At 71.9% G+C, this 55292-nt stretch carries 54 protein-coding genes (2 of these 54 only partly in view); 23 read left to right on the top strand and 31 right to left on the bottom strand.

Translation table 11 applies throughout. The features are described 5' to 3' along the window. Positions 1-105 carry the start of a rhamnogalacturonan lyase gene (locus tag ABD652_RS00490; RefSeq protein ID WP_344717225.1) on the bottom strand. Its footprint begins 2217 nt before the window's first position, so only the first 105 of its 2322 coding nucleotides appear in the window; the start codon lies at positions 103-105; its stop codon lies beyond the left edge, outside the window. Between the two features lie 231 nt (positions 106-336). On the opposite strand from ABD652_RS00490, the gene ABD652_RS00495 reads away from it, so the two are divergent. From ABD652_RS00495 to ABD652_RS00505, 3 genes are all read left to right on the top strand, one after another. Continuing rightward, positions 337-1818 carry an alanine/glycine:cation symporter family protein gene (locus ABD652_RS00495; RefSeq protein WP_344717226.1) on the top strand — a complete coding sequence of 494 codons (1482 nt, stop codon included), beginning with the start codon at positions 337-339 and terminating at the stop codon, positions 1816-1818. A 176-nt stretch (positions 1819-1994) separates the two neighbouring features. Next, positions 1995-3104 (top strand): fatty acid desaturase family protein, encoded by a 1110-nt coding sequence (locus ABD652_RS00500; RefSeq protein ID WP_344717227.1) that lies wholly within the window; start codon positions 1995-1997, stop codon positions 3102-3104. Positions 3105-3266: 162 nt separating this feature from the next. Then, entirely contained in the window at positions 3267-3935 is a 669-nt protein-coding gene (locus tag ABD652_RS00505) for an SAM-dependent methyltransferase (RefSeq protein ID WP_344717228.1), read from the top strand. 156 nt (positions 3936-4091) lie between these two features. On the opposite strand, the gene ABD652_RS00510 is transcribed toward ABD652_RS00505, so the two are convergent. Beyond that, positions 4092-6011, bottom strand: a complete 1920-nt coding sequence (locus tag ABD652_RS00510) for a sensor histidine kinase (protein WP_344717229.1) — start codon at positions 6009-6011, stop codon at positions 4092-4094. Between the two features lie 106 nt (positions 6012-6117). Between ABD652_RS00510 and ABD652_RS00515 the strand changes: the two genes are divergently transcribed. Continuing rightward, a complete protein-coding gene (locus tag ABD652_RS00515) occupies positions 6118-6852 on the top strand; it encodes a response regulator (RefSeq protein WP_344717230.1) in 735 nt (244 codons plus the stop codon). A gap of 173 nt (positions 6853-7025) precedes the next feature. Beyond that, positions 7026-7541, top strand: coding sequence for a DinB family protein (locus ABD652_RS00520; RefSeq protein WP_344717231.1), 516 nt, complete (start codon positions 7026-7028; stop codon positions 7539-7541). Between the two features lie 18 nt (positions 7542-7559). On the opposite strand, the gene ABD652_RS00525 is transcribed toward ABD652_RS00520, so the two are convergent. The 6 genes from ABD652_RS00525 to ABD652_RS00550 all read right to left on the bottom strand — a co-directional run bounded on the left by ABD652_RS00525 (position 7560) and on the right by ABD652_RS00550 (position 13166). After that, positions 7560-8228, bottom strand: coding sequence for a response regulator (locus tag ABD652_RS00525; protein ID WP_344717232.1), 669 nt, complete (start codon positions 8226-8228; stop codon positions 7560-7562). Beyond that, positions 8225-9370, bottom strand: a complete 1146-nt coding sequence (locus ABD652_RS00530) for a sensor histidine kinase (RefSeq protein ID WP_344717234.1) — start codon at positions 9368-9370, stop codon at positions 8225-8227. The genes ABD652_RS00525 and ABD652_RS00530 overlap by 4 nt, the downstream gene beginning before the upstream one ends. A gap of 20 nt (positions 9371-9390) precedes the next feature. Beyond that, positions 9391-10218: an ABC transporter permease gene (locus ABD652_RS00535; protein ID WP_344717235.1), complete on the bottom strand. Its 828-nt coding sequence runs from the start codon at positions 10216-10218 to the stop codon at positions 9391-9393. Then, positions 10205-11149, bottom strand: coding sequence for an ABC transporter ATP-binding protein (locus tag ABD652_RS00540; RefSeq protein ID WP_344717236.1), 945 nt, complete (start codon positions 11147-11149; stop codon positions 10205-10207). Before ABD652_RS00540 ends, ABD652_RS00535 begins: the two co-directional genes overlap by 14 nt. Next, positions 11146-11628: a hypothetical protein gene (locus ABD652_RS00545; RefSeq protein ID WP_344717237.1), complete on the bottom strand. Its 483-nt coding sequence runs from the start codon at positions 11626-11628 to the stop codon at positions 11146-11148. The genes ABD652_RS00540 and ABD652_RS00545 overlap by 4 nt, the downstream gene beginning before the upstream one ends. A gap of 698 nt (positions 11629-12326) precedes the next feature. Then, positions 12327-13166, bottom strand: a complete 840-nt coding sequence (locus ABD652_RS00550) for a DUF4352 domain-containing protein (protein ID WP_344717238.1) — start codon at positions 13164-13166, stop codon at positions 12327-12329. A 184-nt stretch (positions 13167-13350) separates the two neighbouring features. On the opposite strand from ABD652_RS00550, the gene ABD652_RS00555 reads away from it, so the two are divergent. The 4 genes from ABD652_RS00555 to ABD652_RS00570 all read left to right on the top strand — a co-directional run bounded on the left by ABD652_RS00555 (position 13351) and on the right by ABD652_RS00570 (position 18624). Then, positions 13351-14574 (top strand): sensor histidine kinase, encoded by a 1224-nt coding sequence (locus ABD652_RS00555; RefSeq protein WP_344717239.1) that lies wholly within the window; start codon positions 13351-13353, stop codon positions 14572-14574. A 61-nt stretch (positions 14575-14635) separates the two neighbouring features. Then, on the top strand, positions 14636-15307 hold the full coding sequence (locus ABD652_RS00560; protein ID WP_344717240.1) for a response regulator transcription factor: 672 nt from the start codon (positions 14636-14638) through the stop codon (positions 15305-15307). 41 nt (positions 15308-15348) lie between these two features. Beyond that, complete coding sequence (locus ABD652_RS00565) at positions 15349-17568, top strand: S9 family peptidase (protein ID WP_344717241.1); 2220 nt, start codon at positions 15349-15351, stop codon at positions 17566-17568. Positions 17569-17646: 78 nt separating this feature from the next. Beyond that, positions 17647-18624, top strand: coding sequence for a class I SAM-dependent methyltransferase (locus ABD652_RS00570; protein ID WP_344717243.1), 978 nt, complete (start codon positions 17647-17649; stop codon positions 18622-18624). 33 nt (positions 18625-18657) lie between these two features. Here ABD652_RS00570 and ABD652_RS00575 read toward each other — a convergent pair whose 3' ends face one another. Further along, positions 18658-19659 (bottom strand): DUF2332 domain-containing protein, encoded by a 1002-nt coding sequence (locus ABD652_RS00575; RefSeq protein ID WP_344717244.1) that lies wholly within the window; start codon positions 19657-19659, stop codon positions 18658-18660. 71 nt (positions 19660-19730) lie between these two features. Here ABD652_RS00575 and ABD652_RS00580 point away from each other — a divergent pair, with 71 nt between their 5' ends. Then, positions 19731-20726, top strand: coding sequence for a 1,4-dihydroxy-2-naphthoyl-CoA synthase (locus ABD652_RS00580; protein ID WP_344717245.1), 996 nt, complete (start codon positions 19731-19733; stop codon positions 20724-20726). 109 nt (positions 20727-20835) lie between these two features. Here the strand turns inward: ABD652_RS00580 and ABD652_RS00585 are convergent, their stop codons facing one another. Beyond that, on the bottom strand, positions 20836-21204 hold the full coding sequence (locus tag ABD652_RS00585; RefSeq protein ID WP_344717246.1) for a type II toxin-antitoxin system death-on-curing family toxin: 369 nt from the start codon (positions 21202-21204) through the stop codon (positions 20836-20838). Continuing rightward, positions 21204-21410, bottom strand: coding sequence for a hypothetical protein (locus ABD652_RS00590; protein ID WP_344717247.1), 207 nt, complete (start codon positions 21408-21410; stop codon positions 21204-21206). Before ABD652_RS00590 ends, ABD652_RS00585 begins: the two co-directional genes overlap by 1 nt. Positions 21411-21554: 144 nt before the next feature. Here ABD652_RS00590 and ABD652_RS00595 point away from each other — a divergent pair, with 144 nt between their 5' ends. The 4 genes from ABD652_RS00595 to ABD652_RS00610 all read left to right on the top strand — a co-directional run bounded on the left by ABD652_RS00595 (position 21555) and on the right by ABD652_RS00610 (position 25114). Beyond that, entirely contained in the window at positions 21555-22691 is a 1137-nt protein-coding gene (locus ABD652_RS00595; protein ID WP_344717248.1) for an aldo/keto reductase, read from the top strand. Between the two features lie 81 nt (positions 22692-22772). Continuing rightward, positions 22773-22907: a hypothetical protein gene (locus ABD652_RS00600; protein WP_344717249.1), complete on the top strand. Its 135-nt coding sequence runs from the start codon at positions 22773-22775 to the stop codon at positions 22905-22907. Continuing rightward, complete coding sequence (locus ABD652_RS00605; RefSeq protein WP_344717250.1) at positions 22904-24187, top strand: AMP-binding protein; 1284 nt, start codon at positions 22904-22906, stop codon at positions 24185-24187. The genes ABD652_RS00600 and ABD652_RS00605 overlap by 4 nt, the downstream gene beginning before the upstream one ends. 51 nt (positions 24188-24238) lie before the next feature. Then, positions 24239-25114 carry a 1,4-dihydroxy-2-naphthoate polyprenyltransferase gene (locus ABD652_RS00610; RefSeq protein ID WP_344717251.1) on the top strand — a complete coding sequence of 292 codons (876 nt, stop codon included), beginning with the start codon at positions 24239-24241 and terminating at the stop codon, positions 25112-25114. 21 nt (positions 25115-25135) lie between these two features. Here the strand turns inward: ABD652_RS00610 and ABD652_RS00615 are convergent, their stop codons facing one another. Next, positions 25136-25690 carry a PLD nuclease N-terminal domain-containing protein gene (locus ABD652_RS00615; RefSeq protein ID WP_344717252.1) on the bottom strand — a complete coding sequence of 185 codons (555 nt, stop codon included), beginning with the start codon at positions 25688-25690 and terminating at the stop codon, positions 25136-25138. Between the two features lie 104 nt (positions 25691-25794). On the opposite strand from ABD652_RS00615, the gene ABD652_RS00620 reads away from it, so the two are divergent. Beyond that, positions 25795-26196: a DUF4229 domain-containing protein gene (locus ABD652_RS00620; RefSeq protein WP_344717254.1), complete on the top strand. Its 402-nt coding sequence runs from the start codon at positions 25795-25797 to the stop codon at positions 26194-26196. 54 nt (positions 26197-26250) lie between these two features. Here the strand turns inward: ABD652_RS00620 and ABD652_RS00625 are convergent, their stop codons facing one another. The 7 genes from ABD652_RS00625 to ABD652_RS00655 form a co-directional block, all read right to left on the bottom strand. Next, positions 26251-26628 (bottom strand): DUF2267 domain-containing protein, encoded by a 378-nt coding sequence (locus tag ABD652_RS00625; protein ID WP_344717255.1) that lies wholly within the window; start codon positions 26626-26628, stop codon positions 26251-26253. A 38-nt stretch (positions 26629-26666) separates the two neighbouring features. Continuing rightward, positions 26667-26894 (bottom strand): DUF2795 domain-containing protein, encoded by a 228-nt coding sequence (locus ABD652_RS00630; RefSeq protein ID WP_153142746.1) that lies wholly within the window; start codon positions 26892-26894, stop codon positions 26667-26669. Positions 26895-27004: 110 nt separating this feature from the next. Next, positions 27005-28129, bottom strand: coding sequence for a c-type cytochrome biogenesis protein CcsB (gene ccsB / locus ABD652_RS00635; RefSeq protein WP_344717256.1), 1125 nt, complete (start codon positions 28127-28129; stop codon positions 27005-27007). Between the two features lie 11 nt (positions 28130-28140). Further along, positions 28141-29916: a cytochrome c biogenesis protein ResB gene (gene resB, locus ABD652_RS00640; RefSeq protein ID WP_344717257.1), complete on the bottom strand. Its 1776-nt coding sequence runs from the start codon at positions 29914-29916 to the stop codon at positions 28141-28143. Continuing rightward, complete coding sequence (locus tag ABD652_RS00645) at positions 29916-30671, bottom strand: cytochrome c biogenesis CcdA family protein (protein ID WP_344717258.1); 756 nt, start codon at positions 30669-30671, stop codon at positions 29916-29918. The genes resB and ABD652_RS00645 overlap by 1 nt, the downstream gene beginning before the upstream one ends. Beyond that, positions 30668-31330: a TlpA family protein disulfide reductase gene (locus ABD652_RS00650; protein ID WP_425574520.1), complete on the bottom strand. Its 663-nt coding sequence runs from the start codon at positions 31328-31330 to the stop codon at positions 30668-30670. The genes ABD652_RS00645 and ABD652_RS00650 overlap by 4 nt, the downstream gene beginning before the upstream one ends. A 305-nt stretch (positions 31331-31635) precedes the next feature. Next, positions 31636-32340: a histidine phosphatase family protein gene (locus tag ABD652_RS00655; RefSeq protein WP_344717259.1), complete on the bottom strand. Its 705-nt coding sequence runs from the start codon at positions 32338-32340 to the stop codon at positions 31636-31638. 104 nt (positions 32341-32444) lie between these two features. On the opposite strand from ABD652_RS00655, the gene ABD652_RS00660 reads away from it, so the two are divergent. Next, a complete protein-coding gene (locus ABD652_RS00660) occupies positions 32445-33608 on the top strand; it encodes a hypothetical protein (RefSeq protein ID WP_344717260.1) in 1164 nt (387 codons plus the stop codon). A gap of 120 nt (positions 33609-33728) precedes the next feature. On the opposite strand, the gene ABD652_RS00665 is transcribed toward ABD652_RS00660, so the two are convergent. Continuing rightward, positions 33729-34175 carry a hypothetical protein gene (locus ABD652_RS00665; RefSeq protein WP_344717261.1) on the bottom strand — a complete coding sequence of 149 codons (447 nt, stop codon included), beginning with the start codon at positions 34173-34175 and terminating at the stop codon, positions 33729-33731. 103 nt (positions 34176-34278) lie between these two features. On the opposite strand from ABD652_RS00665, the gene purN reads away from it, so the two are divergent. Together purN and ABD652_RS00675 are read left to right on the top strand one after the other, a co-directional pair. Further along, positions 34279-34860 (top strand): phosphoribosylglycinamide formyltransferase, encoded by a 582-nt coding sequence (purN, locus tag ABD652_RS00670; RefSeq protein WP_344717262.1) that lies wholly within the window; start codon positions 34279-34281, stop codon positions 34858-34860. A gap of 74 nt (positions 34861-34934) precedes the next feature. Next, complete coding sequence (locus ABD652_RS00675) at positions 34935-35840, top strand: DUF4031 domain-containing protein (RefSeq protein WP_344717264.1); 906 nt, start codon at positions 34935-34937, stop codon at positions 35838-35840. A gap of 313 nt (positions 35841-36153) precedes the next feature. Here the strand turns inward: ABD652_RS00675 and ABD652_RS00680 are convergent, their stop codons facing one another. Next, on the bottom strand, positions 36154-37677 hold the full coding sequence (locus tag ABD652_RS00680; protein ID WP_344717265.1) for a cell division protein PerM: 1524 nt from the start codon (positions 37675-37677) through the stop codon (positions 36154-36156). A gap of 113 nt (positions 37678-37790) precedes the next feature. Further along, complete coding sequence (locus ABD652_RS00685; protein ID WP_153142736.1) at positions 37791-38549, bottom strand: TSUP family transporter; 759 nt, start codon at positions 38547-38549, stop codon at positions 37791-37793. A gap of 211 nt (positions 38550-38760) precedes the next feature. On the opposite strand from ABD652_RS00685, the gene ABD652_RS00690 reads away from it, so the two are divergent. Then, the gene (locus ABD652_RS00690) at positions 38761-40008 is read left to right on the top strand and encodes a glycosyltransferase family 4 protein (RefSeq protein ID WP_344717266.1); all 1248 of its coding nucleotides are present in this window, start codon (positions 38761-38763) and stop codon (positions 40006-40008) included. A 27-nt stretch (positions 40009-40035) separates the two neighbouring features. Here ABD652_RS00690 and ABD652_RS00695 read toward each other — a convergent pair whose 3' ends face one another. Then, complete coding sequence (locus ABD652_RS00695; protein WP_344717267.1) at positions 40036-41214, bottom strand: App1 family protein phosphatidate phosphatase; 1179 nt, start codon at positions 41212-41214, stop codon at positions 40036-40038. Positions 41215-41288: 74 nt separating this feature from the next. On the opposite strand from ABD652_RS00695, the gene ABD652_RS00700 reads away from it, so the two are divergent. Together ABD652_RS00700 and ABD652_RS00705 are read left to right on the top strand one after the other, a co-directional pair. Further along, complete coding sequence (locus ABD652_RS00700) at positions 41289-42197, top strand: inositol monophosphatase family protein (RefSeq protein WP_344717268.1); 909 nt, start codon at positions 41289-41291, stop codon at positions 42195-42197. Between the two features lie 195 nt (positions 42198-42392). Beyond that, positions 42393-43514 carry a VIT1/CCC1 transporter family protein gene (locus tag ABD652_RS00705; protein ID WP_344717269.1) on the top strand — a complete coding sequence of 374 codons (1122 nt, stop codon included), beginning with the start codon at positions 42393-42395 and terminating at the stop codon, positions 43512-43514. Between the two features lie 100 nt (positions 43515-43614). On the opposite strand, the gene ABD652_RS00710 is transcribed toward ABD652_RS00705, so the two are convergent. The 5 genes from ABD652_RS00710 to ABD652_RS00730 form a co-directional block, all read right to left on the bottom strand. Continuing rightward, the gene (locus tag ABD652_RS00710) at positions 43615-44421 is read right to left on the bottom strand and encodes a FadR/GntR family transcriptional regulator (protein WP_344717270.1); all 807 of its coding nucleotides are present in this window, start codon (positions 44419-44421) and stop codon (positions 43615-43617) included. 119 nt (positions 44422-44540) lie between these two features. Then, on the bottom strand, positions 44541-45227 hold the full coding sequence (locus ABD652_RS00715) for an N-acetylmannosamine-6-phosphate 2-epimerase (protein ID WP_344717271.1): 687 nt from the start codon (positions 45225-45227) through the stop codon (positions 44541-44543). After that, positions 45227-46165, bottom strand: a complete 939-nt coding sequence (locus ABD652_RS00720; protein WP_344717273.1) for an ROK family protein — start codon at positions 46163-46165, stop codon at positions 45227-45229. The genes ABD652_RS00715 and ABD652_RS00720 overlap by 1 nt, the downstream gene beginning before the upstream one ends. Continuing rightward, the gene (locus tag ABD652_RS00725; protein ID WP_344717274.1) at positions 46162-47079 is read right to left on the bottom strand and encodes a dihydrodipicolinate synthase family protein; all 918 of its coding nucleotides are present in this window, start codon (positions 47077-47079) and stop codon (positions 46162-46164) included. Before ABD652_RS00725 ends, ABD652_RS00720 begins: the two co-directional genes overlap by 4 nt. Beyond that, positions 47072-48682, bottom strand: coding sequence for a sodium:solute symporter family protein (locus ABD652_RS00730; RefSeq protein WP_344717275.1), 1611 nt, complete (start codon positions 48680-48682; stop codon positions 47072-47074). The genes ABD652_RS00725 and ABD652_RS00730 overlap by 8 nt, the downstream gene beginning before the upstream one ends. A 289-nt stretch (positions 48683-48971) precedes the next feature. Between ABD652_RS00730 and ABD652_RS00735 the strand changes: the two genes are divergently transcribed. Further along, positions 48972-49640, top strand: coding sequence for a hypothetical protein (locus tag ABD652_RS00735; RefSeq protein WP_344717276.1), 669 nt, complete (start codon positions 48972-48974; stop codon positions 49638-49640). A gap of 105 nt (positions 49641-49745) precedes the next feature. Here ABD652_RS00735 and sucD read toward each other — a convergent pair whose 3' ends face one another. The 3 genes from sucD to ABD652_RS00750 form a co-directional block, all read right to left on the bottom strand. Then, positions 49746-50657: a succinate--CoA ligase subunit alpha gene (gene sucD, locus ABD652_RS00740; protein WP_344717277.1), complete on the bottom strand. Its 912-nt coding sequence runs from the start codon at positions 50655-50657 to the stop codon at positions 49746-49748. Between the two features lie 16 nt (positions 50658-50673). Beyond that, positions 50674-51840 (bottom strand): ADP-forming succinate--CoA ligase subunit beta, encoded by a 1167-nt coding sequence (sucC, locus tag ABD652_RS00745; protein ID WP_344717278.1) that lies wholly within the window; start codon positions 51838-51840, stop codon positions 50674-50676. A 161-nt stretch (positions 51841-52001) separates the two neighbouring features. Beyond that, complete coding sequence (locus tag ABD652_RS00750; protein WP_344717279.1) at positions 52002-54602, bottom strand: UvrD-helicase domain-containing protein; 2601 nt, start codon at positions 54600-54602, stop codon at positions 52002-52004. Positions 54603-54768: 166 nt separating this feature from the next. On the opposite strand from ABD652_RS00750, the gene ABD652_RS00755 reads away from it, so the two are divergent. Continuing rightward, positions 54769-55292, top strand: the 5' portion of a protein-coding gene (locus tag ABD652_RS00755; RefSeq protein ID WP_344717280.1) for a hypothetical protein. Its footprint extends 124 nt past the window's final position; 524 of the gene's 648 nt are visible here — the first part of the coding sequence; it begins with the start codon at positions 54769-54771; its stop codon lies beyond the right edge, outside the window.

Consider the following 55292-nt stretch of genomic DNA (forward strand, 5'->3'; position numbering starts at 1 on the left):
CGGCGGGGCGGCCGCCGCGGCTCCGCCGCCGAGGCCGGCGACGGCCAGCGAGGCCGCGCAGACTCCGGCGAACAGGGTCGTGCGAGCAGGTCGTCGGTGCTGCATGGAGGTCCCCCTCGGGTCTCGATGATCTGCATGATCTGCATCGATTGCTGTGACACCGATCACTGTATGGTGAAACGATTCACGGGGCAACAGGGACGACGACGATCCGCGTCATGGACGCGATCCCGCGGCGCTGCTCGGCGAGCCGATCCCGCGACGAGCGTCCATCGGACGGCCGCGGGACCTCTGGGATCGCGATGACCTCGGGGTATGCTCCCGGGCACTATGACTATGGACTCTCTCCTCTCGACCATCGGAGACATCGAGACCATCGCCTGGGACTGGCTCGGCATCTGGGTCATCATCGGCGTCGGGATCTATCTGACGATCCGGACCCGCGTGGTGCAGCTGCGCCACATCCCCGGCATGTTCCGGTCGATCGTCGAGAAGGCCGAACGCGACGAGTCCGGACGGGCCCGGTCGCTCTCGGCCTTCCAGGCCTTCACGATCACCGCCTCGGCCCGCGTGGGCACCGGCAACATCGCCGGCGTCGCCGGCGCGATCACCCTCGGCGGGCCGGGTGCGGTGTTCTGGATGTGGGTGATGGCGATCTTCAACTCCGCAGCCTCCTTCGTCGAGTCCACCCTCGCCCAGCTCTACAAGCGCAAGCGCTTCGACACGTTCAAGGGCGGCCCGGCCTACTACATCCAGCAGGGGCTGGGCTCGCGCTCCGGAGGCATCGTCTTCGCGGTGATCTTCATCTTCTGCTTCGCACTGTCCTTCACCTCGCTGCAGGCCAACACCATCGTCGACGCCGTCACCGGCGCCGCCGAATCGATGGGCGCGGAGAACACCACCGGCCTCACCTGGGGCCTGGCCATCGTGCTGACCCTGCTGACCGGCGTGATCGTCGTCGCCGGCCTGCGCAGCGTCGCCCGCGTGGCGCAGAACGTGGTCCCGCTGATGGCCATGCTCTACATCCTGCTCGGCCTGGTCGTGGTGATCCTGAACATCGAGGAGCTGCCGCGGGTGCTCGGCCAGATCTTCGGCGATGCCTTCGACTTCCGCTCGGCGGCCGGAGGCGCCTTCGGTGCGGTGATCATGGCCGGCGTGCAGCGCGGCATGTTCTCCAACGAGGCCGGCATGGGCTCGGTGCCCAACGTCGCCGCCACCGCCGACGTCTCCCATCCGGCCAAGCAGGGTCTGGTGCAGACGCTGGGCGTCTACCTGGACACGCTGATCATCTGCTCGGTGACCGCCTTCATCATCCTCTTCACCTATGAGGATCCCGTCGCGGCGGACGCGAACCTCGGAGCCGAACTCACCCAGGGGGCGCTGGAGTCGAACTTCGGCACCTTCGGCGCCGTCGCCCTGGCGGTGATCATCTTCCTGGTGGCCTTCACCTCCGTGCTGGGCAACTATTCCTACGGCGAGGCGAACATCCTGTTCATCTCCTCCGGAGAGGGCGTGCGCAAGAGCTTCGCTCTGGTGCTGACCGCCGTGGTCTTCCTCGGCTCGGTCATCACCGTGGACCTGGCCTGGGCCATCGCCGGAGTGACGATGGTGATCATCGCGATGTGCAACCTGGTCGCCATCACCCTGCTCGGCGGCAAGGCCTGCAAGCTGCTGCGCCACTTCGAGGACCAGAAGAAGCGCGGGCTGGACCCGATCTTCGTCGACGAGGACCTGCCCGAGCTGACGAACCTGGAGTGCTGGAGCCGCGAGGACATGGCCGGCAGCCTGGCCCGACGCGAGACGACGACCTCGCGCTGAGCCGGACTGTGGCGCCCCGGGCCGGGGCTGGGGACGGGGCCGAGCCGGCTCTGATCAGGCTCTGACCCGGGCGGCGTCGTCGGCGGCGCCCGCGATGGCCCCCCTACTGAAGTAGGGGGTCCATCTGGCTCCGGGGCGGGACGCGGCCTCCGGGACCGCGTCTCTACGGTGAGGCCATGACCACGACCAGCACCGTCGACCGCCCGCGGGAGTCGCTCCGCGCCGACCCCGTCGCGAGCATCCCGCGCAATCGGCAGACCAACGACTTCGCCGCCCTCGCCCGCGAGGTGAAGGACGCCGGACTCATGGACCGCCGGGCCGGCAGCTACGTGCTGCGCACGGCGATCCTCGGCGTCGCCCTGGTCGGCGCGCTGGCGGCGATGATCCTCCTCGGCGACAGCATGTGGCAGCTCGGGCTGGCCGCCGTATTCGGCGTGCTGTTCACCCAGCTGGCCTTCCTCTCCCACGACTCGGCCCACCAGCAGGTCTTCGCCAACGGCCGGCGCAACGAGTGGTTCTCCCGCTTCGTGGGCAACCTGGGCGTGGGACTGAGCTACGGCTGGTGGTCGCGCAAGCACGGACGCCACCACTCCAGCCCCAACACCATCGGCCGCGACGGCGACATCGCCACCGGCGCGCTGGTCTTCGTCCCCGGCGAGAACGAGGGACGCACCGGCTTCATGGGCTGGATCACCCGCCGTCAGGGCTGGCTGTTCTTCCCGCTGCTGACCCTCTTCGCCTTCTCGCTGCACTTCCATGCGGTGCACACGATCCTCACGGATCAGCGGGTGAAGCATCGCCGCGCGGAGGGTGCGCTGATCGCGGTGCGGCTGATCGGCTTCCCCGCGCTGGCGATCATGGTGATGGGCCCCGGCCTGGGCATCGCCTTCCTCGCCGTGCAGCTGGTGGTCTTCGGCGTCTACATGGGCGGCAGCTTCGCGCCGAATCACAAGGGCATGCCGCTGATACCGAAGGACTCCAAGGTCGACTTCCTGCGCCGGCAGGTGATGACCTCGCGCAACATCCGCGGCGGACTGCCGATGGAGTGGGCCATGGGCGGGCTCAACTACCAGATCGAGCACCACCTCTTCCCGCGCATGCCCAGCATGAACCTGCGGAAGGTCCGGCCGATCGTGCGCCGCTTCTGCGCCGAGCGCGAGATCCCCTACACCGAGACCGGGCTGTTCGAGTCCTACGGCATCGTGATCCGCTACCTGCACCGCGTGGGGCTGGGCTACTCGGACCCGATGGAGTGCCCGCTGATGGCCCAGTACCGCGCGCGCTGATCCCGCGGCGGCGGGTTCTTGCCGATCCGGCAAATCGTCCTGCCGACGCGGCACGGACCCGGCAGAGTGGAGAAGTCCCGCCCCGAGGAGAGGACGATCCCCATGCACGACACCACGCCGCACGACGCGTCCCAGCACCCGCCCCACCCCCACGATGACTCCGTGGAAAGCGTGGGAAAGAACGACCATTCCCACACGTCCCACGGAGTCATCCCCGAGGGGGAGACCTGGGATGCGATGTACGGCAGTCGCGAGCAGTACTTCAGCGGCCGGGCCAACGACGCGCTGGTCGCCGAGGCCGCCGAGCTGCCGGCCGGCCATGCGCTCGACGTCGGCTGCGGCGAGGGCGGCGACGCGATCTGGCTGGCCGAGCGCGGCTGGCAGGTCACCGGCGTCGACGTCTCCGCCGTGGCACTGGACCGCGCGAGACAGGCCGCCGACGACGCCGGTCTGGCCGGGCAGATCAGTCTCCGGCGGCTCGACCTCACCGTCGAGGCGCCGACGCCGCGCGCCTATGACCTGGTCAGCGTCCACTACGTCCCGCTGCCGATCGACGACGCCGCGGCCGTCCGCGCACTGGCCGACGCCGTCGCCGTCGGCGGCACGCTGCTGTTCGTCACCCATGATCCCGAAGCGATCGCCCGCCGCGTCCGCGAGGGCAGCACCCGGGCGCCCGATCCGCAGGACTTCCACGGCACCGCCTCGGTCGCCGCGCTGCTCGGCGCGGACTGGGCGATCGAGGTCCACGACTCGCGGCCGCGCTCCCGGCCGGAGCACGTCGAGCGCGACCATCCCGACGACGTCGCGCTGCGCGCCCGCCGGCTGCGCTGAGCCCGGCTTCCACGCCTCCACGCCTCCACCCCCGATGACTCCGCGGGACGTGTGGGAAAGTTCCCGCATTCCCACACGTTCCACAGAGTCATCCCGAGGGAGAGAGGGGCGTCCCGGAAGGCGAGGCCGGGCGCGGCCGGCCCCGCTCCGTCCGGGTCACTCCTCGTCCAGCGGCAGGCTCGCGCGCACGGCGAAGCCGCCGACGTCGGTCGGCCCGGCCTCCACTGAGCCGCCGACCGCTCCGACCCGCTCGCGGATGCCGTGCAGTCCCAGCCCCGCCCCCGGCACGGCCGCGGAGTCGCCGGCCGGGGCGGTGTTGACCACGTCGATGCGCAGTCGGCGTCCCGCCGCGCCGTCCTCGACCCCCGCGACGACGTCGACGCGCGCCCCCGGCCCATGGCGCAGCGCATTGCTCAGCGCCTCCTGGACCAGCCGGTAGGCGGCGATGCCCACCGCCGAGGGCACCTCGGGCAGCTCCTCGACGCCGCGCACGGTGATCGTCGCCCCGGAGGCCCGGGTGGACTCCACCAGCTGGCCGATCTCCTCCACACCCGGCGCCGGCCCGGTGGGCGCGTCGTCGTCGCCGCGCAGGATCCCCAGCAGCATGCGCATCTCGGAGAGCGCCCGGCGGCTGGAGCGGGCGATCTCGGCGAACTCCTCGCGGGCCTCCTCCCCGAGCGAAGGATGCCGATACGGGGCCGTGGAGGCCTGGACGCTGACCACTGACATGCTGTGGGCGACGACGTCATGCAGCTCGCGCGCGATGCGGTTGCGCTCCTCCAGCTCACGCCGCCGCCGGGTCTGCTGGGCGCTGGTGCGCTCCGAGACCTCCAGCCGCCCGGCATGGAGGATCCACTGGCGGGTCAGGATGCCCAGCACCACCACCGCCGCGCTGACGGCGACGAAGACGGTGGAAGTCGTCACCGAGCCGGCGGGCAGGTCGGGCGCGGCGGCGAGCAGCGTGCCGACGCTGAGCAGGGCGCCGGCGGCCCATCCGCCGGCGGCGCAGAACCAGCGCCGGGTCAGCGCGGCGACCAGCAGCACGGCGCACTGGGTGATCATCGTGGTCACCGGCCACGGCCAGACGCCGACGCCGGCCGACGCGGTGGCCGACATCGTCGCCGCGGAGGCCAGCAGCCCGACGGCGAGGCCGGCCCAGGCACGCCGCAGGGTCAGCAGCAGCGCCGCGCAGTGGAGCACCACCAGCACCATCGCGAGCGCGACGTCGACGGCGTAGAGCGCGCTGGTCAGCGGCCAGCCGACGGCCAGCAGCACCACGGCGCTGAAACTGGTGCCCATCCAGGACCAGGCCGCTGCGGAGAACGAGGCCTGGGTCTCGGCGGCGGAGGGGTCGGCGGCGGCCTCGGCGTCGCCGTCGCCCCCGGAGCGGGCGTCCGCGCCGGCGTCGGCCCTCTCCGTCCGCCGGCGTCGCTCGGAGCCCAGCAGGCTCGTGGCCAGCGCGGCGTCGAAGGCGGCCAGCCCGTGCAGGACCATCGGCAGCGTCACCAGCAGCACGACGCCGAGCAGGAAGTGCGCCCCGGAGTCGAGGGCGTAGCCGGCGAGTTCGCCGGCGGGCACCAGCTCCGGGCGGACGACGGCGAGCAGCGCGAGCAGTCCGCGCTCGCCGGGGACGAAGAGCGACCAGAAGAAGTAGGTCAGCTCCGCCGGCGCGCCGAGGATCCAGATCAGCGCCACGGTGAAGGTGACCAGCCGGGCGGGCAGGGCGATGACCGTCTCGAAGACCAGGTCCAGCCAGCGGCGCGGATCGCCGAGGAGCCGGACCAGCCCGGCGACGCCGGGGCCGCGCGGGCGATACCGCACCGGGGCCGGAGTCGCGCCCCAGAACCGCAGACGGCGACGGGAGAGCTCGGCGAATCCGGAGGCGACGATCAGCGTCAGCGGCAGCAGCAGGGCGCCGACCCAGAGGACCGAGGTCGCCAGGGAGAGCGCGAAGAGGCTGACCAGCAGGCTGAAGCCGAAGATGGCGACGGGCAGGCCGGGCAGCACATAGGCGGCGTCGCGGATCAGCCGGCGCAGCATGCTCGCCGGACCGTCGGCGGGGCGGAGGGTGACCATGGGGTGGAAGTCTGGGCGGTGGGGTCTGATGCTGTCATCACACCACAGAGCCATCCAGGTCGGATACGCGGGAGGGATCGCGGCTCCGGCGCGGTAGCGTGGGAACATGACGCCTGCCCCGCTGCCGCCGCCCTCCGAGGCGTCCGACGGCGTCTCCCCGACGGACCGCTCCGCCGCCGGCTCGCCGGTGCGGGTGCTGATCGTCGACGACCAGTCGATGATCCGCGCCGGCTTCGCCGCGCTGCTCGACGCCCAGGAGGACCTCGCCGTCGTCGAGACCGCCGAGGACGGCGCCGGGATCGTCGACGTCGTGCGTCGCTGCCGCCCCGACGTCGTGCTCATGGACATCCGCATGCCCGGAGTCAACGGGCTGGAGGCGACGCGGCAGCTGTCCCACATGGCCGGCACGCCGCCGCGGATCGTGATGCTGACCACGTTCGACGCCGACGAGTACGTCGTCGACGCGCTGCGCGCCGGGGCCAGCGGGTTCCTGCTCAAGGACGCCACTCCGGAGGAGCTGATCCATGCCGTCCGCGTGGTGGCCGAGGGCGAGGCGCTGCTCTCGCCGAAGGTCACCCGCACGCTGATCGCCGACTACGTGGGCCGCTCGCCGTCGCCGCAGCGGCTGCACCTGCTGGCCGAGCTGACCGACCGCGAACGCGAGATCATGACCGAAGTCGCTCGCGGGATGGCCAACACCGAGATCGCCGAGGCGCTGCATCTGGCCGAGCAGACGGTGAAGACCCACGTCTCGCGGATCCTGACGAAGCTGGGGCTGCGCGACCGGGCCCAGATCGTGGTGATCGCCTACGAGTCGGGGCTGGTCCGCGCCGGGGAGTGAGCTCAGCTCTTGCCCCGGCCCGACGGACTGTGTCACGTTCCGAACGGAGGCGGTCCCGCCCTCCGTGGGCGCGTCACGTCCTCGCCCGGATGTCACATCCGGGCGAGGACGTGACACCACGGCGAGGGCGTGACACGTCGACGACGCAGCACGACGACGGGAGGAGAGACCGCATGGACTCCGTGGAGATCCTGAAGGACGTCGCGCAGCGGCCGCTGGACGAGGCCGAGTCGCTGCGCAGTGCGCTGACGCCGGAGGTGCTGAACGCCCACCCCGACCATGACAACTCGCCGGCCTGGCTGCTGTGGCACGCCGCCCGCGAGATCGACGAGCAGCTCTCCGCGCTGACCGGCGAGGAGCCGGTCTGGACGCGCAGCGGGTTCGAGTCCCGCTTCAGCCTGGGCCTGGACCGGCATGACATGGGCCTGGGCCACAGCGGCGCGCAGGCCCGGGCGGTGCAGATCGACGACGCCGAGTTGCTGCTCGAGCATCTGCGCGCTGTCGTCGAGGCCCAGCTGGCCTACCTGGACACGCTCACCGAGGCCCGGCTCGGCGAGATCATCGACGACCAGTGGGATCCGCCGGTCGCGCGCGGGACCCGGCTGGTGAGCATCTCGCTGGACGCGCTGGCGCATGTCTCCCAGGCCGCCTATGTGGTGGGGATGGAGCCGGCCGCGCGCGAGGGGTGACGACGGCGCCGACCGACGTCACACCAGCCCCCACTGGTGCGCGAGGACGACGAGCTGGGCCCGGTCCCGCGCCTCGGTCTTCGCGAGGATGCGGCCCACGTGCGTCCGTGCCGTGGCCACGCTGATGGTCAGCGCCTCGGCGATCTCCGTATTGCTCGACCCGCGGCCCACGAGCCCCATCACCTCCGTCTCCCGCGCGGTCAGCTCTGCCGCAGGGCCCTCCGCCGGCATCGCCGGTACCGGCCGCGAGGCGTCGTCCGCGCCCTGGAGAAATCGTCGAACCAGCATCGTCGTCGCCCGCGGAGAGAGCAGCGACTCTCCGGAGGAGACCACCCGGAGCGCGTCCACGAGCCCGGTGGGCGGGGTGTCCTTCAGGAGGAAGCCGCTGGCCCCACCGCGAAGCGCAGACACGACGTAGTCGTCGTTCTCGAACGTCGTCAGCACGATGATCCGCGTGCCGACGAGCGCCGGGTCGGCGGTGATCCGCCGAGTGGCTTCGAGCCCGTCGATGCCGGGCATCCTGATATCCATGAGGACGATGTCGGGACGGACACGTCGCACGACGTCAACGGTCTGCAGACCGTCCGAGGCCTCCCCCGCGCACTCCAGACCGTCCTCGTTCTCGATCAGCGTGCGCAGCCCCATGCGCATCAGTTCCTGGTCGTCGGCGACGACGATGCGGATCATCGCGGCTCCTCCACGGGGATCGTGGCTCGCACCCGGAACTGCCGCGACGCGTGCTCTACGCGCTCCGGGGCCTCCTCCGACTCGGTGACCCCGGCCTGAAACTCCCCGCCCAGGGCACGCACACGGTCCTGCATGCTGCGCAATCCCATCCCCGCCGCGCCGAACGGGTCCTCCGGGGGCCGGTCGCGGCACGGATTCGTCACGGTGATCTCGAGCTGTCCTGCGGTGCGGGTCGATGCCACGTGAGCCGTGCCGTCGGCACCGTGCCGCAGGGCATTCGTGAGCGCCTCTCGGAGCACTCGATGCCCGACGGAACGCACCTCCGGCGGCAGCGGCTCCCGGAGTCCCTGCCCGGTCGCCTCGACCTGCAGCCCGGCCGCGGCCATCCGCTCCACGAGGTCGTCGACGGCGAGCGGCCGCGGGGCCAGTTCCTCGGATCCTTCGTCCTCTCGGACCGACCGCAGCGTGCCGCGCACCTCCTCCAATGCTTCGGCGGCCGTGCCGCTGATCCTGTGCAGGGCCGACTCGGCCTGCTCAGGGCTGCGCGAGAGCACATGGAGGGCGACGTCGGCCTGCATCTTGATCGCGGCCAGTCCATGACCGACGACGTCGTGGACGTCCTGGGCCAGACGCAGGCGCTCTTCGTCAGCATGACGGCGAAGCTCCTGCCGCCGGGCGGCAGCCTGCTGCAGACGGGTCACCCGCACGGCGATTCCGATGCTGCAGGGAACGGCGGCCCAGGCCAGCGCGAAGCCCAGTCCCGGCCAGAGCGAGTCCTCCAGGACAGTGTGCGGGAGCAGGACCGCGGCGGCGAGCGCGGCTGCGATCGTCGCCGTCGTCGTCGGCGACAGCGTCGCCACGGAGTAGACCGCCACCGCCACGGCCAGGAGCACCGGTCCGGGCGGGTGGCCGAGCAGCAGGTGCGTCGAGGTCGTGACCGCGCAGACGGCCAGGACGAGGAACGGGCGACGCCGTCGCAGCACCAGGCTGATCGGTGCGATCAGCACCAGCGCCACGGGGAGCACGTCCGGGCCCGATCCCTCCGCCGTCCGGAGCGTGAAGACCGTTCCGAAGCTGACCACTACGGCCAGGGCGACGGCCAGCGCCACGTCGCCTCGCGAGATCCGCGCGGTCTCCGGCATCCTCGATTCGTCTCCGTCCGTCAGCAGACATCCCTATGGTGGACGAGCCAACCACTGATCAGCGTCGATGTCAGCAGGTAACAGACCAGGACCAGAGCCGCCGGTCCGGCGTCGGCGACGACTTGGACGCCCGGCGCGCTGTTCGCTGCGCCGACGGCGGCGACGACCGATCCGACGGCCGGGCCCGGCAGGAGCCACTGGGCCTCCGCATACCAGGAGAGCAGCGGAGCGGCCAGTACGGAGAGCAGGTTCTGCACTGCCAGGATCCAGACCAGCCCGATCCCGATCGGCAGCGCGACGGACCGGGCCGCCGTCGCCAGCAGCGCGCCGACCGCGCCCCACATCGTCAGTGCCAGCCATCCCGTGCCGTAGGCGCGGACGACGTCGACGATCGGCGGCCAGTCCACCGGCATCCCCTCGATCAGGGCGACGGTCAGGCTCGCCGCGGCTGCGACGCCGAAGAGGAGAACCAGCATCACGGCTGCGAACGCCGTCACGGCGATCAGCTTGCCGCCATGGACGACGAGCCGACGGGGCTGCTGGACGAACACGGTCGTCCAGGTCCCCTCGACGTGCTCGGATCCCGCGATGAGCGCTCCTGCCGTCAGCGCGAGAGCTCCGGCGAAGACCGGCAGCGGGCCCAGCGGTGCGGCGAGGAACTGCTCCGGCAGCATGCTGCTCAGAGCACGATCCTCCCCCGGGCCGCCGTCGGCTCCCACAGCGGGGATGATGTAGGCGAAGGTCAGCATGAGCAGGCACCCCACGCCCAGGATCACCCCGAGCGCCGGACGGCGGCTCTGCACGGTCGCTTCGGCGCGGACCGCCGCGGCCAGGTCACGGATCATCATGGTCCTCCGTCAGTCGCAGGAACATCTGCTCGAGGTCCGGCTCGCACCAACTGAGCTCGGCGACGGCGTGGCCGGACTCGATGAGCAGCTCGTTGAGCTCGGCGGCCCGATACGGACCAGTGGCGATGAGGAGACGCTCGCCGTCCTGGCGCACTGCGGCGCTGCCAACTCGGCCCGCCAGCAGACGACGGGCGGACTCCTGTGGCTCTGCCAGCACGTGCAGGGCGCCGCCGCTGCGCAGCTGTGCCACGGTCGACTCCATGACCATCTCCCCGCGGCGGATGATGCCGACGCGGTCGCAGATCTGTTCGACCTCGCCCATCAGGTGGCTGGAGAGCAGCACCGTGCGACCCTCATCGGCCAGGCGACGCAGCAGCCGCCGCATCTCCACGATGCCGGCGGGATCGAGGCCGTTGGCGGGCTCGTCGAGGATCAGCAGCCGAGGATCCTTCAGCAGTACCGCGGCCAGGCCGAGTCGCTGGGTCATGCCCATCGAGAACGCCGTCACAGGTTCGTCGGCACGATCGGCGAGGCGGACCGCGTCCAGCGCCTTCCCCACCCTCTCGCGGGGCACGCGGGCGTGGTGGGCCAACGCCTGAAGGTTCCGCCGTCCGCTCAGATGCCGGCGAAAGGCCGGTGCCTCGATCAAGGCGCTGACGCGGCTCAGCGACGCGGGCCCGACGGGCCGTCCGAAGAGGCGGATCGACCCGGCGGTCGGCCGCACCAGCCCCATGAGCATGCGCATGGTCGTCGTCTTGCCGGCACCGTTGGGCCCGAGGAAGCCATAGACCTCCCCGCGGACGAGCCTCAGGTCGAGCTGGTCGACGGCGGCTGCGCCCCGGTACCGGCGCGTCAGCCCCATGACCTCCGCCGGAGGCGCCGAATCTCCGGGATCCGCAGACCCGTGTGGCGCGAGGCGGTGGGTGGTCATACCGTCCTCCTTTCGGGCTCCGTCCGGTGGGAGCCGCGGATCCGTCCAGGGCGGCGATACACCGCGAGGACGAAGGCTGTCAGCAGCATCGTCGGAGCGACGAGCGCAGGGCCGAGAAGCTCCGGGGCCAGACCGACGATGGCGTCGCCGGCCGCGACTGCCGGGGCCAGGGCCGCAGCGTCGTCGAGGCCGGGTCGCAGCGCGAGCATGATGAGGAGGCCCATCACGACGGTGATCACCAGTTTGAGCAGCACCCACCAGTACCGGAGCAGTCCGTAGCGGCTGCCGAGTCCGAGTGCCGCCCCCGAGATGAGGGTGACCAGGCTGGCGCCGGCCATGGGCCATACCGCGATGCGACCGGCGACGGTCAGGGCGCCGCTGACCGTGGTGGGATCGTCGCCGAACATCGCGGTGAACAGCAGGATGCTCAACGCGATGTCGACGCCGAACCAGAGCGCGGCGGCGAGGATGTGGGTCAACAGGACAGCTCGGCGGATATCGGGACGGAGTCGGCGGCGTCTCCGAATGCCGACGATCTCAGGGGCAGAACTGCGGATCATGACGACCTCCCGTCACGCGGATGTCCGTGGATGCCGCCAGTCTCGGTCCGGGCGGCGGTGCTGGTCGTCAGCGCGTCGACGTATCTTCTCCTGCGTCACGGCGCGCAGTCGTGCGCCATCTGCTGCTCCGCCCTCCGCAGGAGTCCGGCGACTTCGCAGGATCCCGACGCTGACGCCACAGCTGCTGCGCGACTCTGGACGTGCGGTCGTCGAGTCCCCGCTCGCGTCACTGGACACGCTCACCGAGGCCCGCCTCGGAGAGCTCATCGAGGAGCTGTGGGATCCGCCGGCGACGCGCGGGACCCGGCTGGTGAGCATCTCGTGGGACGCGCTGGCGCTTGTCTCGCAGGCGGCCAATGCGGTGGGGATGGAGCCGTCCGCGCGCGAGCGGTGACGACGGCGCCGGGCTGCGGCGGGGCCGGGGTTGCGCCATGGTCATGAACTTTTCGCCAGGTCACGGCGCTGCATCTCCGTGAGATGGCGAAAGCGCCGTGATGATCGGAACGACGACGGCATGGACGCCGCCGGCGGATGGCCCGGCCGGTTCCCCCGCGGCATCGGACCATCCGTCGGCGTACGCTCCAGGTGCTCGCCTGCGAGCACCTGGACCGGGCGGCTCAGTCCACAGCGACGAACACGTCGTCGGCGAGCATGCCCGGCGAGACCTTCAGCGTCCCGTCCTCGAGGCTGTCGGCGGGAACCTGCAGGGCGATGTTTCCGGTGGTCGAGGCGCCCTCGTACAGCGTGCTCATCGAGTCGAAGCTGTTCGGAGCCATGGCGGACATGTCAGTGCCGTCGAAGGTGTTCCCCTCCGGGGAGACATACGCGACGCTCGTCATCGGCATGCTGCCCTCGGGGTCGTCCCCGGTGTACTGCACGGTGATGTCGACCAGGATGTAGGTGTGTCCCTCCTCCGGAGCCTCGTTGAACTCGTTCTCCGCCAGGACGGCGTCGGTGGCGTCCAGATCCACGCTGTTGACCGTCACCGCCCAGTCGGAGCTGGAGATCTCCGCGCCCGGCGCGTAGGGGTTCGCCCGGGTGCCCTGCTCACCGTCGGCGGCCTCCTCAGATCCGGCGTCCTCGGACCCGGCGTCCTCGGACCCGGCCTCCTCGGCGTCGCTCGCATCCGCCTCAGGATCCGAGACGGTGGTCTCGTCCGAGAAGGCCTCGTCGAAGGAGTCGGCGACCACTGCGAAGAAGACGACGACTCCGATGACGGTGCCCACCACGGACACGACCAGCGCGGCGATCCCGGTGCCGCGTTTCCTGTCCCGCAGGAACAGGGACACCAGCGCCAGGATGAACGCGATCGGCAGCAGCACCCAGCCGAGGATCAGCGCCCCCGGGATGCAGGCGAAGATCGTTCCGAGGATCGCGGTGATCAGGGCGATCAGGCCCAGGACGTTCCGACCGGGTCCGGAGGCGACGGCGGCGGGTTCAGTATGAGTCGTGGTCATCGGGGGTACCTGCTCTCTTCTCTGGAGTTCTGCGAGTGATGCACGTCGATGTGCTCTGACGAGCCTCGCGGACCCCCGCCCCGCCGCGGAACGCCGGATCGGGCCGAGAAGCATGCCCGATCGGGCAGACTTCGCGCCCCGATCCGGTCTCCGACCAGCGGCGGGATCTCATTACACTGGCGGAATGCTCCCGCGAACCTGGCCCCGGACCGTGCGCGCCGTCGTCTCCGGTCTCATCGTGCTCACGATGATCGTCGTCGGCCTGCTGGTCCTGGTGTCGGCGACGATGACGGACCCCGCCCTGGCCGACCCCGCCACCGGGGAGGCCACGGACTTCGGCGTCGTCATGGCGGGGCTGGGCATGCTGGCGCTGCTCACCCTGCCCCTCTACCGCCACGCTCCGCTGGTGCCGATGCTCGCCGGCACCGTCGCCGCGCTGCTGCTGGGCCTGGATCCCTTCGTGCTGGCGGTGGGACTGACGGTATGGATCGTCCGGGCTCGCCGCCGGTGGCACTGGGTCGTCGCGGCGGCCGGGGTCGCCGTGATCCTGATCAGCGCGGGCCTGCACCTGCACGCGCTCTCCGGCTGGCCGGACGAGGAGCACCGACGCACCGGTCAGATCACCGTCGTCGCGCTGACTGTGCTGTGCCTCGGCCTGGTGCTGGGCATCTCGCTGTGGACCCGGCAGCGCCGCTCCGCCGAGGCCGCCGAGGCCCAGGCCCGTGCCGCCGAGCACACCAGCGAACAGCTCTCCGAACAGCTGACCCGCCGGCGAGAGCGCGACGAGCTGGCCCGGGAGGTGCACGACACCCTCGCCTCCGACCTCTCCGGGCTCTCCCTGCACGTGGGCGGGCTGGAGAAGGCCGTCCAGACCACCCAGGACCCCCAGCTCCGCGAAGGGCTGCGCACCACCCGCGACTACGCGGACCAGGCGCTCACCAACCTGCGCGCCCTGCTGACCTCGCTGCGGGAGAGCGGAGCCGACGACGACGCTCCCGCACCCGCACCCCAGGGGATCACCGACCTGCAGGCGCTCTTCGAGGAGGCCTCCGCCCAGGGGGTGCAGGTGCGCCCCTTCGTGCTGGTGGACGGCTACTCGACCGCACCGCAGGCCCTGCAGCACACCGTCCGCCGCATCACCGGGGAGGCGCTGACCAACGTCCTGCGCCACAGCAGCGATCGTGCCGCGGAGGTCAGCATCGCCGGCTCTCCCGGCCGGGGCATCGACCTGCGGGTCAGCAATCGCACCGCGGACTCGGCCCGTTTCACCTCAGGCTCCGGCACCGGGCTGACCGGCATCCGGGAACGGGCCCAGCTGCTGGGCGGCACGGCGGAGGTCCAGCACGCCGACGGCCTGTTCACGCTCACTGTGCACCTGCCGTGGGCGGCGGACGACGCCGACGCCTGAGCCGGACCCGGAACCGTCCTGCTCGCGACGCCGGCCACCGCCGCGTTGGTAGGCTGTCGGGGTGCAGATCTCCGTGGTGGCAGTCGACGACGACCCCCTGGTCCTCGGCTCGCTGCAGAACATCCTGGTGCCGGAAGAGGATGTCAGCGTCCTCGGCACCGCCGGCACCGGGCAGGAGGCCGTGGCGGCGGTCCGGGCCCACCAGCCCGACGTCGTCCTGATGGACCTGCACCTGCGCGGCGCCCTGGACGGAGTCGAGACCACTCGTCGCCTCCGCAGACAGCTGACCCCGCCCGCCGTGCTGGCGGTGACCAGCTTCGACACCGACCGCTACCTGCGCGGGGCCCTCGACGCCGGGGCCACGGGCTTCCTGCTGAAGACCGACGCCCCGGACCTGTTGGCCACGGCGATCCGCATGACCCACGACGGCGACCCGATGATCTCGCCGGCCATGACCTCCCGGCTGATCGCCAGCTATGTCACCCCGACCACCGACCGGGTGTGCCAGGACGCGCGCCACCAGGTCACCGGACTCGCCGACCGCGAGCTCCAGGTGGCCGGCCTCATCGGAGGCGGCAAGACCTATCAGGACATCGCCGAGACGCTGCACCTCTCCCCCAGCACGGTGAAGTCCACCGTCCGCCGCGCGATGGACAAGGTCGGGGCCGACACCGGCGCCCATCTCGCCGTCATCGTCGCCCAGGCCCGGCTGGACGTCGCCGACGGCAGGTGACCGATCGGAGGCGGCGCCGCTCCACCTGATTGAATGGAGCCATGTCTGACGCCCCCACTCCCCCGCAGGCGACGCAGGTCCCCGTCGAGCGCACCCACCACGGCGACACTGTCGTCGATCCGTACGAGTGGCTCCGGGACAAGGAGTCGCAGGAGGTCCTCGACCACCTGCACGCCGAGAACGCCTACACAGAGGTAGTCACCGCCGACCAGCAGTCGCTGCGTGACACGTTCTTCGCCGAGACCAAGCACCGCACTGTCGAGACGGACCTGTCCGTGCCCTCGCGGCAGGGCGACTGGTGGTACTTCACCCGCACTATCGAGGGCGAGCAGCACCCGGTCTTCTGCCGCGTGCCGGCCGCGCCCGACGACGGCGGGCTGGCCGCCTGGACGCCGCCGGAGGTCGAGCCCGGCGTCGCACTGGCCGGCGAGGAGACCTACTTCGACACCAACGCCGAGGCGGCGAAGCACCCCTTCTACCAGCTCGGCGGCATGACCCGTGATCAGGCCGGACACCTGCTGGCCTACAGCGAGGACACCTCCGGCGACGAGCACCACTCGTTGCGCTTCCGCGACCTGAGCTCCGGCGAGACGCTGGACGAGGCGGTGGAGAACGTCCACGGCGGCCCGGTGCTGGACCCGGCCGGCGAGCGCGCCTACTACATGGTCGCCGACGCCGCCTGGCGCCCCCACCAGCTCTGGGTCCACACCGTCGGCACGCCGGCCGCCTCGGACCGGATGCTGCTGCAGATCGACGACGAGCAGCTCTGGACCGGCATCGAGACCTCCGCCGACGAGCGCGAGCTGCTGATCATCTCCGGCAACGCCGAATACGACGAGTCCCGGCTGCTGGACCTCACCGCCCCCGACGCCGAGCCGCAGCTGCTGATCAGCGCCGCCCGCCGGCTGCTGCACACAGTGGAGCCGATCGAGCTCGACGGCGACGGCGTCCTGCTGATCACGCACAACCAGTCCGGCGCGAACAACGCGCTCTCGCTGACCTCGACCGCGGCGCTGCGCGCCCAGAGCGAGGACGAGCCGCTGGATCTGGGCACCACTGTGCTGCCGCATGAGGAGACGGTGAAGCTCGAGGGCGTGGCCGTCACCGCCGCCGAGGTGCTGGTCAGTTCCCGGCGCGACACGATCGAGTCGGTCCAGCGCCTGCCGCTGGCCACGCTGCGGGCCGTCCGCGACGGCGCGACCCCGACGCCGACTTCGCAGCTGGACGGGCTGCGCTTCGACGCGGACCTCTACACCTGCTTCCTCGCCTCCGCCCGCTACGAGGCCCCGCTGTTCCGCGTGGCCTACACCTCCTGGTTCACTCCGCCGCGAATCTACGACATCCCTCACCCGACATCCGGAGAGGGCTCCCCGGAGCCGATCCTGCGCCGCGAGACTCCGGTGCACGACGTCGACCTGGACGCCTACCGCGCCACGCGGATCTGGGCACCCACCGACGACGTCGACGCCTCCGGAGCTCAGGTCCAGATTCCGGTGACGGTCCTGCACCACCGCGACGTGACCCCGGACAGCGGCAACCCGACGCTGATCTATGGCTACGGCTCCTACGAGATCAGCATGGACCCGTCGCTGCAGATCGCCTCGCTGTCGCTGCTGGACCGCGGGATCGTCGTCGCCGTCGCCCATGTCCGCGGCGGCGGCGAACTGGGCCGCGGCTGGTACGAGGACGGCAAGAAGCTGGCCAAGCCCAACACCTTCCGCGACTTCGTCACCGCCACCGACCACCTTGTGACCACCGGCTGGGCCGATCCCGAGCGGATCGCCGCCTGGGGCGGCTCGGCCGGCGGACTGCTGATGGGCGCCGTGGCGAACATGGCTCCGGAGAAGTACGTCGCGATCGTCGCGCAGGTGCCCTTCGTGGACAACCTGACCTCCATCCTGGATCCGGATCTGCCGCTCTCGGCCCTCGAGTGGGAGGAGTGGGGCAACCCGATCACCGACGAGGACGTCTACTGGTGCATGAAGTCCTACTCGCCGTATGAGAACGTCCACGACGCCGCCTACCCGGCGATCGCGGCGGTGACCTCGCTCAACGACACCCGCGTGCTCTACGTGGAGCCGACCAAGTGGGTGCAGCGGCTGCGCGAGCACCAGCAGGGCGAGGCGCCGATCGTGTTCAAGATCGAGATGGACGGCGGCCACGGCGGCGCCTCGGGCCGGTACGAGGCCTGGAAGGACCGCGCCTGGGACTACGCCTTCATCGCCCACCACCTGGGTGTGGCCGCCGATGCCGGACGCTGAGTGGTCACTTCTGACGGTGACGCACGGCGTGTCGACCCCGAGATCCGGTCATTCGTGACCACTCACGGCAGGAGGACGATGGCTGAGGAGATCGCCGACGACGGCACGGCGGCCGACGCGCCCGGCGACGCCGTCCCCGCTCCGCTCCCCGAGCACGCCTGGACCGAGGACCCCGACTATGTCCGGGTCTACGACGTCGAGAACGCCGGCGGCTGGGACCACGACTTCTACGCCGAACTGATCGGCGAGCTGGTCGGAGTCTCGGTCGACGACGGCGCGTGGTCCGGCGGGCCCGCCGAGGCCGTCGCCGCCGGCGGCGGCGGCGAGCACGTCCTCGACCCCGCCCATGCCCCGCACGTCGCCGACATCGGCTGCGGCACCGGCGTGCTGGGTCTGCGGCTGGCCGCCGCGGGGATCCGGGTCACCGGTGTGGACCCGTCCCGGGCGATGATCGACGCCGCCGAGGCGCGCACCGCCGCCTCCGGGCTCGAGGAGCAGGTGACCTGGCACCACGGCTTCGCCGACCGGCTGCCGACGGCGAGCGCCGACGTCGTGCTCATGGAGGGCCACGTCGCCCAGTACTTCCTGGAGCGCTCGGCCTGGGACGAGGTCCTCGCCCACGCGCATCGGGCCCTGGTCCCCGGCGGCGCGCTGACCTTCGAGTCGCGCAATCCCGAGGGTCTGGAGCTCGACGTCTGGGATGAGGAGCACACCCGGGAGACCCAGGAGCACCCCGACGGCGGGACCTTCGACTCGTGGATCGAGCTGGTCAGAGTCGCAGGGGAACAGGATGTCGCCGGAGAGCAGGTCGAGCATCCGGCGGGGCCCGAGGACGGGCAGGACGACGGCCCGCTGGTCACCCATCGCGGCCACATGGTCCTGCCCGACGGCCGGCACGTCACCACCGAGGAGACGCTGCGCTTCCGCCCTCTGGAGGTGCTGCGCGGCTCGCTGGAGCGGGCCGGCTTCGTCGTCGAGCAGCTCTGGGGCGACTGGGACAGCGAGGAGCTCGACGCCGACTCCCCGGAGATCATCGTGCTGGCCCGGAAGCGCTGACCGCTCCGTGCCCACGACCCGCCGCGACCCCGCTCAGCGCACCAGCTGCCGCGCGTACTGCCCGTGCGGGCCGGTCCGGGCGATCGGCTCGCCGTCGAGCGCGAGGATGAAGCCGGTCGCGTCGCGGTCCTCCTCGGGCAGCTGCTCGGCGATCTCCGGCAGCACGCCGATGCCCTCGTTGCTGATCCAGCGCGCCCCGGCCGCACGCACCTGCTCGACGAAGCGCCGTCGTTCCTCGGGCGACAGGTAGACCAGCACCGCCGAATGCATCACCACCGGGGTGGCGCCCGCGGGCACGCGGGCCAGCAGGTCCGGCAGCTCGGCGTTGAGGTCGCCGCCGACCAGCTCGGGCTGCCGGGCGGAGATCAGCTGCGCGCCGGCGTCGATGCGTTCGAGCCGGTGCTCCATGCCCGGCCAGACCAGCATCTCGAGCCAGGCGAGGTCCTCTTCGCGGGTCAGGTCCAGCGGATTGAGGTCGACGCCGCCGCGCCAGACGATCTCCGGCAGCGCCTCCGGCGGATCCACGCCTTCCAGGCCGCAGTCGATCTCCAGATCCGTGGTCACCGGTCCGCGCGGGACCAGCTCGACCGGGCCCTCCGGGGTGCCGTAGCGGAACGTCCAGGCGTCCGGGTAGAGGCACAGCCCGGCGGAGGCGCCGACCTCGATCAGCGCGACCGGCCCCTCGATGCGGGACAGCGCCAGATTGGTCACCGCGTTGCGCCCGGGTTCGTTGGTCTGGGTGCGCCGGAGCCGCATGGTCTCGACGACGTCGTGCCAGCGGGCCAGCACCTGGGCCCGGGCGTCGGACCAGGGCTTCAGCGGCGTGCCGTGCAGCCGGGCGGCGGCGAAGAGCAGATTCGCCTGCCGCTTGTCGCCGGGCAGGGCGAGCAGCCGCTCGAGGATCTCGTCGTCGGCGGCGACGCCGAGGCCCCAGTCCTCGTAGAGCACCGAGACCGGTGCGGCCTCCACCTCGGCGAAATGGCGGAAATGCTCGCGCAGGCGGTCCAGACCGCCGTCGGCCGGAATGTCTCTCATACCCACACCCTACGGTCGGCGGACCGCGGACGGAACAGGGGCCAGCGACGACGCGCGATAGACTCGGGGCCGTGACCGACGCTCAGGACTCCCAGGACCGCCAGGACTCTGCCGCCTCGACCCCGCCCCTCCCCGAGCAGGTCTCCGACCTCTTCGACCCGTGGCAGTGGCGCCGCGTGGAGGGCTTCGAGCTGCAGGACGTCACCTACCACCGCCGCGTCGAGCGCGACGCCGACGGCCGCGTCCTCCGCGATCTGCCGGCGGTGCGCATCGCCTTCGACCGCCCGGAGGTGCGCAACGCCTTCCGCCCGGGCACCGTCGACGAGCTGCACCGCACGCTGGACCACGCGCGGATGACGCCCGACGTCGGCGCCGTGCTGCTCACCGGCAACGGGCCCTCGCCGAAGGACGGCGGGCACTCCTTCTGCTCGGGCGGCGACCAGCGCATCCGCGGCCGCGACGGCTACCACTACGCCGACGGCGAGACCGCCGAGACCATCGATCCGGCCCGCGCCGGGCGGCTGCACATCCTCGAGGTGCAGCGACTGATCCGCACCATGCCCAAAGTCGTCGTCGCCGTCGTCAACGGCTGGGCGGCCGGCGGCGGACACTCGCTGCACGTCGTCGCGGACCTGACGATCGCCTCGCGGCAGCACGGGAAGTTCAAGCAGACCGATGCGACCGTGGGCTCCTTCGACGCCGGCTACGGTTCGGCGCTGCTGGCCCGCCAGATCGGCCAGAAGAAGGCCCGCGAGATCTTCTTCCTCGCCCGCGAGCACTCCGCCGAGGACATGGTCGCCGCCGGGGCGGTCAACGAGGCCGTCGACCACGAGCAGCTGGAGGAGGTCGCCCTGGAGTACGCCGACGACGTCGCCCGCCAGTCCCCGCAGGCGGTGCGGATGCTGAAGTTCGCCTTCAACGCCGTCGACGACGGGCTGGCCGGCCAGCAGGTCTTCGCCGGCGAGGCCACTCGCATGGGCTACATGACCGACGAAGCCGTCGAGGGCCGCGACGCCTTCCTGGCCAAGCGCGAGCCGAACTGGGCCGACTTCCCGTACTACTACTAGCGATGACTGGCGATGACTCTGTGGCACGTGTGGGAATGGCCCGGCTTTCCCACACATGCCACGGAGTCATCCCCGCCCCACCCTGAGCCGGCGGGCCGGAACAGATCGCCTACGGCCAGCGCCGGATGGTCGCCTCGAGGAAGGCGGCGGACTCCTCCAGAGTCAGTTTCCCCTGGGCGACGTCGAGGATGTGGTCGAAGGCCGCATCGTCCTCGGCGATCAGCTGAGCGCCATTGCGACGGAGGAAGACGATCAGCAGCACGAAGGCCGTGCGCTTGTTGCCGTCGAGCAACGCGTGGTTCCTCGCGAGCGACTCCGTCTGGGCGGCCGCAGCGAGCTCGAGAGTCGGATACGCCGATCGACCGAAGACGGCGGTCACGGGCCGTGCCAGAGCGGACTCGAACAGGCCCTCGTCCCGCAGGTGGAAGCCCAGCCTGCCCACGACGCCGAGCGCCGCCTCCAGGCTGACCCGCTTCATCAGGCGTCCGCGAGGCGCTCGATGACCTCGCCGTAGCGTTCGAAGGCATAGTCGACGGCTTCGTCGACCTGCTGCTGCTCGTCTTCACTGCGCACCAGCCGCTCGACGCTCTGCGTGATCAGTGCATGCTTGGAGATGTGCTTGCGGGAGGCGATCTCCTCCAGCTGTTTCTCGAGCTCCTCCGGCAACCGCAGTGTCATGGCCATACCACGATGGTATCACCGGCGGTGCCGGCGAGGACGGTCGAGGCCAGCATCCGCATATCGACGCGGAGGAACGATTCAGTTCAGCGCGACGAGGGTATAGATTCGCTCGTGGACACGCTCCGCCGATCAGCAGGAGGCACCCTCGTGAGCACCCCGACTCCCTACGCACCGTCCGGATCCGAGCCGTTCCACCGCCAGCTCTCCCCCACCTGCGGACTGCGGGTCTCCCCCATCGCCCTGGGCACGCTGACCTTCGGCCGCGGCGAGGAGCTCACCCATATGGGAGACGTCGACGCCGACGGCGCCGCCCGGATGCTGGCCCGCGCCCATGAGGCCGGGGTCAACCTGATCGACACGGCCAACCTCTACGGGAACGGCGTGGCCGAGGAGGTCGTCGGCGACGCCCTGACCAAGCTCGACTGTGCCGAGGACTTCCTGATCACCACCAAGGCCCGCATGGTGATCGGCGACGGCCCCAACGACGGCGGCGCCTCCCGCTGGCACCTGCTGCGCGAAGTCGACCGCTCGCTGTCCCGGCTGGGCCGCGACCACATCGACCTCTTCTACCTGCACCAGTGGGACGGCCAGACCCCGCTGGAGGAGACGCTGGAGACGATGGACACTCTGGTGCGCTCCGGGAAGATCCGCTACTACGGCGTCTCCAACTACATGGGCTGGCAGCTGCAGAAGGCCCTGCGGGTCTGCGAGGCCAACGGCTTCATCAAGCCGGTCTCCCAGCAGATCCTCTACTCCGCCTACACCCGCACCGCCGAGTACGAGCAGATCCCCGCCGCGCTCGACGCCGGCATCTCCACCCAGCCGTGGAGCCCGCTGAACATGGGCCTGCTCACCGGAAAGTGGCGCCGCGGCCGGCAGCCCGAGGGGCCCTCCCGGCTGAAGGACGGCACCGGCGCGGAGATGCGGGTGCCGGACTGGGGCCGCCTCCACGACGTCGTCGACGCGCTGGAGGAGGTGGCCGGCCGGCACGACGGCGCCACCATCCCGCAGGTGGCCCTGGCCTGGACGCTGACCCGCCCCGGCGTGCACAACGCCGCCGTCGCCGCCCGCAGCCTCGAGCAGCTCGAGGACCTGCTGGGCTATGCCGCCCTGCAGCTGACTGCCGAGGACCTGGCGACCATCGACCGGGTCAGCCGCCCGGAGATCATCTACCCGCACTGGCATCAGGCGGACATGGCCGCCGAGCGGCTCAGCCCGGCCGACGAGGACATCATCGGCACCGTCGGCGAGCAGGTGGCCGAACAGTTCGGCGCCCGCTCCTGAGCAGGGCGACCGTGCGGCGTGAGGCGTCGCCGAGCTCACGCCGCACGGCCTCTGCGGAAGGCCGATGCTAGTCTGAGGGTCATGCCTGAGATCTCCTCGGGGGCAGCACGCACCCGCCGCCCATTCCGCGAGACGGGCACCGGACGGGACGCCTGCCGACGGCTCGGCACCGAGCGGTCCGAGACTGCCGCCGCCGACTCCTCCTGCGGCCGATGAGTCCGACCGGCCCCGCAGAGCGCCGGACGGCGCAGGCGCTCGACGCCCTGGACGCCGCCCTGCGCGGCCACGCCGCACCTCTGGAGTTCCGCCCGGCCGACGACGACGGCGCCGCGGACTGGACGCCGCGGCCCGATGTGCTCGACCTGCCGCATCCGGCCGCCCACGCCGATCCTGGCACAGCCGACGAGGGCGCCTCGGTCGAGCGCCCGGCCGTCGTCGTGCGCACCTCCGGCTCCACCGGCACGCCGAAGCAGACGCTGCTCTCCGCCGCCGCGCTGCGCGCCTCCGCCGAGGCCACCGCCGAGGCGCTCGGCGGCCACGGCCAGTGGCTGCTCACCCTGCAGCCCAGCTACGTCGCCGGCCTGGCGGTGCTCTCCCGCAGCCTCGTGGCCGGCACGACGCCGGTGCCGCTGCTGACCGGCACCACCGATCCGGAGCGCTTCGCCGCCGCCGCCGAGCAGCTCACCGCCGAACGGCGCTTCGTCTCCCTGGTGCCCACTCAGCTGTCCCGGCTGCTCGACGCCGGCCACGACCGCACGACGGCCGCACTGCGCCGCTTCGACAGGATCCTGCTCGGCGGCGGCGCCTCCTCGGACGAGCTGCTCGAGCGTGCGGCCGCGGCCGGACTCCGCGTAGTGCGCACCTACGGGATGAGCGAGACCTGCGGCGGCTGCGTCTACGACGGCCGCCCGCTGCCCGGCGTCGGCGTCTCCGCCGACGCGGACGGGCGGATCAGCCTCTCCGGCCCGATGGTCGCACTGGGCTACACCGACGCCGCGCTGAGCGCCGAGCGCTTCGACGTCGACCCGGCCACCGGGCATCGCCGCTTCCGCACCGACGACCTCGGCGCCCTGAGCACCCTCTCCCCCGAGGACGCGGACTCCCCCGCCGACCCGGCGCCGTCGGGCGCGACCCCCTCGAACGTGCCGCGGCTGACGATCACCGGCCGCCTCGACGACGTGATCACCACCGGCGGAGTGAAGATCTCCGCCGAGCAGGTCCGGGCCGTGCTGCTCGAGCATCCCGAGGTGACCGACGCCTTCGTCGGCGGCGTCGCCGACCGCGACTGGGGCCAGACTGTCCGTGCGGCGGTGGTGCTGGACGCAGCCTCGCGCACTGAGGCCGTCCTCGAGACCCTGCGCGCCGCCGTCCGCGAGCGCCTCGGCCCCGCCGCCGCCCCGAAGAGCCTGCAGGTGCTGACGGCGCTGCCGCTGCTGGCCACCGGCAAGCCCGACCGGCGCCGGCTGCTCGACCTTCTGGCCGTGGACCGGCCGTGAGCCGTCCTCGTCCTGCTTCCCCGTCCGCCTCGCACCCTCTGGAGGAACCCCATGGCCGCCCCGCATGACTGGATCGCCGGAGCCCGCCCGCGCACGCTGCCGATGGCCGTCGCCCCGGTGGCCATCGGCGCGGCCGCGGCCGCCGCGCTGGGAGCCTTCGACCTGCTCATCGCCGTGCTCGCCCTGGTGGTGGCGCTGGCGCTGCAGGTCGGGGTGAACTACGCGAACGACTATTCCGACGGCGTCCGCGGCACCGACGACGAGCGCGTCGGCCCGATGCGGCTGACCGCCACCGGCGCGGCGGCCCCGGGCCGGGTGAAGGCCGCGGCCTTCCTGAGCTTCGGCGTCGCCGCCCTGGCGGGACTCGTCATCGTGGTGCTCTCCGGGCAGTGGTGGATGCTCGGCCTCGGGGTGGTCTGCGTGCTGGCGGCCTGGTGGTACACCGGCGGGTCGAGGCCCTACGGCTACCTCGGGCTGGGCGAAGTGATGGTCTTCCTGTTCTTCGGCCTGGCCGCGACGCTGGGCACCACCTGGGCGATGGCCCAGCAGCTCAGCGCCGGCGCCGTCGTCGGAGCGGTCAGCCACGGGCTGATCGCCGCGGCGCTGCTGATGGCCAACAACGTCCGCGACGTCCCCACCGACCGCGAATCCGGCAAGCGCACGCTGGCGGTGCGGCTGGGCGAGCGTCCCGCCCGGGCGAGCTACGTGGTGATGACCGGTCTGGCGCTGCTGCTGCCGCTGACGCTGCTGGGGCAGAGCCTGTGGTTCCTGCTGGTGCTGCTGGCCGTGCCGTTCGCCCTCGGCCCGGCGCGGATCATGCTCTCCGCCCGGCATACCGGCGGCGCGCTGATCACTGTGCTGCAGCTGACCGGCCAGATCGGGCTGGTCTTCGCCGCGCTGCACTCGGCGGCGCTGCTGCTCGGCTGAGCCTCCGCGGTCCGCGCCCGGTCAGCGGGGCTGGTCCGGCGCGTCCGAGCCCGGGGCCTCGGGGGTGTCATCGGCGTCGTCCGCGCCGTCGGTGTTGCCGGCGTTGCCGGTGTTGTCGGCGCCGTCGCTCGAGTCGTCCGTGCGGCCCGTCTCGCCCGAGCCGGCGGAACCTGCCGAGCTGCTCCGGCCGTTCGTGCCGGCCGGCGAGCCGCCGTCGGCGTCGTCTCGGTCGGCCTCAGGCTTCTTCCGCCGCTCCCGGGCCTCGAGCTCCTGCTCCTTGCGGCGCAGCTCCTCCTCGCGCTGACGCCGGCGGCGCTGGACCTCCAACGTGTGCAGGAAGTTCGGGTCGTCGTCGGGGGCGCCCTTCGGCGCCGTCGGGCCGGCGCCCGCATCGCCGCGGCGGCGGCCGAAGCCCAGCCACAGGCCGGCCCCGATGACCGGCACGAGCACGATGACCGCGAGCCACGCGGCCTTGCCCATCACCCGCAGGCGATGGCGCGGGGTCTGGATGCACTCGATCAGGCTGTAGATAACCAGACCGAGGCCCACGATCCCGAGCGGAATGATCAGCCTCATACCTGCCACCCTAGTTCATCGGCGCAGGTCGCATCACTCCACGTCGGACCGCACCGCGGCCGCCCGATGCGCCGGACGGCGGGCCGGCGACCTACAATCGAGGGGTGGCGCTCCTCAAGTACTCCCTGATCCGTCTGGCGACCTTCTGCGTGGTCTTCGCCGCGTGCATGTTCCTGCAGCTCGGCCGCTTCACGCTGCCCTTCGCCGTCCTGGTGGGACTGCTGGTCTCCTGGGCGGTGGCCTATCTCTTCTTCGACCGCCAGCGAGTGGCCGCCGGCGAGCAGCTGGCCGCGATCGTCTCCGGCCGCCGCCGGACCGCGGCCCGACAGCAGGCCGACGCCGACGCCGATGCCGAGGACGAGCTGGCCGAACAGTACCACGCGGCGGACGTCCGGCCGCAGAACACGCGGCAGTCCGAAGAGGACCGTCGAGGCTCGGAGGACCAGGGCGACCGGGGCACGGACGGACCGGACCGCGGCGCGGACGACGACCGCCCGCGCGGATGAGCGACGCGGGGCCGGTGCCGGCCCCGCGTCACTCATCCGCCCGTCATCTCGGAGTCAGCTCCAGCGCGCGTATCCGGAGAGGTCCGTGGGCAGGGCGGCCATGAAGTCGGTCCGCTCCCCCTCGCTGACCGCCTCGGCGATCGAGGACAGCACCGCATGCGCGGCGTCGCGGGCCTGATCGGCAGTCTGGTCGAGCCGGCCCCGGAGACGCTCGATGAACTCGTCCTCTCCGAATCGCCCGGCATCCTCCCCGGGATCGGTCAGCAGCTCGGCGAAACCGCTCGGCAGCTGGGCCGCCAGGCGGGCGGCCTCTCCGCCCAGATCGCGGCTCCCCAGCACGGTCAGCACCTCGGTGGTGACCCGCCGAGCCTCGTCCTCGGAGGAGTACTCGCCACGCCGCCGCACCAGGTCGGTCACGTCGTCGGTGTTCATGGGTGGTGCTCCTTCCCTGCGTCCGGTCGTCGGACGGCTCAGCGCTCAGTGCCGCCCGGCGCGTCCTGGCCCTCGGGCTCCTGGGGCACGGCCTCGACCACGTCGTCCATGCTCTCGAATCGCTGATCGGGCAGCGCGCGCAGGGCCTGCAGCGACTTGGCGTCGACGTCGCGCTCCTCGGCATAGCCGACGAGGTCGTCCTTCGACGCCGGGAAGTCGACTCCCTGCAGCGCCTTCTGTGCTCTGAGATCGTCCCGCGCAGTCATGCGGTTCTCCTCTCGTCCGGGATCCCCGACGCTAGTCGCCCGGCGAGCTCCTGACCAGCCTCCGCGCTCGCAGGGGCACGGCGCGCTTCACTCCGGCGCGCCCGCGCACCTCACTCCGGCAGGCCCGCGTAGGAGTGCAGGCCGGCGAAGAGCGTGTTGACCACGGTGAAGTTGAAGATCACGCAGGCGAAGCCGATGATCGACAGCCAGGCCGAGCGCGAGCCGGTCCATCCGCGCGTCGCGCGGGCGTGCAGGTATCCGGCGTAGACGACCCAGACCACGAAGGTCCAGACCTCCTTGGTGTCCCAGCCCCAGTAGCGGCCCCAGGCCTCCTCGGCCCAGATCGCGCCGAAGATCAGCGTCAGCGTCCAGGTCACGAAGCCGATGGTGTTGATCCGGTAGGCCCGGTTCTCCAGCGCCATCGCCGAGGGCACCATGCGCATGAACTGCCAGCCGCCGGTGTCGGACAGCATCCCGGCGGCGCGCTTGGCCTCGCGGCGGTGCTGGATCAGCTGCAGCACGCTCATCGCGAAGGTCAGCGTGAACAGCCCCATGGAGAACACCGCCACGGAGACGTGGATGACGATCCACGGGCTCTGCAGCGAGGGCTGCAGATGGCCCAGCGGCGTCGGGAAGCCGATGGTCGCCGCAGTCATCATCACCACGACCAGGCCGACGGCGAAGGTCCCCAGGAAACGCAGGTCCTTGCGCAGCAGCGAGACCAGGTAGACCGCCGCGACGACGAACGCGCCGGTGGTGAGGAACTCGTACATGTTGCCCCAGGGCACGCGGCCGGCCGCCGTCGCCCGGGCGCCGACGGCGAACCCGTGGGCCAGCGCGGCGAGGATGGTCAGCGCCACCGCCACATTGGCCAGCGGACGCGCGATGCCGGTGTAGGTCATCTCGTCGTCGACGAGATCCTCGGCGGAGGCTTCGACGGCGCCCGGCGCCTCGTCGGGATCCCCGGCGTCGGAGCCCCCGGCGTCGGCGCTCCCGGCCGCCGAGGATCCCGCGCCGGCGGGCGCCGTCGCCCGGATCTGCGCGGAGCGCTCGGCCCGCTCGGCCTCCTGCTCGGCGGCGAGATCGGCCTCCAGGCGCCGGATCGTCACCGAGCTGCGCGCGATGTCCAGGGCGAACATCAGGAAGGCGCCGGTGTAGATCAGCGCGGCGATGAGCATGAACAGGTCGCTGTACTGCGCCAGCTCCTGATCGATCGAACCGGTGAAGGTGGGCATGGCGAACCTCGTCACTTCTCTCGTCCGGACGCGCCGCGGCCGCGTCGGCCGGGCCCGTCCTGCTCGTCGGTCGGCGTCTCATGGTGCGCCTGCTCGGGCGCGCGCACCGGCCACTGCTTCTCGAACCGGGACCGCAGCGCGATGGTCTCCTCGCGCAGGCGGAAGTCCTCTCCGCGGGCCAGCAGCCCGTAGGTCACCAGCGTGCGGCCGGCCTCGTTCGTCGTCGCCGTCACCCACGCGCGACGCCGGCGCAGGAACAGCGAGAGGATCAGCCCGGCCAGGGCGGCCAGCGCGAAGATCAGCACGCCGGTCTTGCCCGGGTTGTAGTGGATGTCGATGCCGATGTAGTTGGTCACTCCGTCAAAGCTGATCGAGCCCAGCCCGTCGGGCAGCTCGGCGGTCTCGCCGACGTCGAGCGAGAGCCCGCCGGACTCGGAGGTCCGGGAGTTCAGCTCGGTCAGCCCCTCGGTGTCCAGCACGTAGACGTTCTGCGGCTCGCCGGAGTCCAGCCCCAGATCGCCGGCGTAGGAGTTCAGCTGCAGCTGCGGGTTCTGCAGCGCCGGGTCCACCGAGACCGCCGCGCCGGAGTCGCCCTCCTGGGCGGTGGGCAGCAGCAGTCCGACGAAGCTCAGCTGCTCCGGCCGGGCGTCGGGGGCCTTGATCACCACGGTCGAGGTGTAGACCGAGTCCTGCGCCCGGGCGACCACCGGCCCGGAGTAGGCGACGTCGCCGGCGCCGTCGCGGACGGTGACCTCCGGGGCGTAGCCGTTGCCGACCAGGAAGACCCGCGCGCCGCCGAAGGTCAGCGGGTGGTTGACCTTCAGCTCGTGCTCCTCCGGCTCGGCCCCGGGCTCGTCGCGGACGGTGACGTCGGCGGTGAAGTCCAGGGGCTGGCCGTAGTGGCTGGGGTTCTCCCGGTCGAAGATCCGCTCGAAGCTGTCCAGCGTGACCGAGAACGGCTCCATCTGCGACTCGTCGAAGGCGGTGCCCGGCACGAAGTTGTCGTAGGAGACCAGCGAATTGACGAAGCTCTCGTCCTCGGTGACGATCTTCTGCCCGTAGTAGCTGAACATCGAGCCCGCGGCCACGCAGATCAGCACCCCCACCAGCGAGACGTGGAAGAGCAGGTTGCCGATCTCGCGCAGATACCCCTTCTCGGCGCCCACCGAGGCGGGCACCTCGCGGCCGCGGGCGTCGGTGCTCGCCTCGCGGACGTCGACGCGGTAGCGCCGCCCCTTGAGGACCCGCGCCGCGTCCCGGACCGCCTGCTCGGGGGCCGGGCCGTCGTCGTCGAGCTCCACGGCGCCGTGCTGGGGCAGCCGCTCCAGCCGGCGCGGCGTCCGCGGCGGCGGGGAGCTCATCTGCTCCAGGTGCTTCTTCGCCCGCGGGATGATGCAGCCCACCAGCGAGGTGAACAGCAGCAGGTAGATCGCCGAGAACCAGAAGGAGGAGTAGACGTCGAAGACCTGCAGCGAGTCCAGGATCGGCCCGGCGGTCGGGTGGTCGTCGAGCCAGCGCTCGACGGCGGCCTGCCCCTGCACGCGCTGCGGGAACAGCGAGCCGGGCACTGCGGCGACGGCGAGCAGGAGCAGCAGCATCAGCGCGGTGCGCATGCTGGTCAGCTGGGTCCAGGCCCAGCGCAGCATGCCGACCGGGCCCAGCGCGGGCACGGCGACGTCGCCGCGGCGCCGGCCGGAGGACCTGCCGGAGCCGCCGTCGGCGGTGGACTCGGCCTCGGTCAGCGCGTCCTCGCGCGCATTGTCACGGTGGGCGGACGGCTGGGTCATCAGATGGGCAACCTCACCTCGTTGGCGAACCAGTCCTGCAGAGCATAGACCCACAGGTTCCACACGCCGGTCAGCATGAGCACGCCGATGAGGATCAGCATGCCGCCGCCGGCGCGGGCGACGACGACGCGGTGCCGTCGGAAGAAGTCCACTGCCCGCATGCCGCGGGTCAGCCCCATGCTGATGAGGATGAACGGGATGCCCAGGCCCAGGCAGTAGACGGAGACCAGCAGCGCCCCGCGGGCGGGGTCGCCGCCGACGGGGGTGGACATCGCCAGCACCGCCGCCAGCGTGGGGCCGATGCACGGCGCCCAGCCCAGACCGAAGGTCGCGCCCAGCAGCGGGGCGCCGAGCAGTCCGTCGGGCGGGCGGCGCGCGATGCGTCGTTCGCGCTGCAGCGGGGTGAAGACTCCCATGAAGACCAGGCCCATGAGCACCACCACGGCGCCGAGGGCCTGGGTCAGCCAGCCGCCCTCGACCCGCAGCCACACTGTGGCCTGCGAGAACAGGAAGCCGACGAGCAGGAAGATCACGGAGAAGCCGAGCACGAAGAGCACGGCGCCGAGCACCAGCCGGGCGCGCCGGCGGTCCTGCAGCTGCACTCCGGAGAGGCCGGTGACGTAGCCGAGCCAGCCGGGCACCAGCGGCAGCACGCAGGGCGAGAGGAAGGAGACCAGACCGGCGAGCAGAGCCACCGGCAGCGACAGCAGCAGCGAGCCGTCGGTGACGATCTCGGCGAAGGGGTTGCCGCTCATGCCTCCGCGCGCTCCTCGAGCGCAGTGGAGATCAGCTCGTCGAGGATGCTCGGCTCGGCGGCGCCGAGGATGCGGGCGGCCACCCGGCCCTCGACGTCCAGGACCAGCGTGGTCGGCACCGCCGACGGCGGCACGTAGTCGGTCATCGCGAGCATCACCTGGCCGTCGCGGTCCTCGAAGGAGGGGTACTCGATGCCGAAGTTGCGCTCGAAGGCCGCCGCGGTGCTCTCGGAGTCACGGGTGTTGACCCCGAAGAACTGCACGCCCTGGTCGGAGTACTTCCCGTGCAGCTCCGCCAGATCCGGAGCCTCCAGCCGGCAGGGGGCGCAGGCGGCGTACCAGAAGTTCAGCACGACGACGTCGCCGCGCCAGTCGGCGGGGCCGGTCGTCTCGCCGGAGAAGGTCTCCGACTCGAAGGTGACCGGTTCGCCGCGGTCGGCGGGGGCGAACTCCTGCACCGAGCCGTCGCCGGCGACGTAGTTCTTGCCGTCGTCGCCGGCCTGCTGGGCGAGGTCGTCGTTCTCCGCCCCGCAGGCGCTCAGCGCGAGCAGCCCGGTCAGCAGTCCGGCGCCGCCGAGCACGGCACGACGACCCACCGTCCGTCGCTCGACGCCGCCCGACGGGGCGGGCTCGTGCGGCGAATCCTGGGAAGGTGTCATGGAGCGGTCCTCGGGAGAGCGGGGCTGCCGGGCGGCGGGCGCCGGCAGACGGTCGTGCGGGTCGGCGTCGCCGACGTCGGGCGGGCCGCGGGACGGCTCCGCCGGCACAATTCTACAGCGCGTAGTAGGCGCCGACGACCCACGGCGACTCCGTGTGACCGGGGCCGGGCCCGGCGCGCCGTCGTCCGACGCCGTCGGGACCGTACCAGCGGAAGCTCGGTGCGGCCTGACCAGCTGGTCTCCGCCCGCTCACTGCCCGCTCGCCGGCCGCCGCGCGGCGTCGACCTCGACCTCGGACGTCAGGCTCAGGCGCCGGGCAGCGCCGTCGCGTCCTTGAGCAGCTCGCGATTGGGCTCCTCATAGCTGACCGCCTCGACGCCGTCGGGGCCGACGTGCAGCGAGGTGATCGAGGTCAGCGAGCATTCGCGGCTGCGCGGATCGTGCCACAGCCGACGGTCCTCGGCCCACAGCCGGGTGACCCAGATGGGCAGCTGGTGGGAGACGACGACGACCTCCGCGCCGTCGCCGTGCTCGGCGACCGCCTGGTCGGAGAGGTCCTTCACCGCGGCGAGCACGCGGGAGACCTGCTGGGTGTAGGGCTCGCCCCAGGAGGGCCGCAGCGGATTGACCAGCAGCGGCCAGCGCCGCGGGCTGCGCAGATGCCGCCGCACGTTCGACAGCCCTTCGAAGGCGTTCTCCGCCTCCAGCACGCGGTCCTCGCCGACGATCTCGAGGTCCAGCCGCTCGGCGATCGGCGCGGCGGTCTGCTGGGCGCGCAGCAGCGGCGAGGCGGCGAGCAGGTGCACCGGCCGTCCGGCGTCGGCGCGGCGGCCGAAGTGCTCGGCGACGCCGTCGGCCATGCGGCGACCCAGCGCGGAGAGCCCGTAGCCGGGCAGCCGCCCGTAGAGGACCTTCTCGGGGTTCTCGACCTCGCCGTGGCGGACCATGTGGACGGTGGCCGACGCCGGCCGCGAGGCCGCGCCCGGGACGGGGATGCTCGATGATGCCATGGGGACCAGTCTGGCAGAAGGCGTCTGTCTGCGCGGATCGCCGGGCGATAGGCTGAATGCCGAGATCAGAGACCGTTCCCACCGGCACGAGGAGGACCGGAGCCATGACCAGCTCTCCGGACGAGCACGACCAGCAGACCTACGGGCAGCCGACGTCCGGACCGCCGGCGTATGGGCAGCCGGCGTCCGGGGAGCCGGCCTACGGACAGCGGTACGACCGCCCCTCCGGAGAAGCCCAGCCGCAGCCGGGCCAGCCGCAGCCGGGATCGGCTCAGCACGGGTGGGCGCAGCCGGACTGGAACCAGCAGAGCCAGGACCAGCAGGGTCAGTACCAGCAGAGCTGGAACCAGCAGGCGCAGCCGCCCCATCACGCACAGCACTGGGCGCAGGCTCCGGCTCAGGGACATCCGACGACCGCCCAGCAGCCGTCCGACCAGCAGGGGCCGGCACGCGGCTCCCGGCCGATCACGCTGGTGCTCAGCATGATCCTGCAGCTGGTGGCCGGCACGCTGCTGCTGATCGGCGGAGTCGTCGTCGCGATGAACCTCTTCTCCGCGGACCCGGCGACCGTCATGGGCGGGATGGGGTATCCCTACACCGGGATGGGCTACCAGGATCGCGCCGACCTGGTGATGACCTTCGGCGTGCTCGCCCTCATCGGCGCCGTCGTCTTCGCCGCCCCGTATTACGCGCTGGCCTTCTTCAGCACGATGGGGTCGCAGGTCGGGCGCATCCTCGCCACGATCTATCTGGCTCTCAGCCTCACCTCGCTGGTCTTCACCCCGTGGAACCTGCTGCTGGTGGTCGCGCCCAGCATCGCCGCGCTGGTGCTGCTGTGGGTGCCGCAGAGCACCGAGCACGTGCGCCGTGTCCGGGCCGCGAAGGCACCTGCCGCGGCGACCGGGACCTACCCCGTGCAGGCCTATCCGCAGCAGGCGTGGCAGCAGCCCGCCGCGCCGCAGGCCTGGCAGCAGGGGTACGGCCAGCAGGGTTATGGCCAGCAAGGTTATGGCCAGCAGCCCTACGGCCAGCAGGGGTACGGTCAGCAGAGCTATGGCTCGCCGTACGACCAGCAGGGTTATGGCCAGCAGCCTTACGGCCAGCAGAGCTATGGACACCAGGGGTACGGCCAGCAGCCTTACGGCCAGCAGGTCGCCCAGCCGCAGCACGGATCACCGGACTCCGCTTCGCAGAGCCCCGACTCGGCCGAGCGGGCACCCTCGTCCGAGCAGGACCCGCAGGACCCCTCGGACGACGCCCCGCGCTGAGCGCACAGAGGTCACTGCCGGAGCCGCCGACGAGCAGGGCCGCACCGTGGGTCCACGGTGCGGCCCCTGCTCGTCGCGACGGCCTCTCGCCCGGTCGGCCCGGCGCGCCTCAGGAGGTCGTCAGGGAGACATCCCCGGGATCGTGGAGAGCATGTCCTCCTCGTAGTCGCTCACGCACTGGTCGCTGGACCGCTGGGTCAGCGCCTCGGCGCGGCATTCGTCGTAGGTCGCCGTCGCCTCCCAGAAGATCGCCTGGGCGCCGCCGGTGAGCCCGAACAGCCCGCAGCAGAGGATCCCGACGACGGCGCTGACGCGGATCATCGGCGGCAGGCGACGCCGGATCGCCGCCACCAGCAGCACGATCCCGCCGACGACGCCGGCGAGCCCGGCGATCGGCGTGATCAGCCGCCACGGCAGCGGCACCTGGAGCCCGATGTAGGCCAGCACCAGCGCCAGCACCAGCCAGCCGGTGGACCGTGACCAACGACGCAGGACCTCCGGGTCCGTCTCGACGGGACGACTCTCCTGGGACCCCGGCCCGGAGCCGTTCGGCGGTGCAGTGCTCATGGCACACCAGCCTACGCGTCGCGCCGTCGTCGGCTCACCTTGAACAGACCCCGCCCGTCGGTCGAGGCGCGGGGTTCGGGACCGGACCAGTAGGCTGGCCTCCATGCGCATCGTGGTCCTGGTCTCCGGCTCGGGGACGAATCTGCAGTCGATGATCGACGCCGTCGACGCCGGCGAGCTGCCCGTGGAGCTCTCCGCCGTCGGCTCCGACGTGCCCGACTGCGGCGGCCTCGCCCGCGCCGAGAAGGCGGGGCTGATGACCTTCTCCGTCCCGCTGGCCCGCGGCGACGACCGCGAGGCCTGGAACGCCGCGCTGCGCGACGCCGTCGTCGCCCACGCCCCGGACCTGGTGGTCACCGTCGGATTCATGCGCATCCTGGGCCCGACGTTCCTCGACGGAGTCGACGCGCCGATCATCAACACCCATCCGGCGCTGCTGCCGTCCTTCCCCGGCGCCCATGCCGTCCGCGACGCGCTGGCCCACGGCGTGCGCGTCACCGGCTGCACTGTGCATCTGGTCGACGCCGGGGTGGACACCGGCCCGATCATCGCCCAGGAGCCGGTGCACATCCTCGACGGCGACGACGAGCAGGCTCTGCACGAGCGGATCAAGCGCCTCGAGCGGCGTCTGCTGATCGACACCCTGGCCGCGCTGGCCGCCGGTCGGAGGCTGCCGACCGGCTGATCGCCCTTCCGGCGCCCGGCCCGGCCGCCCCGCCCCTGATCCCGCACCCGCCCGTCCCGGAGATCGATGGCCCCATGACGATCTACATCGACCCTCCCGCCTGGCCCGCCCACGGGACGCTGTTCTCCCATCTGATCTCGGACGTCTCCCTCGACGAGCTGCACGCCGCCGCCGAGCGCGCCGGGATCAGCGCCCGTGCCTTCGACCGCGACCACTACGATGTGCCCGCACATCGGCACGACGAGTTCGTCGCCGGCGGCGCCGTGCCGGTCCCCGGCTCGCAGCTGGTCCGCATCCTCGCGCACAGCGGGCTGCGTGTGCGCAGCATCGAACGCCCGGAGAAGGTCCGCGGCCGACTCGCCCTGGCCTGGGACCGCCTGCTGCCCGCGGCGCCGGAGCTCGGCGAGGAGCTGCTCGAGCGCTGGGCCGAGCCGCATCGGCACTACCACTCCCCCACCCACCTGGCCTCAGTCCTGGCCGCCGTCGCACGCCTGGAGCGGGCGGGCGAGCTCGCCGGCCCGGCCGGTGACGCCGCCCGAACGGTGCGGCTGGCCTCTTGGTTCCACGACGCCGTCTACGCGGGCGCGGGCGCCGCCGGGGACGACGAAGAGGCCTCCGCCGTCCTGGCCGAGGAACGCCTGGCACCTCTGCTGGAGGCCGCCGAGGTCGCCGAGGTCGCCCGACTGGTGCGGCTGACCGCGTCGCACGATCCGGACGACGGCGACGTCGCCGGGGCGGTGCTCGTCGACGCCGACCTGGAGGTGCTCGGCCGCGCGCCGACGGCCTACACCCGCTACGCCGAGCAGGTGCGTCGCGACTTCTCGCACGTGCCCGACGACGCCTTCCGGCGCGGGCGGGCGGCGGTGCTGCGCCGACTGCTGGACCGGCCCCGGCTCTACCGCACGACGAGCGGGCGCGAGCTCTGGGAGGACGCGGCCCGGCGGAACCTGCGCGAGGAGCTGTGCCGGCTGGAGGGCTGAGCTGCGGGGCTGGGCTGGAGGACTGACCTGCAGACCTGAGCAGGACGAACGAGCCGGGTTGAGGGGCCGCGCGCCGGTCCGCCGCACGACGGGTCCCGGTTCCTGGCCTCGGCCTCAGCGAAGTCCGTTCCGCCCCGTCGAGTTGGGCACGGCACGACGGCGACCGCGGTGCGTCCGCCCGGAGGACCAGATCGCCCCGTCCAGTTGGACGGGGCCACCGGACGACCCCGTCATGTTGCGTTCTCCCCGTCCAGTTGGACGGGGCCCGACGAACTCGACGGGGCGGACCGGCACTCGACGACGAGGCGGGCCCTCAGCGAGCGCCGTCGCTGCCGAAGCTCTCCTCGTCCCCGCCGCCGTCCGGGCGCTTCTTCGCACGCCGGGCCTGCGTCGTCGCGCGCTTCGCCTCCCGCCGGGCGACCTGCTTCTCGATCTTCCGCCGGTCGCGCTCCTCGTGCTTCTCCCGCCGCGCTTCGCGCCGTCGGCGGACCCGCTGACGACCGGTCGCCGCGTCGGGGGCGAGCCGGTGCAGCACCGGCGAGACCAGATAGCCCAGCAGTGTGCCGGCCGCGACCCAGACGGCCACCAGTCCGGCGGCGAGCAGCGCCGGCGGTCCGATCTCGGTCATCCGCCCGACGCCCAGCGACAGGCGGGAGAGCCACAGCGGCCCGAGCAGGATCAGTCCGGCGGTCAGTCCGGTCAGCAGCGCCAGCACCAGCGAGGACAGCATCAGCGAGGCCGGACGCCAGTCGATCCGCAGCGCGAACCAGTCGTCCAGGTGGTTCTCGCCCTCGCGCATCAGCCACCAGCCGGCGACGATCCCGGCGAGGACCACCAGCGCCGGGGCGAGCATCGACGGCACGGAGACGCCGGCGGGCAGCGCGCCGAGCAGCGGCACCGCCGGCAGACTGGAGACGTCGACGGCGTGCGGGGCCACCTGGGTGCCGACGCCGACGGAGAAGCCCGCTCCGACGGCATAGGACAGCGTCCACAGCACCAGGTTCGGCAGCAGGCCCAGATGCACCAGTGTCAGCCCGACGACGCCCAGCACCCCGGGATCGAGCTCCTGGTAGATATTCGCCACGTCCATCCAGTGCCGGGCGATCTGGACGGCCAGCAGCAGCGCCGAGAGCCCGACGGCGGCGACCACCGCCAGCGTGCCGGCGCGCACCACGGCCCAGAGATAGGAGCCGGCCCAGCGCAGCTTCTGCGAGAACGCCGCCACCCGGGACTCCAGGTCGACGCCGATCAGCCGGGTCCAGGACTGTGACTCGGAGTAGCCGCCGGCCAGCGAGCCGACGCCCATCACCAGGGCGGCGAAGGCCGCCGCGAGGCCGGGCTGCACGCCGAAGGCGGCGTCGTCGGCCAGCACCGCGATGCCGGCGCCGCCGGCGGCGTAGCCGACGACCAGGGTGATCATCCCCTGCCAGAGCTGGCGGGTCCACGCGCCGCGGGCAACCCGCGCCCCGGCCCGCCAGGCCAGTGCCAGGGGCACTGCGGTCAGGCCCATGGGCAGCAGGTGGAACCATCCGCCGTCGGGAGCGTCCAGGCCGCCGCCGAATGCGCCGGGTTCGAGGCTCAGCACCACCGGAGTGCCGTGGAGCACCAGCCAGATGCGGGCGGCGAGCGTGGCCAGCGATTCGACGTCGACGGCGGAGAGTCCGCCGGCCAGCCCGATGGCCAGCACCGGCACCGCCACCAGCAGGGCGCCGGCGAGCAGGACCTGGACGGCCTCGATCAGGCCGAGCAGCCACAGCGGGGGCGAGGGGAGGCGGAGGGTGCGCGTGCGCCGGCCGGCGTCGCCGGCGGAGGTCGGGTCCACGTCGGTGCGGGTCATCGTCCTCCATCGTGCCAGGCCCCGGTTCCGCCTGCGCGCGGACAGACCGGCGTTCACCGAACTCCCAGGATGGTGGAGCCCCGGCTCGGGCCCGACGACCCTCCCGCCCGGCCTCAGGCGAGCATCAGCTGCACGCCGGTGACCAGCGCGAGGACCGAGCCCAGCGAGGCCAGCAGCACCACGAAGCGGCGCACCGACTGCTCGTGCACCCGGCGCTGGATGCGCTCGCCGACCAGGATGCCGACGACGATCGCGACGGCCGCGCCGATCCAGCCCCAGAGCGGCATGTCGGGCAGCTGACCGTCGTCCAGCGAGAGCTTGATCAGGAAGGAGCACAGCGAGAGCAGGATCCACACCGGCTGCAGCGTGGCGACCATCTCGCGCACCTGCCAGCGGGCGAGCACCGCATAGATCGTCACCGCCGGACCGCCCACTCCGCCGAGGACGGTGCCGACGCCGGAGCCGACGCCGGTGACGGCCTGGGCGGTGCGCCCCTCGCCGTCGACGCGGGTGGCCACGCGGCTGAGCACCACCGAGCTGGCCAGTCCGAGCAGCACCAGCGCGGCGACGAGGACGTAGAGCGGGCCGGCCGGGGACTTCACCGAGACCCAGGCCGAGGGAGCCATGACCAGCACGGCGGGCACGCTGATCCAGAGGACCTTGTCCCAGCGGATGGAGCGCCAGACGCGCGGGAGCACCAGGACGGGGGCGAGGATGCTGATGAAGTTCACCAGCATCACACCTTCATGGGCGCCGAGCAGGACGACCATGAACGGAGCCATGATCATCCCGAAGCCCATCCCGGCGATCCGCTGCACTGTGGCCGCCAGCAGGACGAACCCCACGATGCCGGCCGTCAGTGCGATGTCCAATGCTCCGCCTCCTGTGCTGATGATCCGTCGCGCGTCCCACGTGACGCGCGTCATGTGCGTCGTCGCGGTGATCCCCGACGCCGACGCACTGGAAGACTCTACGCGGAGGGCGCCGAGCTTCGCACTGTTCGGCCGGGGTTCACCGAACTCTCACGCGGAGGTCCGCCGCCGGTGACATGCCCGCGCCATGCTGGGGGTCGTGAAGGTCGTCGTGGTCGCTGAATCATTCCTCCCGCACATGAACGGCGTGACGAATTCCGTGCTTCATGTGCTCGCCCACCTGCGCCGCCGCGGCGATGACGCGGTGGTCATCGCCCCGGGCAGCTCGATGCTGGTCCCGCCGACCTCCGACGCGGTCGAGCGCAGCGAGGAGCAGGTCGAGGGCTTCCCGGTGGTCCGGGTGCCCTCGCTTCCCTTCCCCGACTACCCCACAGTGCGCGTGGCGGCGGGCTTCGTGCTGCGGATCCGCCAGCTGCTGGACCGGATCGGGCCCGACGTCGTCCACGTCGCCTCGCCCTTCGTGCTCGGCTGGCGCGCGATCCAGGCCGCCCGCGACCTCGGCCTGCCGACCGTCTCGGTCTACCAGACCGAAGTGCCCACCTACGCCTCGCGCTATCGGCTGCCCTGGGCCGCGGACCTGCTCTGGCAGCACGTCGACCGCATGCACCGGGCCTCGACGCTGACGCTGGTGCCGTCGTCGTTCTGCAAGACTCAGCTGCGCGACCGCGGGATCCGCCGGCTGAAGACCTGGCGCCGCGGCGTCGACGGCGAGCGCTTCTCCCCGGCCCGCCGCGACGAGTCCCTGCGCGCCGAGATCGCCCCGCACGGCGAGCGGCTGGTCGGCTTCGTCGGCCGGCTCGCCGCGGAGAAGCAGATCGAGGACCTGGAGGCGATCGACGCACTGGAGGGCGCGCGGCTGGTGATCATCGGCTCCGGCCCGCAGGAGGAGGAGTTGCGCCGGCGACTGCCGAACGCGCACTTCGCCGGGTTCCAGGGCGGCGACGACCTCGGCCGCCACGTGGCCAGCCTGGACGTCTTCGTCCACCCGGGCGCCTCGGAGACCTTCTGCCAGACCATCCAGGAGGCGATGGCCGCGGCCGTGCCGGTGGTCGCCGTCGGACGCGGCGGTCCGCTGGACCTGGTCGACGGCGGCCGCACCGGATGGCTGTACCGCCCCGGCGACCTGGACGGGATGCGCTCGGCGGTCGAGCACCTGGTCGGCGACGCCGCCGCTCGGGCCCGCTTCGGCGCCGCGGCCCACGAGACGGTGGCCGAGCGCTCCTGGGAGGCGGTCTGCAACCAGCTGATCGGCCACTACGCCCGAGCCGTCGAGGCCAACGAGAAGCTGCAGCGGCTGCACGCGAAGTCGTTCCTCCACCAGCAGAGCCGGCTGACCGGGCTGTTCGCCGACTTCGGCGACTGGGAGTCCTTCGGCGACCAGTTCCTGCCGCGCCGCTGAGCGCCGCCGGCAGCTGCGGAGCCGGAGCTAGCTGAGCAGCCCGTGGCGCTCCAGCTTGGCGACGATGTCCTTGCCGTCGGGCCCGTAGATCCACGGGATGCGGCGGCCGCCGACCCGCTGGCCGCCGGCGAGCTCGCCCGACCGCCCGACGTCGTCGCCGGAGCCGCCGGTCCCTCGCGCTGCGTCCTCGCGCTCGTCGACGCCGCCCAGCAGCGATTCGGCGTCCGGGTCGCTGGCGCGGCCGCCGGCCAGCATCGCCTCGGAGTAGGTCAACTGCCGGATGATCACCGCACGGACGTTCTGCGGGTGGCGACGGGCGAAGTCGGCGTAGATGGACGGGTCGTGCTGGCCGTCGTCGCCGATGAGCAGCCAGGACATCTCCGGGAAGTCCACCGCCAGGCGTTCGAGCTCGGCGACCTTGTGCTCGGCCCCGGAGCGGAACCAGCGTTCGTCGGTGGGGCCCCAGTCGGTCAGCAGCAGCGGTCCGCGCGGATACAGGTTGCGGGTCAGGAACCGGGTCAGCGTCTGGGCGACGTTCCACGCGCCGGTGGAGAGGTAGAGCACCGGCGCCTGCGGGAACCGGCCCATCAGCCGCTCCATCATCACGGCGATGCCCGGCGTCGGGGTGCGGGCGTGCTCGTCGAGGACGAAGGAGTTCCAGGCGGCCAGCAGCGGGCGCGGCAGGCGGGTGACCACCACCGTGTCGTCGACGTCGCAGACCACCCCGGTGCGCGCGGCGTCGGCGATGATGCGCACGTCCGCGGCGGCCGGCTGCGCGCCGTCGGCCTGCAGGGTGACCCGCCGCCAGCCGGGCTCGAGCTCGACGGCGATGACCGTGTCGACGATCCCGCCGCGGTCGGCGACGACGTCGAAGGTCCGCCCGCCGGCGGTGATGGTGACCTCGGCGAAGGGCACCGGCGCGGAGATGAAGTTGCGCCAGCCGCGGAAGCCGTCGGCGATGAGCTTGGTGACGCGGCGGCCGTTGACGAAATGCGAGTCCGGGGCCATGACGACGCGCGAGAAGACCCGGACCCAGTGCTGGGTGCCGTAGCCGACCATGGAGAGCACGGTGACGTTCTGTCGCCGGCGCCGGGCGAGGCGCAGCCGGAGCTGATGCCAGCGGTCCTCGGCCTTCATCGCCCGGTTGCGCGCGGCGTCCGCGTAGTGGCGGCCTGCCGCCGCCGCATCCTGTGCCACCTCAGTCACGGGACCATCCTGCCACGGGGACGGCCTCGACGGGCCGTCCGGATTCCGCGGCCCGCATCTCGTAGGCTGGTCTCGTGACGTCACGCGCCGACTCCGCCGACCACCCCTCCCCCGTCGCCCCCTCCCCCGCCGAGCTGCGTCGGATCGCCGTCGACGCCGCCGTCGACGCCGGCGCTCCGCTGGTCGACGCCTTCCGCCGCGGGATGGATGTGGACACCAAGACCAGCGCCCATGACCTGGTCACCCACCACGACACCGCCACCGAACGCCGGCTCGTCGAGGTGCTGCACGACGCAGTCCCCGACTCGCAGTTCACCGGCGAGGAGGGCGGATCCCACGGCTCCGGCACCGTGGAGTGGATCATCGACCCGATCGACGGCACCTCGAACTTCGCCCACGGCTTCGCGATGTTCTCCCTCTCGATCGCCGCGGCCGTCGACGGCGAGGTGGTCGCCGGAGTGGTCCACGACCCGGTCGGCCGGCTGACCTTCTCCGCCGACGACTCCGGCGCCTGGCTGCAGGACGGCGACGGCGAGCGCATGCTGGGCGCCGCCGGCGAGGACGACGCCCGACGCGGGCCGCGGGCGGAGGAGACGCTGAACCTGGTCACGAGCTATCCCTCGGCCGAGGCCGTCGAGTCCGCGGGGGCGGCCGCGCTGGAGACCTTCGGGACGCTGGTGACCACCTATTCGGCCGTCCGCCGGCTGATCTCCGGGGCTCTGGAGCTCTGCCACGCCGCGGCGGGCTGGGCCGACGTCGTCCTCGGCGCGGACACCAGTCCCTGGGACGTGGCCGCCGGGATGCTGATCCTGCGACGGGCCGGCGGCCGATATCTCGTCGACGGCGGCGCACCCGGAGCGCCGGACCACCTCGCCCCGCACTACCTGGGGCTGGCCCCGGGTGTGGAGGCGCCGACGGCGTCCTGGGCGCTGGCCGAGATCACCGCCCGGGACGCCGAACGCGGCGGCGATCGAGGCCGATGAGCGCGGCGGCCGGCCGGACGGCGAGCACACAGTTTAGGCATCACTGAACCCCGCGCCGTCGTCGCGCCCGAGCGACGCCTCCGGGCGACTCCGTTCATCCCGGCGCGGACGCGACGCCGGATGAGGCATGCCTGAACCTCGTCACAGGAGGAGCGACGCCGCCCTCGGCGCCGGCCGCGACGGAACAATCGAGTCGTGACCACCGACGACGCCTCCGCGCCGCAGCAGCCCGCCGCCGATCCGACGCCGCGCCAGATCCGCCGCTGGCGGAAGTATCTGTCCGACGAGATCGCCGAAGGGAAGCTCTACACCGACCTCGCGTCCCGCAAGTCCGGCGAGGAGCGGCAGATCCTGCTCGGGCTCGCCCGTGCCGAGGAGCGCCACCAGTCCCACTGGCGCGACCTGCTGGGCGAGCACGCCGAGCGGCTGCCGTCGCCGTCGGCGCACCGGGTACTGCTGAGCTGGATGGCGCGGGCCTTCGGCTCGGTGTTCATTCTGGCGCTGGCCCAGCGGGCGGAGAGCGACTCCCCCTACGCCGGCGACGCCGACGCCACCGCCGGCATGGCCGCCGACGAGGCCGTCCATGAGGAGGTCGTCCGCGCGCTGGCCACCCGCGGGCGGGAGAAGCTCTCCGGCGGCTTCCGCGCGGCGGTCTTCGGAGCCAACGACGGGCTGGTCTCCAATCTCGCGCTGATCATGGGCATGGGCGGCACCGGAGTCTCGTCGTCAGTGGTGCTGCTGACCGGCGTCGCCGGACTGCTGGCCGGAGCGCTGTCGATGGCCGCCGGCGAGTTCGTCTCGGTGCGCAGCCAGCGGGAGCTGCTGGCCGCCACCCGCCCGACCCAGGCGACGCTGCGCGCGGCGCCGGATCTGGACATGGACCAGAACGAGCTGGTGCTGGTCTACCGGGCCCGCGGGATGAGCCGCGAGGACGCCGAGCACCGGGCCATGGAGCGGCTCGGGCTCTTCGGCTGCGACTGCGACCCGTCGCTGTCCCACCACCCGCACGAGGACCCCGAGCAGGACGAGCACGACGTCGTCGGCAGCGCCTGGACCGCGGCGCTGTCCAGCTTCGGCTGCTTCGCCGCCGGAGCGCTGATCCCGGTGCTGCCCTACCTGCTCGGGCTGACCGGCGCGGCCGCCGTCGTCGTCTCACTGACGCTGGTGGGCCTGGCGCTGCTCTGCACCGGCGCACTCGTCGGGCTGCTCTCCGGCGCCTCGCCGCTGTCCCGCGGACTGCGGCAGCTGCTCATCGGCTTCGGAGCCGCGGGGGTGACCTACCTGCTCGGCACGCTGCTCGGCGTGAACGTGGGCTGAGGCCGGCTGTCCGCCCCTCTCCTCAGTTGCCTCTGGAGATTGGGCCTTATCCCCCTCGATGTCGGCGAGGGTTAAGGCCCAAACTCCGTGACCAAAACATCTATGCCGGTGTCGACTCCGGCTCGGGTCCACCACGATCGCCGGCCCTCGTCCGATCGCGGACGCCTGCTCCGGACTTCTCGTCGAGGGCTCGGACGATGGGCGCATAGTGGGAGGTGAGCGCGGCGCGGAAGCCGTCGACGTCGCCGGCTTCGGCGGCTGCGAGCATCGCCCCGTGAGCCCGGGCGGTCTGATCCAGGTCGGCCGCCGCCGAGACCTTCAGCTTCGGCAGCACGGCGGCGTGCACATCCCAGAAGGCCGTGACGAGCTGTCCGACGAGCGAATTGTCGAGCCGGGCCAGCAGTCCCGTGTGGAACGCGCGGTCCTGGGTCGGGAACACCCGACCGTCCGCCGCCATGGCGACCATCTCGTCGACCAGGGCGGACAGCTCCGGGTTCGAGGTCCCCGCCATGCTGTCCACGATCCGATCGGCCATGCCGTGATCGAGGGCCTCGCGCACCTCGACGACGTCGCGCAGCGCGCGCAGGTCGTCCCCGGGGCTCAGCACTCCGCGGAAGACGAGGGCCTCGACGAGCGCGTCCAGGGACATCTCGCCGACGTAGGTGCCGTACCCGTGGCGGACTTCGACGATGTTCAGCGCCCACAGCTGACGAACAGCCTCCCTGACGTTGGACCGCGAGACGCCGAGCCGCTCGCGGAGCTCGTCCTCGGTCGGCAGCACATCGCCGGGTCGGAGCCCCTCCGTCAGGATGACGTCCTTGATGCGTTCGGAGGTCGTGGCGGACTGCCCGCGTCGGGCGGCCGCCGGCCGCGACGGACTGCCGGTTCCCGGTGATGCGCTCGCCATACGTGCTCCCTACCTTCGCGGTTCGTCACCCACCGTACTGCACATAGGACGTCAGAGGTCAGAAGCTTCTGCGACGCTGAGTCCGGCCCGAGCGGATCGGCGCGCCTCGGGAGCTTCCGTCAGTCCTGCAGCACCTCGGCGAACCAGGACGTGATCGTGCTGGGATGGGTGATGGCCGTCCCGACGACCACGGCGTCGGCACCCGCCTGCCGCGCGGCGGCGGCCTGCGCGGGCGTGTGAATGCGCCCCTCGGCGACGAGCGGCACCCCCAGCTCCGCCCGTCGAATCTCCTGGACGAGGCCGAGGTCGGGGCCGTCGGTCGGGGCGCGCTCGCCGGTGTAGCCGGCCAGGGTCGTCCCCACCAGATCCGCTCCGGCGTCTGCCGCGTGTCGGGCATCGGCCAGGCTGCCGCAGTCGGCCATGACCAGCGCATGCGTCTCCTCATGCAGCCGCGCCGTGGTCTGCTCCAGAGACAGGCCGTCCGGACGGGGACGGCGCGTGCCGTCGACCGCCACCACATGCGCCCCGGCGAGAGCCACGGCATAGGCATGCTGGAACGTCGGCGTGATGAACACCCCCTCGGCACCGTCCTTCCACAGCCCGATCACCGGGACTTCGACGGCGCTGCGCGTCGCCTGGACGTCGCCGAGGCCCTGGACTCTCACGGCGGCCGCGCCGCCGCGCACCGCGGAGGCGGCGACGCCGGCCATCGTCCGCGGATCGCGCATCGGCTCGCCGGGATAGGCCTGGGCGGACACGATGAGCTGGCCCTGAAGGGCCTCGAGCGCCTGCTGCCTGGTGATCATCACAGCACCTCCTGAAGGTCTTCGGTCTGCCACAGAGCCGCCGCGCCCACCAGCGCGGCGTCGTCGCCCAGTTCCGCGGGACGGAGCGTGAGTCCGCGCACGGCAGGGATCAGCTCGTCGTCGAAGGCTCGCCGCAGAGACGGCCACCAGAGGTCCCCGGCGTTGGCCAGCCCGCCCCCGACCACGACCACCTCGGGGGAGAGCACGTTCGCGAGCCCGCCCAGGGCGGAGCCCAGCGCGCGGCCGGAGCGGTCGAAGGCGGCTCGGGCCTCTGGGTCGCCGTCCCGTGCCGCCTCGGCGAGCTCCCGCGTGGTCGAGACGCCGTCTCCGCCGGCCCGTCGGAAGGCCGCCAGCACGGCGGGACCTGAGGCGATCGCCTCGAGGTGTCCGACGCCGCCGCACGGGCACGCCAGGCCCCGGGCGGCCTCGGCCGGCACATGGCCGATATGGCCGGCCGCCGCGTGCCGCGCCGCCATCAGGCGACCGTCGGCGACGATCCCTCCGCCGATTCCGGTGCCTGCGGCCACCAGCAGAGAGCTGCGGGCATGGCGGGCGGCACCGGATCGTGCCTCCCCGAGGGCGTGCGCATGCACGTCGTTGACGGCACGCACCGGCAGATCGAGCCGGCGCGTCAGTTCGGCGACCAGCCGCGCACCGGCCCACCCCGGCATCGACTCGGTCGCGGAGAGCACCTCCCCCGTCCTCGTGTCGACGACCCCTGCCGAGCCGACCCCCACCGTCCACCGGTTCGCCGCCCCCGGATCCGCCGCCCGCCGCACGGCGGCGACGGTCTCGCCGATGCGGTCGAGGACCGCCCGTGGCCCCTCGGCCGCCGGGGTGGGCACCTCGTGCAGACAGTCGACGACGTCGTCCCGGACCGCAGCGGCCCGGATCGTCGTCCCGCCGACGTCGACGGCGAGCACTCCATCGGGCCTCATAGGAGACCCTCGGCGGCGAGGATCTCCCGAACGCGGTCGGCCTCCGAGGCGTCGAGCGAGGCCATCGGGTCGGCCATGCGGCGGGAGCCGATGACGCCCATGAGCCGCAGGGACGCTTTGAAGCCGCCGACACCGGCGGCCCCGGCCGAGACGCGGCCTCGATCCGCGGCCGCGGTCACCTGGAACAGCCGGGCGAGCCGGTCCTGCTCCGAAACCACCAGCGACCAGTCCCCGGCCTGGGCCGCCTCATAGAGACGGACATACCCTGCCGGGTCCACATTGCCGAGACCGGGCACGATCCCGGAGGCGCCGCCGAGGAGTGCGCCGTCCGCCACCACCTCATGGCCGGTGAAGGCGGCGAACGCCGGGAGACCTCGGGTCTCGAGCAGCAGCCGGCGGAAGGACACGTCGTCGGCGGAGGAGTCCTTCACCCCTGCCAGCACGCCTTCCCGGGCCAGCCGCAGCGTCACGTCGAGCGGCAGCTTGAGATGGGTCCGGACGGGGATGTCATAGGCGAACAGCGGGACCCCCACATGTCCGGCCACCGCGCGGAGGTGTCGCTCGACCTCGGCCGCGTCGGACAGCGCATAGTAGGGCGCGGTGACGACGGCGGCCTCGCCGCCGATCGCCAGCAGTCGATCCGCCTCCTCCAGAACTCGCGGGGTGGTCTGCTCATTGATGCCCACCAGCACGGGGACCCGACCGTCGGCGACCTCGAGGACCGCTCGCAGCGTCCGATCTCGCTCCGCAGCGGTCAGGTAGGGGACCTCGCCCGAGGAGCCGAGGGCGAAGATGCCGTGAACTCCTCCGTCGATCAGGTGCGCCGCCAGGGCCTGGAGCCCGTCGACGTCGACGTCGCCCTGCGCGGTGCGCGGGGTCAGCAGCGGGGGGATGATGCCGTGAAGATCATTCATGTCGAGCTCCTTGTGTCAGGTCGGGGTTCTCCTCCGGCGCGGCCGGTTCGGTGCGGGACGCCTGCAGGGCCCAAGATGTCCGGCGCCGGATGTACTCGGTGCGCCGGCCATAGATGGTCAGCGGCAGCACGTCGTGAGGTTCCGCGCCGCGTCGACCGGCGGCGACCAGCGAGACGAGGTATCCGAGGATCACGGCCCCGGCGAAGGCCGCCATGGAGACGGCGAAGGGTGAGAGTGACGTGGCCTGCTGCACGGACCAGGCGATGCATGCCCCGAGGCCCAGGCCCCCGAGCACACCGGCGGTGTTGGCCCGTCTGGTGAAGATGCCCAGGGCGAAGACCCCCGCCATCGGCACGCCGAAGAGTCCGGTGACGCTCAGGAAGAGATTCCACGTCTGCGCCTGGTCGGTCACGGACAGGTACAGCGCCACGGAGACGGACACCGCGCCGACGAGCACGATCACCAGGCGGGAGAAGCCGACTCCCGACCGCACGCCGCCCTCGCGCGACGGGAAGAAGCGGTCCCGGAGGTCGACGGTGATGCAGGCAGAGATCGAGTTCAGGCTCGACGAGATCGTCGACTGCGCCGCGGCGAAGATCGCCGCGATCAGCAGCCCCGCGACGCCGGCCGGAAGGACGGTGACGATGAAGTACGGCACCAGCGCAGAGGTGTTGAAATCGGCCGGCAGCTGATCGGCGTGCTGGTAGAAGCTGAAGAGGACGGTGCCGATCCCGTAGAAGAGCGGGATGGTCAGCAGCGCGAGGAACCCGTTGATGATCAGCGAACGGGCGGTGCTCCTCGGCGAGTCGGTGGTCTGGTAGCGCTGCACCACGTCCTGGCTCGCCGTGTACTGGTGCAGATTGTTGAAGACGGATCCCAGGAAGATGATCGGGATGGCCGCGGCCGCTCCGCCGAACTGCCAGTTCTCGGCGGTGAGGAACTTGCCGTCCTCGGCGGCGTCGGCGGCCACCGTGCTGAGGCCGCCGTCGAGGGCCGAGATGCCGAACGCCAGGATCAGGACGGCCCCCGCCAGCAGGATGATCCCCTGGACCACGTCTGACCAGACGACTCCTTCGATGCCGCCCAGGAACGTGTAGATCACGGAGAGCACGCCCACGGCCGTGGCGACGACGGCGGGACTGACATCGGTCACGGAGCTGATCGCCAGAGTGGGCAGATAGATCACGATGGCCACGCGTCCGATGTGGAAGAGCACGAACAGGACGGACCCGAGCACGCGGACGCTGGGGCCGAACCGCTCTTCGAGGTACTCGTAGGCGGTGGTGACGTTCAGCTTGCGGAAGAACGGGATATAGAACAGCACCAGCACCGGCACGATCGCGAAGATCGCGACGTTGCCGGCCGCATACGACCAGTCCTCCAGGAACGCCTGTTCAGGGGTGGACATGAAGGTGATCGCCGACAGCGTCGTGGCGTAGATGCTGAATCCGGCCGCCCACGCGGGGATCCGGCCGTTCGCGGTGAAGAATGCTCCCGTGCTGCTGCCCGCCCGTCGGGTGAACCACACTCCGATGCCCAGAGTGGCCAGCAGGTACACGATGATGACGGCCCAGTTCAGACCGCCGAGTCCCGGAGCTTCCATGGCTCCTCCTCATCTGTCGACCGAGACGGACCTCGTGACGATCAGGTCCTCGGTGATGGGTAAGACATAGGACGTCCTACCTCCAGTAAGGTACGCGACTGTGGCATGGCACACAACCCGTGGGTGAGATCGAGCCGTCCGAACGGCCGCGGCCCCTCGCCGTGGATGACGAATGCGGCTGGGATGCCCTCGCCGGCGAGCTGGACGCCTGGCCGTCTTCACCGTCGTCGTCTCCGAGGTACACGGTGCCACGTGGCAGCATCGCGCAGCTGCGCCATAGGCTGTGCGCGTGGAGCAGAGCAGTCACGACCGGCGGCACGCCGCGCAGGCACGCGAGGAGCAGTGGGAGCGGCGGCTGGCGATCCCGGTGCTGGTCGCCGCCCTCGCCTCGGTCCCGGCGGTCTTCCTCACGCTGCTCGACCAGCCGTACGCGACCGCCGGCACGGTGATCAACTGGATCGCCGGCGGCGTGCTCATCGCCGAGACCGTGGTGCTCTTCACCGTCTCCGGCGACAAGATCGACTGGCTCCGCCGCCACAAGTGGCTGGTGGCGCTGACCGTCGCCGTGGTCATCGCCGTGGTCTTCGCCGTCGGCCCCGTCCAGCTGCTGCGGCTGCTGCGGGTCGTCGGGGCGCTGCGGATCATCCGCGCCGGGCGCATCATCAAGGCCGGCCGCATCCTGCAGGAGCGCATGGGGCTGACCGGCCGGTGGTCCCGCGTGCCCGCCGTGCTGGCCTCGGTGCTCGTGGCGGCGTTCGTCGCCGTCGTGCTCTCCGACCCGACCTCGCAGACGCGCGCGATCATCGAGGGGCTCATCGGCAGGACCGGCGGCACCACGGCGGCGATCATCGCCGGGATCGTCCTGGCCGGGGCCACATTCGTGGTGATGCGCCGGCGCCTCGACGACCAGGATGCCGAGGACGACGCCGACGCGGACGACGCCGGGGAGGACGCCTGACCCCCTGCGGACGCGGACGAGCCCGCCGCCGACGCGGAGTCGGCGACGGGCTCGTCGAGGAGCGGCCGGAGAGGGATCCGTCCGCCCGAGCTCAGCGCATCAACCTCAGCCGATGACCTCGCGCAGCAGGTTCGCGGTCTCGGACGGGGTCTTGCCGACCTTCACGCCCGCGGCCTCGAGGGCCTCCTTCTTCGCGGAGGCGGTGCCGGAGGAGCCGGAGACGATGGCGCCGGCGTGGCCCATCGTCTTGCCCTCCGGGGCGGTGAAGCCGGCGACGTAGCCGACGACCGGCTTGGAGACGTTGGCCTTGATGTACTCGGCCGCGCGCTCCTCGGCGTCGCCGCCGATCTCGCCGATCATCACGATCGCCGTGGTCTCCGGGTCGTTCTCGAAGGCCTCCAGCGCGTCGATGTGCGTGGTGCCGATGACCGGGTCGCCGCCGATGCCGATGGAGGTGGAGAACCCGATGTCCCGCAGCTCGTACATCATCTGGTAGGTCAGCGTGCCGGACTTCGAGACCAGGCCGATCGGGCCGGCGTCGGTGATCGAGGCCGGGGTGATGCCGGCCAGCGCCTCGCCGGGGGTGATGATGCCCGGGCAGTTCGGCCCGATGATCCGGGTGATCGGCTTGCCGTCGGCGTCGGTCTTGGTCAGCGTGAGGTTGTAGAACTCCGCGGCGTCCTGCACCGGGATGCCCTCGGTGATGACCACCAGCAGACCGATGCCGGCCTCGATGGCCTCCTCCGCCGCGGCCTTGGCGAACTTCGGCGGCACGAAGGCCACCGAGACGTCCGCGCCGGTCTCGGCCATGGCCTCGGAGACCGAGCCGAAGACGGGCAGCTCGACGTCGGCGCCGTCCTTGTCCTGGTGGGCCACAGTGGTCCCGGCCTTGCGGGCGTTGACGCCGCCGACGATGTTCGTCCCGGCCTTGAGCATCAGACGGGTGTGCTTGGAGCCCTCGCCGCCGGTGATGCCCTGGACGATGACCTTGGAGTCCTTGTTCAGGTAGATAGACATTCTCGAGTCCCAGTCCTTACTTGTTCGCCAGCTCGGCGGCCTTGTCGGCGCCTGCGTCCATGGTGTCGGCGGTGGTGACCAGCGGGTGGGCCGCCTCGGCGAGGATGCGCCGGCCCTCCTCGACGTTGTTGCCGTCGAGGCGCACGACCAGCGGCTTGGTCGCCGCGTCGCCCAGGATCTCCAGCGCCTTCACGATGCCGGTGGCCACCTGGTCGCAGGAGGTGATGCCGCCGAAGACGTTGACGAAGACCGACTCGACCTGGTCGTCGCCCAGGATGACGTCGAGGCCGTTGGCCATGACCTCGGCCGAGGCGCCGCCGCCGATGTCGAGGAAGTTCGCCGGCTTCACGCCGCCGTGGTCCTCGCCGGCGTAGGCGACGACGTCGAGGGTGGACATGACCAGGCCGGCACCGTTGCCGATGATGCCGACCTGGCCGTCGAGCTTGACGTAGTTGAGGTCGTTGGCCTTGGCCTTGGCCTCCAGCGGGTCCTCGGCCTGCTCGTCGACGAGCTCGGCGTGCCCGGGCTGGCGGAAGTCGGCGTTGTCATCGGTGGAGACCTTGCCGTCGAGGGCGATGATCTTCCCCTCGCCGGTCTTCACCAGCGGGTTGACCTCCACCAGGGTGGCGTCCTCCTTCTGGAAGGAGGTCCACAGCTGCTGGAACACCTCGGCCAGGGCGGGGATCTCCTCGGCGTCGAAGCCGGCCTGCTCGGCGATCTCGGCGGCCTTGGCGGCGTCGATCCCGTCGTTGGGGTCGATGCTCACCCGAGCCAGCTTCTCCGGCGACTCCACGGCGAGCTGCTCGATCTCGACGCCGCCCTCCTTGGAGCACATGGCCAGGTAGTCGCGGTTCGCACGGTCCAGAAGGATCGAGAAGTAGTACTCCTCGGCGATCTCGGCGCCGGCGGCGATCAGCAGACGGTGGACGGTGTGGCCCTTGATGTCCATGCCGAGGATGGCCTGGGCGTGCTCGTAGGCCTCGTCGGGGCTCTTGGCGAGCTTCACGCCGCCGGCCTTGCCGCGGCCTCCGACCTTCACCTGCGCCTTCACGACGACGATGCCGCCGCCGATCTCTTCGGCCGCCGCCTTCGCCTCTTCCGGGGTGTGCGCCACGATGCCGGGCAGCACGGGAACCCCGTGTGCCTCGAACAGATCGCGCGCCTGGTACTCATACAGGTCCACGGGTGGTGTCCTTCTGCGTCGAAGTCGTTTCTGACATCCTCAGCGCGGCCGAGACGACGAGACGCCCCGGGAGGCTGAGCGGCACACGCCGCCCCGCAGAGCCGTGGAAGGGTCCGGGCGCAGCGTCGAGCCGGGGAAGGCGGCGCGGCCGATCGATCGGCTCAGTCCGCCTTCTCCAGGGGAGCATATCGCAGGAGGAGGCGCTTCTCTGATCCTGCGAAGCTGACCTTCGCCACGCTCTTGTCGCCGCTCCCCTCGACGGCGAGGACCTCGCCGACGCCGAACTTCCGGTGCGAGACCCGGTCACCGGGCTTCACGTCGGGCACTGCGCGGTCCGGATCGACCTGGCGGCGCGGGCCGGAGGATCCGGCGCCGGGCAGCGCAGATGACGTCTTGGTGCTGTCGGGCGCGCCATAGGCGGCCTGTCCCCCGCCCCCGGGACGGCCCGAGCCGCGGGAGGAGCCGCCGAAGCCACCGGAGAGCGAGCCGAAGCCGGGAGAGGCGTGCAGCGGCGAGGCGCCGGAGCCGCCGACGCCGCCGACCTGCAGCAGGTCCTCGGGGATCTCGCCGAGGAACTGGCTCGGCGGGTTGTACTGCTGCTGACCCCACAGATGCCGCGACTCCGCGCGGGAGAGGTAGAGCCTCTGACGCGCCCGGGTGAGCCCGACGTAGGCCAGTCGACGCTCCTCGGCGAGCTGCTCGGGATCCGTCATCGTCCGGGCATGCGGGAAGATCCCGTGCTCCATGCCGGTGAGGAAGACCACAGGAAACTCCAGGCCCTTCGCGGTGTGCAGCGTCATCAGCGTCACCTGGCCCTGCTCGGCGGCCAGCTGCTCGGACTCGGCGTCGCCGGCCGAGGGGATCTGGTCGGCGTCGGCCACCAGCGAGACCTGCTCGAGGAAGCCGCCCAGCGTGGCCGCCGGCGGAGTCTCCGAAGCGGTCTCCGCCGTCTCCGCGGCTTCGCCGTCGACGTCGCCGGCCGTCCCCGGCTGCGGGGCCGGTCCCTGGCCGGCCTCGTACTCCTTGACCATGGCCACCAGCTCGCCGAGGTTGTCCGCCCGGGACTCGTCCTGCAGATCCTTCGACTGGCGCAGCGCCTCCATCATGCCGGTCTGCTCGAGCACCGCCTCCAGCACCACCGAGGGCTTCTCCCCCTCCGCCAGCGCGGCGAGGTCGTCCATCATCCGCACGAAGGAGGTCACCGCCTTCACCGAGCGGGTCGCCATGCCCGGGGCCTCGTCGGCCCGGCGCAGCGCCTCGAGGAAGGTGGTCCGGTCGCGCTGGGCCAGCGCGGCGACCGCTCCCTCGGCGCGATCGCCGATGCCGCGCTTGGGCTCGTTGAGGATGCGCCGCAGGTTGACGTCGTCGTCGGGGTTGTTCAGCACGTGGAGATAGGCCAGCGCATCCTTGATCTCCTTGCGGTCGTAGAACCGCGTGCCGCCGACGACCCGGTACGGGATGCCGCGGCCGACCAGCCGCTCCTCCAGCGAGCGCGACTGGGCGTTGGTGCGGTAGAAGACGGCGACGTCGGACGGGCGGACGCCCTCGCGGTCGCCGAGCTCGTCGATGGTCCGGGCGATCCAGTCGGCCTCGTCGGACTCCGAGCCGGCCGCGTGCAGCCGGATGATCTCGCCGGAGCCCTCCTCGGTCCAGAGCTTCTTCTCGGTGCGCCCCGGGTTCTGCGAGATCACCGCGTTGGCGGCGTCGAGGATGGTCTGCGTCGAGCGGTAGTTCTGCTCGAGCTTGATCGTGGTGGCATCCGGGTAGTCGCGCTCGAACTCGACGATGTTGCGGATGTCGGCGCCGCGGAAGGCGTAGATGGACTGGTCGGAGTCGCCGACGACGGTCACCTCCGCCCCCGGGGTCTGCAGCCCGGCGTCGGGGTCCGGCGCGCCGGTGAGCTGGCGGACCAGCCGGTACTGGGCGTGGTTGGTGTCCTGGTACTCGTCGACCAGCACGTGGCGGAAGCGGCGCCGGTAGGTGTCCAGGATGGCCGGGAACGCGTCGAACATGTGGACGGTCTCGGCCAGCAGGTCGTCGAAGTCGTAGGCGTTGGCCGCCCGCAGCCGCTCGGTGTACTCGCGGTAGACAGTGGCCACCGCCTCGGAGAAGGGCTCGTTGGCCGCCGTGCTGGTGAACTCGTCGGCGTCGACGAGCTCGTTCTTCAGCGAGGAGATCTTGTTCTTGATCGCCCGCGGGGCGAAGCGCTTCGGATCCAGGTCATGCAGCTTCGCGATCGTGGTGATCAGTCGCAGCGAGTCGGCGGCGTCGTAGATCGTGAAGGTCGACTTCCGCCCCAGATGGGGCGCCTCGTTGCGCAGGATGCGCACGCAGGAGGAGTGGAAGGTGGAGACCCACATGCGCTCGGCCGCGGGGCCCACCAGCTGCGCGATGCGGTCCTTCATCTCCCGAGCGGCCTTGTTGGTGAAGGTGATCGCCAGGATCTGGTGCGGCCGGGCCGCACCGGACTGCAGCAGGTGGGCGATGCGCCGGGTCAGCACGCTGGTCTTGCCCGAGCCGGCGCCGGCGACGATCAGCAGCGGCGAACCGGTGTGCAGCACCGCCTCGCGCTGCGGCGGGTTCAGCCCGGCCACGGCGTCAACGGCCTCGCCCGACGGCGCGGCGGCCGGAGCGTGGTGCGGCCCCGACGCGGCGTCGTCGGCGGTCTCGGACGGGGCGTCCGGAGCCGGTTCGGAGGCGCGGCGCCGGGCGGTGCGGGCGTTCTCGGCAGGGTCCGACGGCGGGGTGAAGAGAAACTCCATGATCGTCCCAGTCTACGGTCCGGCGCCGACGCACGCCGCCCGCGGCGAAGGCTGTGCAGGGACCCTCGGCGGGCGGCCGGCGGCGCACTCTGGAAGAATCGACGACGACGGGGCCGACGACGGCCCGGCTCGACGACGGACCGACGACACGGGGTGAGGAAGCAGCATGTCCACACGGCGGAAGAAGCCCCGCGGCGCACCGCAGCCGGCCGATGGCGACAGGTCGAGGACGTCGGCCGCGCCCTCGGCCTCGTCCGGCGCCGGCTCCGCCACGCAGCGCGCGGCCGCACAGTCCCAGCCGATGCTGCTCGTCGGCGCGCTGGTCGTCACCGCGGTCCTGCTCTTCGGGTATCTGCACCTGCTCGTGCTGCCGCAGATGACCCAGCTCTCCGGCGGCTTCGCGATGCCCGACGCACGGGTGCTGGGCTACGACCTCGAGGACGTCGAGCGGCTCCAGCAGGTGATGAACGCCGACGCCCGCGGACAGCTGAGCTTCGTGCACAAAACCGCCGGCACGCTGTTCCCGCTGGCGGTGCTGCTCGCCTCCTGGGCGACCGCAGGCCTGGCCATGCGGCGCAGGGCGCGCTGGCTGGTGCTGGCCGGCGCGGCGATCTTCGCCGTGGTCGACATCGTCGACAACGTGCTCATCGACCGGCTGCTGGCCGCCGACGCGCCGTCGACCGCCGCCGT

Origin of the sequence: Nesterenkonia halobia, from assembly GCF_039536005.1 — a bacterium.
In the GTDB taxonomy this organism is placed as follows: Bacteria; Actinomycetota; Actinomycetes; order Actinomycetales; family Micrococcaceae; genus Nesterenkonia; species Nesterenkonia halobia.

What these genes read in the sequence shown, in the direction of transcription:
- ABD652_RS00495 (WP_344717226.1), top strand. Translation starts at nt 337, where the DNA reads ATGGACTCTCTCCTCTCGACCATCGGAGACATCGAGACCATCGCCTGG.
- ABD652_RS00500 (WP_344717227.1), top strand. Translation starts at nt 1,995, where the DNA reads ATGACCACGACCAGCACCGTCGACCGCCCGCGGGAGTCGCTCCGCGCC.
- ABD652_RS00510 (WP_344717229.1), bottom strand. Translation starts at nt 6,011, where the DNA reads ATGGTCACCCTCCGCCCCGCCGACGGTCCGGCGAGCATGCTGCGCCGG.
- ABD652_RS00515 (WP_344717230.1), top strand. Translation starts at nt 6,118, where the DNA reads ATGACGCCTGCCCCGCTGCCGCCGCCCTCCGAGGCGTCCGACGGCGTC.
- ABD652_RS00520 (WP_344717231.1), top strand. Translation starts at nt 7,026, where the DNA reads ATGGACTCCGTGGAGATCCTGAAGGACGTCGCGCAGCGGCCGCTGGAC.
- ABD652_RS00525 (WP_344717232.1), bottom strand. Translation starts at nt 8,228, where the DNA reads ATGATCCGCATCGTCGTCGCCGACGACCAGGAACTGATGCGCATGGGG.
- ABD652_RS00530 (WP_344717234.1), bottom strand. Translation starts at nt 9,370, where the DNA reads ATGCCGGAGACCGCGCGGATCTCGCGAGGCGACGTGGCGCTGGCCGTC.
- ABD652_RS00535 (WP_344717235.1), bottom strand. Translation starts at nt 10,218, where the DNA reads ATGATGATCCGTGACCTGGCCGCGGCGGTCCGCGCCGAAGCGACCGTG.
- ABD652_RS00540 (WP_344717236.1), bottom strand. Translation starts at nt 11,149, where the DNA reads ATGACCACCCACCGCCTCGCGCCACACGGGTCTGCGGATCCCGGAGAT.
- ABD652_RS00550 (WP_344717238.1), bottom strand. Translation starts at nt 13,166, where the DNA reads ATGACCACGACTCATACTGAACCCGCCGCCGTCGCCTCCGGACCCGGT.
- ABD652_RS00555 (WP_344717239.1), top strand. Translation starts at nt 13,351, where the DNA reads ATGCTCCCGCGAACCTGGCCCCGGACCGTGCGCGCCGTCGTCTCCGGT.
- ABD652_RS00565 (WP_344717241.1), top strand. Translation starts at nt 15,349, where the DNA reads ATGTCTGACGCCCCCACTCCCCCGCAGGCGACGCAGGTCCCCGTCGAG.
- ABD652_RS00570 (WP_344717243.1), top strand. Translation starts at nt 17,647, where the DNA reads ATGGCTGAGGAGATCGCCGACGACGGCACGGCGGCCGACGCGCCCGGC.
- ABD652_RS00575 (WP_344717244.1), bottom strand. Translation starts at nt 19,659, where the DNA reads ATGAGAGACATTCCGGCCGACGGCGGTCTGGACCGCCTGCGCGAGCAT.
- ABD652_RS00585 (WP_344717246.1), bottom strand. Translation starts at nt 21,204, where the DNA reads ATGAAGCGGGTCAGCCTGGAGGCGGCGCTCGGCGTCGTGGGCAGGCTG.
- ABD652_RS00590 (WP_344717247.1), bottom strand. Translation starts at nt 21,410, where the DNA reads ATGGCCATGACACTGCGGTTGCCGGAGGAGCTCGAGAAACAGCTGGAG.
- ABD652_RS00600 (WP_344717249.1), top strand. Translation starts at nt 22,773, where the DNA reads ATGCCTGAGATCTCCTCGGGGGCAGCACGCACCCGCCGCCCATTCCGC.
- ABD652_RS00605 (WP_344717250.1), top strand. Translation starts at nt 22,904, where the DNA reads ATGAGTCCGACCGGCCCCGCAGAGCGCCGGACGGCGCAGGCGCTCGAC.
- ABD652_RS00610 (WP_344717251.1), top strand. Translation starts at nt 24,239, where the DNA reads ATGGCCGCCCCGCATGACTGGATCGCCGGAGCCCGCCCGCGCACGCTG.
- ABD652_RS00615 (WP_344717252.1), bottom strand. Translation starts at nt 25,690, where the DNA reads ATGAGGCTGATCATTCCGCTCGGGATCGTGGGCCTCGGTCTGGTTATC.
- ABD652_RS00625 (WP_344717255.1), bottom strand. Translation starts at nt 26,628, where the DNA reads ATGAACACCGACGACGTGACCGACCTGGTGCGGCGGCGTGGCGAGTAC.
- ABD652_RS00630 (WP_153142746.1), bottom strand. Translation starts at nt 26,894, where the DNA reads ATGACTGCGCGGGACGATCTCAGAGCACAGAAGGCGCTGCAGGGAGTC.
- ccsB (WP_344717256.1), bottom strand. Translation starts at nt 28,129, where the DNA reads ATGCCCACCTTCACCGGTTCGATCGATCAGGAGCTGGCGCAGTACAGC.
- resB (WP_344717257.1), bottom strand. Translation starts at nt 29,916, where the DNA reads ATGACCCAGCCGTCCGCCCACCGTGACAATGCGCGCGAGGACGCGCTG.
- ABD652_RS00645 (WP_344717258.1), bottom strand. Translation starts at nt 30,671, where the DNA reads ATGAGCGGCAACCCCTTCGCCGAGATCGTCACCGACGGCTCGCTGCTG.
- ABD652_RS00650 (WP_425574520.1), bottom strand. Translation starts at nt 31,330, where the DNA reads ATGACACCTTCCCAGGATTCGCCGCACGAGCCCGCCCCGTCGGGCGGC.
- ABD652_RS00655 (WP_344717259.1), bottom strand. Translation starts at nt 32,340, where the DNA reads ATGGCATCATCGAGCATCCCCGTCCCGGGCGCGGCCTCGCGGCCGGCG.
- ABD652_RS00660 (WP_344717260.1), top strand. Translation starts at nt 32,445, where the DNA reads ATGACCAGCTCTCCGGACGAGCACGACCAGCAGACCTACGGGCAGCCG.
- ABD652_RS00665 (WP_344717261.1), bottom strand. Translation starts at nt 34,175, where the DNA reads ATGAGCACTGCACCGCCGAACGGCTCCGGGCCGGGGTCCCAGGAGAGT.
- purN (WP_344717262.1), top strand. Translation starts at nt 34,279, where the DNA reads ATGCGCATCGTGGTCCTGGTCTCCGGCTCGGGGACGAATCTGCAGTCG.
- ABD652_RS00675 (WP_344717264.1), top strand. Translation starts at nt 34,935, where the DNA reads ATGACGATCTACATCGACCCTCCCGCCTGGCCCGCCCACGGGACGCTG.
- ABD652_RS00680 (WP_344717265.1), bottom strand. Translation starts at nt 37,677, where the DNA reads ATGACCCGCACCGACGTGGACCCGACCTCCGCCGGCGACGCCGGCCGG.
- ABD652_RS00710 (WP_344717270.1), bottom strand. Translation starts at nt 44,421, where the DNA reads ATGGCGAGCGCATCACCGGGAACCGGCAGTCCGTCGCGGCCGGCGGCC.
- ABD652_RS00715 (WP_344717271.1), bottom strand. Translation starts at nt 45,227, where the DNA reads ATGATCACCAGGCAGCAGGCGCTCGAGGCCCTTCAGGGCCAGCTCATC.
- ABD652_RS00720 (WP_344717273.1), bottom strand. Translation starts at nt 46,165, where the DNA reads ATGAGGCCCGATGGAGTGCTCGCCGTCGACGTCGGCGGGACGACGATC.
- ABD652_RS00725 (WP_344717274.1), bottom strand. Translation starts at nt 47,079, where the DNA reads ATGAATGATCTTCACGGCATCATCCCCCCGCTGCTGACCCCGCGCACC.
- ABD652_RS00730 (WP_344717275.1), bottom strand. Translation starts at nt 48,682, where the DNA reads ATGGAAGCTCCGGGACTCGGCGGTCTGAACTGGGCCGTCATCATCGTG.
- sucD (WP_344717277.1), bottom strand. Translation starts at nt 50,657, where the DNA reads ATGTCTATCTACCTGAACAAGGACTCCAAGGTCATCGTCCAGGGCATC.
- ABD652_RS00750 (WP_344717279.1), bottom strand. Translation starts at nt 54,602, where the DNA reads ATGGAGTTTCTCTTCACCCCGCCGTCGGACCCTGCCGAGAACGCCCGC.